The following is a 57671-nucleotide window of genomic DNA, read 5'->3' as shown; positions in this document are numbered from 1 at the left end:
CCGGGATCGGGGTTTACCAAAAACCGCTGCATTGTCAGATTTGGTCGATGCTCTTTACCTGGAGGTTTCGTCCGGGCAGGTCCTCGCCATTCATTGTCGGGCAGGCATTGGCCGAACTGGAATACTGGCAAGCTGTCTTTTGATCAAAGATCAATACAACGCTCAAACAGCGATAGATATGATCTCTTCAGCTCGTGGTATCAGCATTCCGGATACTCAGGAACAGTATGATTTTATTTGTGATTTTGAGGCTGGTAAATTGAGCTGATCCAGGGCTCAACCGTAACTTCCTTATGGCAAACGATTTTGGCGTCATTGCAGATTACTATCTCATTGGTATCCAGTTGGGAATCCTAAACTATGAGCAGGCGATTTCATGGGCAGAGGGCGTCGTTGAGGAACAGAAGGAGCCTCCCGTCGAAATCATCGAAGTAGCACTGAGTCAGCCAAAAGGGCGCAATGGTGTAATGGATGCATTAAGAGACGTTGAAGGAGAGAGAAATCTTCAATGGTCTGGTGCAATGCTGCTCTCAGATATACTTCAACGGTTAGTAGCAGATGGTGATCTTCAATCTTTGATCAAAATGGCAATAGGTGTTTCCTGCTTAACCAAGTTACCCGATGATTTCTATTGGGAACTTGATCGAATTGACGATGAATTTTCGTTGGTTGAACAAGGTGTTCTTTTTTCTATGGATGATTGCCGGAAAAGGCTGCATGATACTTTATCTACGTACCTGGAACAGGTTTCTATTTAAATAAGCCGTGTGTAGAAGGCGTTATTCTGGACGGCTGCAGGACGGTTGTTGCTTTTCTTTCCTCTGACGAGTATATATCCCGGAAATCCCGCTTTTTCAAGAAAAGGTCCCTTGGTGATTATCTACCGCAAAACCTCTGCCAATGAACTCGATCAACTAAAGGAACTTCTATGGAAAGAAGGGCCCAATGAATGGAATTATCTGACCGAAGAAGGGGTTGAGGACGAGTTCTCTCTTGTTCGGGATGGCATGGCTTCGGCCTATATAGCTTTGGACCAAGACCAGGTGATTGGTCTGGCGGTGCTGATCGATGGTGATGCCAGTCCGCAATACCTGAGAAAGTATGGTCCGATTGAAGACATGTGCTTTATTGGGGATGTGGTCGTCAGTGCGGATTATTCAGGGCAGGGTATTGCCACAAGATTGTTGAATCATTGTATTGAGGATGCCCGCAATAACGGTTTGAAAACCGTTTTGATTGAAAGACATGAAGAAAACCTGGCGTCAGCGGGTATGATGAGAAAGGCTGGCTTTTCTCTGATCGATACCTTCTATGATCCGGATCGAAGGGAAGCGGGATCGAGAAATACGGTTATTCTTGAGCGGAAGACCAACTAACGAAACGCACTTGGGGGGAACTCAACCCCTAGCTCAATTATGCCCTTTACACCTGTTCATACGCTGGCAATCATGCCTTTCTATTTCTGGTTCAGAAAGTTGCCTTTGGCTGCCCTTGCGATTGGCGCTATGATTCCGGATTTTCCGATGTTCATTCCTGTTGGAAGTTATTGGTTCTCCCATTCCCTGATAGGGCTTTTTCTTTATTGCCTGCCGGCGGGGCTTATCGCTTTTATGCTATTTGAAAGTCTCGGTAAGCAGTTCATTATTGATAACAGTCCGAATTACCTGCAGTCCCGGCTGCAGTGCTATCGTAATACCATGCCGATGGGGGCTAAAACTTTTCTTTATGCTGGCGCAGCTATTATCACTGGAGCCATTACCCATATTGTGTGGGATGGCTTTACTCATAAAGGTGGCTGGGGCGTTGAGTGGTTGTCGGTCCTGCAACAGAGAGTTGAATTTTTGGGTTACAAAGTTCCCTATTTCAAGGTTCTTCAGCATGGTAGTACCCTCTTCGGTGGACTGTTGCTACTCTTACTTTGCTGGCGTATGTTGCAAAAAATGCCTCCTGTTGAAACAGTGGACGGTGTTGGTTTTTCCAGTAAAGCTGTCGCTTTCATCGTACTGAGCTTTTTGGCTGTGCCGGTTGTAATATTCCTCTTCCAACTTTTGGGCCAGTCTTCTGGGTTAGGTGAGATATTAGGGCGTACGATCAAGCAATCCATCAGTGGTGGCCTGACTTTGTTGCTCTTCTATTCGCTGATTTTTAAGTTTTGGATAACCCGAAGAACTTATTTCTGTAAAAAGGGGTGAGCAATGATTATCGGAGAGAGTTAAGTCTTTCCGTAAGGATCACTACCTATCTGCATTACGAATTCGCCTAATTGAATAAGTCCGGCGCCATTTTAGAATGCTCTCTCAATGATCGGGCAGAGCATTGATAACGAAAAACGTGAGCAAAGCTTTTCAGAGGCTCTCTAAATCAACCCGATAAAACTTTCCAATTATCCAAACCCGCTGCCTGCCTCTATTGTGACCTCTCAAAACTAAATGCCATTTAATGGACCGCGCTGTGAACTTTTCCGCTTGGATGAGTTCTATAGTGTTTTTGATGTAAGCGCTTGTGGATGAATTTTCCAACATTGTGTTTGATTTCAATAGATTGAGTGTCGTGGCATTCGATCAAATGCTATGAAGGTAAATTTGTTCAGGCAACATAATCACAGGAAATCGTAATAGGAAGTAGTATGGCCAAAAAAATACCTCTGGGAGACAAGCTTTACCTGTTTACTGACAACACCGGAATGATGGCAGAAAATCTGCTGATCACCTCACATGGGGGGTATATCCCACGTCCGGATTTTGGAAAACAGACTGGTCGGGCTCGCCAGGTTCCCGGGCTTGGAGGTTGGATTGGTGTTCCTGAATGGACGCAGCTCTATCTCTACGGACCTCATACCAAGACACTTCTGGACCCTGGGCTGGGTAATGTTATCAACGGCAAAACCAAGTTTCTGCAGCGCTTGCAGCGTAACGAAAAGATCAGAAACTATAGTCTCTCCAAATATCAGAGTGAAGATATGGGCGAGACCTACGACACCATCAGCCGGGATATCGACGCTAACCGAACGTTTATCAATCTTCGGCAGGAAGCGATCGACAGTGGTGATGAGTCAATGATGGCGTATGTTCAGCGCATTTGCCCAAATCCTTTCCCGAAGTTTGACGTATTGACGGTTCGTAATCGCAAACTGATGACTGGGGTGAATCTCAAACACGTTCTGGATATGCTTGCCAGCACGGGCTACAAATACAGCAATATTCATTGCGTTTTCTGCCGTTCCCGAATGATTGGATCCAGTGGTAGCTGGGATGCCAAAACCAATCCCTGATATTTCGATTCATTAATTAAAAAAAGGAGCATAGGTGCCGTATCTGCTTCAGGAGGCGGCACCTGGTTAGGATTTATTTCTCGGAAAGGGAGCCGATGAAGTACTTATTACTGATGATGGTGGCCGCCGTTGCCTCTGCCAGTTCTTTTATTGTCCACGTTGCCACTGTTGAATGGCTTCCCGCCTGGATTGGCAACCAGATGCAAGGCATTGGAGTACAGCCTTCCTGGGATATTCGTTATATTGCGGGGCTCACGTCTATCGAATATGGTCTTGCTGCCAGTGCGTTTTATCTTCTGGCTCGCGATAAGTTGATATTAATGGGGAGGTTCAAGACCTCATTGCTATTTGCCACATTGTTGGCGGCCATTCATGGGGCTTTGCTGCGACAGCCGATTATGGACTACGTTATTGGAAACCCTCTTTTGGTTGTCCTGGTACAGAATAGTTTCCAATGGTTGGTTTGGTTGCTGATGTCCTTTCTTGTCATTTACGGAGTTGAAATAGTGATGGATAGAAAACTTTTCTGCTAAATCGCTCAAGTAGATTGGACAGCCTTGACCACTTAGATAATTGATTTCGTCCAGATGCACATTAACAGGGTAAACATAGACGAGTCACCCTGATCATCACGAATTGAGCCGGTTTTTCATCAATCCTGATAAGAGTGCCTATACTTTAGTAAAGGAGAGATTCATAGGGTCTCTTCAAATAAATGCGGGTACTCATACGGAGAGGTCATGAAAAAAAGACTGACTGAAATTCTGTTGATGATGAGTTTAAGTTTTTTAACCGCAGTATCAAGTGCAGAAGTAAACCAAGCGAGCTCAACCGAGTTAAGGCGGATGCTTTTTTCGCTCAAGTCTTCAGAATTGGGAGTAAACCCCCGGAACTTTCCGTTTTTTGTATGGGGAGTCGTGATGGAGACTGGGCTGACGGACGGAGACTATTACACCCTCGCGGTGCTGGCGGATGGTACTGTCAGTCTCTATGTTAGTAACGGTGGCGGTATTATCGGGGCGGGGTCTCATGAAAGTGTTCGCAGTTCCGCTGGCCGATTTCTGGTCTATTCAGAAGAATTTTTCGATAGGGGAGAGGTAACAACCTCATATCCACCACCCAGTGATAATCAGGTGAATTTTTATTTCTTGACGGATGAAGGAAATTACATGTATTCATCGCCCACCGTTGCGTTAAGTGAAGGCGAAGATCCGCTTTCACTGTTGTTTCTTGCGGGGCACTCTGTGATATCAGAGTTGAGTGAGGTCGCAGAGTAATCCGCTGTTCAGGACTTACTGATGGATATCGAAAAAAAATTTAACTACTGGGGGATAGAGCTCGATCGTGAGTTTACGCCACCCAAAGAGTACAAACTCGAACGCTCCAGAATTATGTATATCGAAAATAAATCGTCAGGCTTGGAGGGGGAAGCTCGCATCGGCCGGGTATATTTTTCTAAAACTGGAAAAACTCTCTATTACCGGGGATTAAAATTTCAGAGTTTAAAAGGCTCCGGATTTAAAGCGAACTACTTTGAAGTCGATAGCCGGGATGAGTACTGGATTTCCGGGCCGCGGAAAGACCAGAACAATCGACTCTACGGCGGTAACCGTGGCGTGGAAATTGACAGTGATATCGAAGAAGAATATCGAGCATTGATTAATTCGACGTGACAAGTACGCTCTTGATTGCGATTTGTTGATAGCCTTTCTATTAAAAAAGCCCAAGCCAATGTTTGGCCTGGGCTTTTCTTTGATGCTAATAGACTCACTTAGCCCATAAGCTATCTGACAGTGATTTCATCAATCGCGTACCAGCGTCCATAGTTACCGTAGCGCATGGTAATCAGGATGTACTGGGAGGTTTCCTGTAGTGGGATATCCGCAGCACCCCAACGATATTGACGCACTTGCTCGGCAGGTACCCAACGACCGTTTTCCATAACCCAGATATCATAGGCGCCGGCGTAGTTACTGCCATCCCAGTGAATGGTCATGCCGGAGATATTGCGAGTGCTGCCAAGATCCAGCATCACCCATTCCTGGCGATAACTGTTGTAGATGGTAGAAGACACCCATGGAGTCGACATGGAACCATCGTGAAGGTTGGCGGGTTGATATGCCTGGCTATAAGAGCTGGACGCCTGGGCGCTGGATACGGACACCGGGCCACCGGTATCGCCGCCGTCATCACCACCATCGTCGCCGCCATCGTCACTACCATCATCGCCCCCGTCGTCTCCTCCATCATCACATGGAGTCCAGCGGCCGTTCACTTTCACTGCATCGAATGATTCATGAATGGAAGTCCATTCCTGTGAACATTGGCCGAACAGGGCTTCTGCGGACTGTGCTAAACGGTTTCGGGCAGATTCAAAGTTTGTGGATGCGGTGAACAGGTTGGTGTTGGCGTGATAGTAAATCTTTAGCGCTTTTTCCATGCCAATGCCGGTTACCCGGTTAGTGGTTCTGCCACGAGGGTGAACGCCACCTTCTGACAGCAGGTAGAAGGCCAGGTTCATAATGCCGCTGTTCAAGTGAACGCCGCCGTTATCCTCAGAGCCGGTATAACGTGAGTCATAACTGTCACGGCTTTGGCCGTCAGCGACAGGATCACTCATATTCCGCATCATGCCACCGTTCACTGACGCGTCTTCGCCAAGCGTCCAGTTGCTGCGTTGTGGTTTTAGGCCGCCGGAAGGAGGGCTGCTCTCAGTACCACCAGAGTCCACGTAGGTTTCTGCACCGGCACCGAAAATATCGGACAATGCTTCGTTGATTGCCCCGGATTCGTTGCGGTAAGTCAGATTACTTTCACTATAGGTGACTCCGTGGGTCAGCTCGTGTGCGACGATATCAAGTGCCCCCGCCGGATTTTGCAGCATATTGCCGCCATCACCATAAACCATTTGGTTGCCATTAAAAAAAGCGTTGTCACCAGAACAGCCACCATTCGGAGTAGCGAAGAGGGCGTGCACTGTGCTGACCATTTTTTTGCCACGTCCGTCGTAGGAATCTCGTCCGAACATGTTGTCGTAGAACCAGTAGGTGTAGCCTGAGTTGTCATAGGCTGATTTGGCATGGTTATCGGAACTTGGTGATACTTCCCGTCCTGGCAGAATGCTGCTTCCCCAATTGGGATCAAAACATTGCCGGTCAATAGAGTGGACGCTACGTGACAATGAGGTGTAGATTCGAGGGAGTTTGTCGACCACCTTCCCGCTATTCGCGTCGACGAAAACTTCGTCGACCCGATACCCCTCTGTTGTGCTTGAATACTCCATGACCGAGCGCCAGGTCAGTACCGGCCCCTCACTTTCTGATACATAAATCTGCAGGCTGGGATCTTCGCGGAACTTTGGCTCGCCATAGAGATTGTCGCGCATGCCATCTACAGCTTTCGAGAAGGCCACCTTTCCTGTCAATCCCGGGGTAACATCCAGTTCAATGCCAGGCTCAAACTCACCGGTGACCAGGCTGACATTGTCATTGCTGTCAGCCTGCACAACCGTTTCACGACCGTGAACTGGAACGCCGTTATATTCCTGGGTGAATTTGTAGTAAACGTTGCCTTTTTCGTCGAATTTGGAAGTCTTGAGTTCAAGATCATCTTTTTCGCCGATTTGAAGCATGTGTTTACCGCCTGCCAGAACGACTTGCTTTGCCATATTGGCGTCTTTCGCCGTCAATGGCACGTTGCCGGCTGGCTTCAGGTGGAAAGGTTTGCCAAAGCCTGATCTGGTTTCTCCTTCAAATACATTCTCCCCAGAGGCCGGCGGAGTGAAATTTGCTTCTTGCGGGTTGTAGTCTTGAACAGGTTGGTTTTCCAGACTGGCAACAAAATCTTCAACATCTTCTGGCGTTGGTGCTTTAGAGGATTGGGAGGTTTTGACGTTCGGTGCAGCGGTATTCGCCAGGGCTGATGCCGTAGGAACGGAGAAATCCTGTTCCAGGGCCTGAGCGGTGCTTTCGGCAATCTCTGCCGGCGTATCGCCGAACTGATGATATAACGTGTAGCTTCCTGTCATGGCGGCAATGACAGCTACAAGTACTTTAATTTTCACGAGTAGATTTCCTTTATGGTTTTTTAATTTTTGTGTCTTGGTTTTAGTATTCTCGTTATTGACACTGATCATCCTATAAACAGAACTGCCCTCCGGCATGTCATTGAGCGCTAACTTCCTGTCTTCTCCTGCCATAATCACGTCCGTTTACGCCAAATTGCTCACAGGCTCTAGGCAGGGCTATGCCGTGGTTTAAGCCTAATTCGTTAGGTTATTTGGTCGAGTTTTCGCCGTTCAGTTATCTGTTATATTTCGGCAATCATAGGAAGGGGGTCTGTTTTCAGGCCTGTTGAATCATTGGATATTTGATCGAGTCAGCGCTGGTATGATGATGCAGTTGAGAGAACCGTTTATTATTTCCAGTTGGGTAAACATGTGCCTCGATGCATTTGTTAAGCAGGGGCTCGATGCAAAGGCTCTTCTCCAATCCGCAGATCTTGTCGAATCTGAACTGGATTCCCCGTTACTGCCTGTCCATATAGAAAAAGTGAATCGGCTGTTTGATACGGCTGAAAAACTTTCCGGCTGCACTTGTCTGGGCATTGAAGCCGGCAAGAACATTCATCTGACAACCTTTCATGCCCTGGGATATTCTGTGATTGCCAGCCACTCGTTATGGGAAGGCTTCTCGCGGATTGTTCAGTATCACTCGGGAATTTCCAATGTAGCTCGGCTCTACATGAGGAATGAAGGCGATGAAGTCGAGCTTGGTATCGTCCGGGAGGAAACCGCAGCGGTTCATGACACTATTCTCGATGCGGCTCTCTGTACCATGATTCGGATATGCCGATTTCTCGCCCCACAGGAACCTGACTTACGACATGTTTCCCTGGGCCGTCAGAAAGATGAGGGGCATGAAAATTTCGATCGCTTCTTTCGTCGCCCTGTGCAATGGGGGAGCAGTCGTTATAGTCTGAGATTCGGTCGAAATTTTTTTCATGACCGGTTAAACACCGCCGACGCAATGCTGGCGAGTGAAAACGAGCGTCTTTGTGAATTGTACTTCGGCCGTTTGTTCAACAAACAGCTGACACAACAGGTAAGAATGATCCTGCGCAAGTCCCCAGCCAAAGATGAAATTTCCCTGCAGCATGTTGCCCAGATACTGCATTTGAGTGAGCGCTCTCTACAGAGGCGGTTAAGTCAGGAGGGTGTTTGTTTCCGGGAATTGGTGGACGAACTGCGCCAAGAGGATGCCGAACGCTATCTGAAGTCCACAACCATGTCGATATCGCAGATTGCTTTTCGCCTTGGCTTTAATGATGCGGGAAACTTTAGTCGTGCATTCAAACGATGGCACTCCTGTTCTCCAGAATCCTTTCGCCAGAACTGGCGGGGAAGCTCCGTTCTTTGAGCCGGTTCGGTTATCATCACCGAGTGCTATCATTATTTACCGCAACCTACCATCTAATTGATTCGGTTCTTTACATTGATGAGTCGTGCGCTACCTCAATACTTTATATGCATTGTGCTGATGGGGCTGACTGATTGATGTTGATCTGAATTTCCAGGGGGGGAAGATACGTACTTCAATTAAGCACCCCATACTATCTCTCAGTTTTTAGATCTCGAATACCTGAATTTTCGGTTCGCTATTCGTTGCCACGCTGGAAACCTATACATTCACCAGCGGGGGGATGGAAGGATGGTGACCAGCCCCAAGGAAAGATGTTTTGAAAAGATATTTTCTATTTCCCTTGCTTTTAGCGTTATCCCACATGGCTTTTGGATTGTCCCATGTGGTAGAGGATTCGGAGCGGCAGCGCTCGATCCCCGTTGAGATCTACGAACCGCAGCGAGTTTGTTCAACTGACAATCAATGCCCGGTAGCCATTATCAATCCGGGATACCGGGTGACGCATACCGGTTATGTCTTTCTTGCGGATGTACTGAATGAACTTGGCTTCCTGGTTGTGGCCGTGCGTCACGAACTGTCTGGTGACCCCGTACTGTCCAGAGAGGGGAATCTCTACCAGACCCGTCGTGAAAACTGGGTGCGTGGTGCCAAAAATCTGCGGGTTGTGATTCAGGATTTAGGGAGTCGATTGCCCGGAGCTGACTTTCGTCAGGTGACTTTGATTGGGCATTCCAATGGCGGAGATATTGCCTCCTGGTATGTGAAGGAGAAGGGGGATGGTGTTATTACCCTCATTACATTGGATCACAGAAGGGTTCCGCTGCCCAGGGCAAAGGACATTGCCGTATTATCTATTCGGGCCGACGATTTTGTCGCTGATAAAGGAGTGCTTCCAGATCAGTCTGAGCAGCAGCAATATGGGGATTGCGTCGTAAAAATCCCTGATTCCCGCCACAATGATATGAGTGATGATGGTCCTGAATGGCTGCATCAAAAAGTTCGCGATGTCCTGCGCAGCTACCTTCAAAAGAATGCTCGGTGTGACATGCTGAAATCAATAGTGACTGGCTGAAGCAGACCGTCACTGGCAGTGGGCAGGAAAATCGCGGCTGAATAGGGTTCGGCTTTGATATCTCCTATCTAGGTCTTTCTGATTCAGTGTGAATGCGTGAATTAACGGATATTATTCATTTGCTGGAATTCCTACTATGCATGAGATTCGGCCTGGGATGATGGCCGGTTATATTTGCCGTCTGGAAAGAATGATCTGAAAGCCTCCTGCCAGATCGGCGCCATCAATCATGACCAAACAAGTTAAGAGGATGTATGAGCGAATTGACCTGTATTGCGAAAATCATATCTAAATCAGGCTATGAGGAGTTAGTGAAAGCGGAGCTGAGTAAGATTGTGGCGCCAACCCGACAAGAGCAGGGTTGCCTGAACTATGATATGCATCTGGACAACGCAAATGGGGCGGTGTTTATGTTTCATGAAACCTGGGAGTCAGAAGCATTTTTGGATCAGCACTTAGAATCAGACCACATCAAAAACTGCTTTGACCTGATTGGCGATAAGCTTGAATCTGTTGAAATTCACCGACTGACCAAACTGAAATAGTCGCTCCACGATTAAACTTAGTTTTGTCGTGTTTGTCTTTTCATATGGATCTCCCGGGAACTATTCACAAGTTTGTCGGTCAATAAAGATATCAGTTAAACCCCATTTGCCCCGACGTTATGCTGTCTGATCGGGGCAATTTTTTAAGGGCCGTATATACCTGCCGTCAGGCGTTTTCTACCCTCCTGAGTGTTTAGGCCAGACAGCTTTCTACTCTCGCTGACTTTGAGATCATTTCTGATAGGGCAGATTTACGCTGTAACAGAAAGTGCTGAAGGCGCTCTGGATAATCTTCAGATACGGCATTTATTATCGATGGCCGCGCTGACAGGTGAAGGCGCCAGGAATCCACTTTAAATGCGCCGGTCAAGAAACCAAAATTGTCGATGGTGTCAAAGGTATCGAAATATCTGAAGACAGGTCCGTATACTGCGTCGACCAGGGTGAACTGTCGGCCGGAAAAAAAAGGTCCCTCCACCACTTGCTCCAGCTGTCGAAACTTGGCTTGAATCATCTCTGAACGGTTGATAAGAGCGTTTTTGTCGGCGGCATTATAGAAACTGGCGATGTCATTCAGGATGCTGGAACCAAACTCAATCCATGATCGGTGCCGGGCTTTTTCCAAAGGACTGTCAGGGTGAAGTCTGGGGGTATAGACTTCTTCCAGATATTCGCAAATTACGGCAGATTCAAATATCGGTGTGGAATCTACCAGTAAGACCGGGGTCTTGCCCAAGGGCGATATGGCTAGAAACCAGTCGGGCTTATTCGACAGATCAATATTGACCCGTTCATAGGGAATGCCTTTTTCCTCCAGTAATATGGCGGCTCTCTGCACGTAAGGACATAAGTGGTGGCTGATCAGAGTGATTTTGCTGTTCATGCGATGACCTCATTTGAATGACAACGATTGCTAATCTATTCTTGCTATAACGCAATAGGAATAAGCAAAGTGGCAAGATATGGTTGCAGGTGTGCAGTATCGAATTAATGCGAATGATCTGGAAGTTGTCCTGGCAATTTACCGTAGCGGGACGCTTGCCGCGGCGGGCGAGAGGCTGGGGGTCGATAGCTCGACGGTGTTCCGGGCCCTGAAACGCATGGAAAAAGGCCTCGGGGTACAGCTGTTTGAACGTCGCCGCTCTGGATATCTGGCTTCTGAAGCAACGCTGGATTTGGTCAATCAAGCGGAATCGGTAGAGCTGGCACTCGAACAAGCCAACGCTTCTGTACTGGATTCCTGCCTGCAGGTGTCTGGCTCAGTCAAAATCACCACCACCGATATTCTGCTGCATGGGCTAGTGTTGCCTTTGATAGAGCCGCTGCATCGGGAGAATCCCTTGCTGAGCTTTGAATTCGACACCAGTAACCAGTTGGCGAATCTCACCAAAAAAGATGCGGACATCGCAATCAGGGCGACCCAAAGCCCGCCGGAGCATTTGGTCGGTAAGAGAATCGGCCCGATCAAAATGGCGTTATACAAGAGTAAAAAGGTGGAAGTGGCAACGCAGGAAGACGTCATTAGTGCGAATGTTCCCTGGGTTGCGCCTGATGAAGCCCTGCCGAATCATCCCTCGGTTCAATGGCGCAAGAAGCTGTATCCGCGACTAACGCCTACCTATCTGGTCGACAGCATTCTTTCTGTTCTGGAGTTTGTCAGTAAAGGGATGGGAGTGGGAGTAATCCCTGTTTTTCTGGCTCGTCAGAATAGTGACCTGGTACCGTTAACTGATGCAATTGCAGAGAGTCAAACAGACCTGTGGCTATTATCTCATCCGGAGTCCAGACATTTAGTAAGGGTTGCAACAGTCTATAGATACCTGCTTGATCACCTGGATCTTTCAGGATTTGAAGTCGGATAACTTAAGACGGGTCGGGAGACTGAAGTGGGCCGAATAAATGAACGGCAATAGAAAAGGGGCTACCGGAAACCGGTAACCCCTTGTCGTTACTGCCCGTCTAGCTGGCTATCAGCTTATGACTGGTATGCAGGTTTTGATGTTGCCAGATCGGCTGAATCTTCCGTATTGCCAGATTCGCGCTGAGCTTTACGTTTCATCCAGTAATCGGCATTTTTGATGCCGAGTTTTTCAGGGTCAAAAGTGAATTCTTTAACACCTGCTTTCTGCTGGATTTCATAGTCTTTCAGCACTTTCATGGCTGGACGACTGAGCAGGAAAATGACCAGAATGCCGACTATGTTCAGCCATGCCATCAGTCCAACACCTACATCGCCCAGTCCCCATGCCAGATCCGCTGTTTTCACCGCACCGTAGAAGGTGGATGCCATGATGGCGATCTTCAGGGCAAATGTCAGACCCGGGATATGCAGGGTACGCTTGATATATGCCACGTTCGTTTCTGCAATATAATAGTAAGCCAGAATCGTGGTGAACGAGAAGAAGAACAGAGCGAAGGCCACGAAAGGCTGACCAACACCCGGCATCACCGACTCAATAGCCGTCTGGGTGAACAATGGGCTGTTGGCTGCTGCGTCTGCTGCCAGGTTTTGTACCAGGAAGCCGTCGCCACCGTGAACGTTGTATGCACCGGTGATCAGAATCATGAACGCAGTTGCAGTACAAACGAAAAGGGTATCGATGTATACAGAGAATGCCTGTACCAGACCTTGCTGACAAGGGTGATCAACTTCTGCCGCCGCTGCAGCGTGAGGACCTGTCCCCTGACCGGCTTCATTGGAGTAGACGCCGCGCTTGACGCCCCAGCCAATCGCCGCACCGACACCTGCCATAGGCGTAAATGCGTCACCGAGAATCATGGCAAATACCTCAGGAACTTTCTCCATGTTCAGTGCCACGATCACACAGGCAATGATGATGTAGGCCAGCGCCATGAAAGGAACCACAAACTGGGCAAAGTGAGCAATACGCTTAACGCCGCCGAAAATGATGAAGCCCAGAATCAGAACCACGACGGTACCGGTAATGACCTTGGCAAAGCTCAGGTCGCCCATGCCGGTGCTGATCATTGCACCGGAACCGAAAGCGGCTTCTACCGCATTACCGATACTGTTGGACTGTACACCTGGAAGCAGCAGACCACAGGCAAGAACCGTCGCCAGAGCGAAAAGCCATGCATACCATTTCTGGCCAAGAGCTTTTTCAATGTAGTAAGCCGGGCCACCACGATATTCACCGTCTTGCTCTTCTTTGTATACCTGAGCCAGGGTGGATTCGGCGTAAGCCGTCGCAGCACCAAGGAAGGCAACCACCCACATCCAGAATACGGCACCAGGACCACCAAAACCGATGGCGGCAGCAACACCGGCAATGTTACCGGTACCGACACGTCCTGACAGAGAAACCGCCAGAGCCTGGAAAGAGGTAATACCTTTGGAAGATTCTTTACCGTTCAATAACAGGCGCCACATTTCGAAGAAATGGCGAACTTGAACGAAGCGGGTCATGATGGAGTAGAAGAGGCCGGCGCCCAGGCACAGATAAATCAGGGCCGGACTCCAGATTATACCATTGAGAAAATCAACCGCTGCTTGCACGGCTACACCTCCTGGAATATTGGCTGCAGATCAGGGATTGCAGCAGGATGAATTGATATTGTTTTTAGGGCGCCTAATACTAACCGTGATTGAAAATGAAAAGTCTCTAAATTTTCGATTCTTTTTGGGTAAAAAATCTAAAAAAAGTCCATAAATAGCAAAATGCTCTGTAAATACGTGTTTTTACTTAATGTTTTTCGGGGTTGACAAATGGTGATGGTGTTAAATCATCACTTTACTACAATGTTGGTATGCTTATGGCTTAAGGATGGTTCTGTTGAGGTCAAAGATGAGTCCCAGACAGATTCCGGGGCGGCTGTTTTTTCCAGAATCTGTGGGTTTTTGAGAACAGTTTCAGTCAACTCTGAATAGAGTCAGGCAATATCCAGGCGTTGATCTGCTTTGCAATATTGATCGTGCATCTTTCTGATGTATTCAGCTTCGACATTGACCGTAGTGCTCCCCAGGCTCATAAGGTAGCGACAGGCAGCATAAGGCTGTGAAGCTTTTTCATATCCGGAAATCCATCGCTGACGAACCGACTTTTTATGGGAGGGAGGTGGCCACTCTCCAGGTCTGGGTTTGCCTTCCTGGACATATCCAATACGCCAGGGCTTGGGTGTCAGACGCGCCCGGAAGCATTTCTGGTTTCTACACATGCGTATATAGATGGCATCGGCTTTAATTGAGGACATAAAGTCATGGGTTTCTGGGGAATCCGGCTCGAAAGTGCGATGCATCGCCAGTACACGAAGACCCGCCGGTGTACGATAAATTCGCAAATGCCAGTCCGGATGCTTTTGGGCGTAGGCTTTGACTGGCTTGAGTGCCTGTTCTTCTTTTCCTCCGCGCAAGCTCGTTTTAGCTTTATTGATAGCAATCGTCAGAGGAATCGCTGCCAGAGCGCCTCCCAGGAGCCAGATAATCAGTGTTCCGCCGGAGCTATACAGGAAGTTCAAGCCCAATACCATGATCGCCAGAGGCAGAAATACCCACCAGTAGTGTTCCAGCTCAGAGCGAGTGTCAAAATCTACATCGGCAAACAGCACGTTGGGGGTATTCATGCATAGTGCACCATAGGAGTTGCGGGTGATAATGGCCGCCTTGTGCCGACTGACGACTTCTTCCCGGATGGGAACACCCTCGCTGCCACTGTAGTCTTCCTTTCTTTCCACTCTGGTGACTTTGGCACCGGATTGAACCTGCTCAAATGCCTGCTTTAGTCGCTCAGCCGCTTTCTGTTCAGCTTGCTCCTGGCTCTCATCTGACCAACCATAACGCTTGATAGAGACTTGCCGGCCATCAACGGTTCGACTGTCTGTTGCGGTTGCCCAGTATTGGGGAATAATCAATGGGATATCTCCTTGTGTTCCCGGAGGATAATCGGTTGCTTATTGTCCTTAAAATGGTCGAAAAAACAAAGCGGCTAAAGCTAAAGTGCAGCGCCTGCGGCTGGACTTTCCCTGGAAAGTTCGTCTTAAACAACCGAGTAGGCTGTTCGTTATATTTCGAGCTCTGGGATATCCAGTACTCCCGAGGGTGCAAAGGGGGCAATGGCAAGCGTCCATTTCACGCCCCGAAGAGCCTCATTGGGTAACAGAGCATCTTCCTGAGCGGAATGTCGGCGGTATTTTCGGGACAGTTGTCGCAGGTCCTCGCAAAAAGCATCAAGCGTGGATTGGCTCATGAAGCGGAAGCTGCTTTCAAAGGCATAACCGGGGTCCAGGTTATGATCCATGACATGTCTGATGAATATTTGATTCACTTCCTTTAACTTCTGCTGTAACGGTCCCTGAAGTGACCAGCGGACCTGAGGGCCGACTTTCAGACGGAAGCGGTTATGCTCGGCCAGCTCAAGGAAATTCTGTCGATCCAGATCGCGCAGATAATAGAAGACGCACCGATCTGTTAACTGATGTCGCGACTGTATCTGATCCGGGGACTGCCTCTGTAGCAGACACAAAAGAAAGGCAAAGTGTCCGGGGTGCGTGGCCAGATACTGTTCCTGTTGAGGTGTCAGCGGAGTTGTGCTTTCCTCCTGTTGCTGGGCCACACTCATCAGGTCATAAACGCTGATGTTCAGTAAATTACATATCTGGGTCAGCCTGCTCAGAGAACAATCCTGTTCTCGGAACATTCTTTTGACAGTGGCTTCAGATATTCCCAGTTCATTCCCCAACTGCCGATAGGTCATTCCTTTGGCTTTCAGTGCCCTTCTGAGTGCCTGCATTAGCTCCCAGTTTTCGGCGCGGTGCATCTCGGTCACCTTTGATGCTGTATTAGGGGTCATATAACTAACCTTTTTGCGTGAACATTGTGCGATAAGTCTACTTAATTTAGCTTTGTTTGTGTAAGCGCGCTTCATTAATTGTTTTTACTCACCTTCACCTATTCTTCCAACAGGAGACGGCACGACTATGCGCTTGCACAATAATTTTCTTTTCAGCTTACTGAGTGTTTCTATCGGCTTTGCAAGTAATACCGCTCTGGCGGATCCCCTCCAAACAGATAGCCAGCAGGCGCCTGTGATCTCGATTAATGGGTTTGCCCAACCAGAATCAGTGGAAGCTGACAGAGCCCGGGATTATCTGTACATCAGCAACATCGCCGGCCATCCAATGAAAGAAGATGGGGTTGGTTATATCAGTCGTGTTCACCCTGATGGTACTGGTCTCGAGCTGGAGTGGGTAAGTGGGCTACATGCTCCCAAAGGTCTGGCGCTGGACGGTCAGCGTTTATATGTGGCGGACCTGCGTGAGCTGGTGGTGATCGATGTGGAAGCGGGCGTTATCATTGCGCGTTATCCCGTACCTCAGGCGAAAATGCTGAATGGTATTGAGGTCAGCCAAAGCGGTCATGTCTACGTGTCTGATTTCCTGGGGAACACAATATACCACCTTGAGGAGGGGCAACTGATCCCCTGGATTCAGGGAGAACAATTGAACACGCCCAATGGTCTCAGTATTTCCGGAGACCAGTTGACGGTTGTAACCTGGGGGGCAGGTATACAGGAAGACTTCTCCACCAAGAGCCCCGGCCAGTTTCTCAGTATCTCCCTGACCGATGGAGCGCTCTCAAAGATGAATAACAGCCCTCGGGGTAATTGGGACGGCATCGTGAGGCTTGGTGATCAGTGGCTGGTCAGTGACTGGTTGAGCGGAGAAGTGATGTCGGTAAACTTAAGCGGTAATACACGCAAGATCCTGCAACTGGAGCCGGGCAGTGCTGATTTGGGGTGGAACCCTGAGTCTGAAGTACTTTGGGTGCCGGAAATGCAGTTGGGCAGAGTGACGGGATATAAGATCGAGCTCTAACCTGTCGATATCCACCGGGAATGCGGATTGGCATTTCCCGGTGGCTTGTGTTGTTGGAGAACCGTCATCAAGGAGATCTGAGGTTAGAGTGATTGATCATCTCAGAAATTGATTATCAAACCAGTCTGGTTATCAAATCAGGTCGGTTATCAAAAACTGCCCTCTCCGGCGGCCGGGAGTTCTCCTCTTGAAATCAGATAATCGGTATATCCCTGTTCCAAAGTGGCGACACTCGAGTTGAAATATTCCTGGAGCTTGCTGATATATTTACTGGCGACGTGGTCTGATTCCAGTTGTTTCAGATAATCATAAGCTTCATAGACCGTAATAAGGTTGGATCCTGAATTCAGTTGATGTAACAGTGCCTCGGCCTGATTGAGTTGTCGGGTTTTGAGTTCTTCGCTAGGCGCCCGTTCTATTTCAATGGCATGAAGTATCAACCGAACCGCTTGTGGGACCCCATAGCTGGGCAGCCGTTGCAGAGCCTTATTATTGGCGTCCAATGCCCGCTGAAGGTAAATAGGAGATCCGCTCTCCTCATATAGAAACATGTCCGCAATGGCGATATTGGCCCAGGTGGTTGGATTGAACTCAAAATTCTCCTCGTACTTCACACGATATTGGTCCAACTTTTCGTATTCGCCAAGCTGAAAGGTCCAGCGAAACAACTCATCCAGATACTCGTTGGCAAGTGTGGTGTCCTGCAATCTGGTCACTCTGGCCAGTAATGGCGTGAGGCGGTCCAGTGCCTGTCTTCTGGCTGGTTTATATTCCTGATAGCTTTTTTTCAGGTCATCACGAATAGATGCCAGTTCCGCCCGGTAAATGGATGACTGGGCCAGCTCAACATCGGCAAACAGATTTGTCATTTTATCTTCAAGATCAACCTGTTTGCGTTCGACCAGCACCGCTTTGCTATTGATTTGCTCTTCAATACGGGACAACTCCTGCTGCAGAAATACTTTAAATTCAGCCTGATTGAGTTCGCTTTGTTTGGTTTGATGGACAATTTCCTGGTTGATGTTGGCCAGTTCAAAGTCCATGCGTTCATCCAGCTCTGAATTCAAATTGGAAGCCAGCTTCTGAGTTTCCAGCTCCAGTATTTTGCTCACCTGGGTGATACCCAGGAAGGAAAACACCAGTAGGCCGCCGCCCAGCCAGTTTCTGATCTTTGCCAACTTGGAGTTTATGTGTTCGGTAACATCATGAGTGATGTTGCGAACGGTGATATTTTCAAATTCCTGTTTGGGAATCCGATAGTATGAGGAATCGACGTCTTCGCGCAGTTGGCGGAGTTCTTCGGTCAGGCGAGCAATCTCCTTGGCCGGATCCCGCGGAGTGTTACTGTCGGTCATCACGCTTCTCCTTCCGTTAGTGAAAGGGTGAGACAGGTCAACAGCAGGCCTATCACTCGTAGTCCACTACTTGGGAATTACTTTCAATCCCTGGTCCACACTAGAAATAAAGTATAAAAATGACAAAATATCAAATTGTGCTTAATGCAATGGCATTGAAGGCCCGGAATTGGTATTTTGAGCGGCAATTCATTCGTACAACGTTGATGAGTCAGGAGATCAAAGTGGCTTCTCTTCAGGATCAACTGCTGAAAGCAGGGTTAATCGATAACAAAAAGGCCAAGCAGGTCAAACAGGAAAAGCGCAAGAAAGCCAAACAAAAGCCCAAGGGGCAGGATGAGGTGAATGAAACGGCTGAGCGCGCCCGTCAGGCACTTAAGGAGAAATCTGAGAAAGATCGTCAGATGAATCTTGAGCGTCAGAAAGAGGCGGAGCAAAAAGCATTAAAAGCTCAGGTGAAACAAATTATCGAGCAGCACCGTATTGCCCGTGAAGAAGGCGATGTTCCTTACCAGTTTGTCGACAATAACAAGATCAAGAAGATCTATGTGATTCAGGTTGTCTACGATCAACTTGTGCGTGGACAAGTGGGGATTGCCCGACTGGGAGAGTCCTATGAACTGATTCCCAGAGTCATCGCGGATAAAATCATCCAGCGTGATCCCGACGCGATGGTGAAAATGCCGGAAAAAGCCACAGATGAGCAGGCCGCCGAAGACGATCCTTATGCGGATTATCCGATTCCTGATGATTTGATGTGGTAACACCCGGTTTTGTAAAAGCCGGTAAGAGAATTAAAAGTATCAACATCGGAATGTTGGTACTTTTGACGTTGGTTGTGATGGCTTTATTAGGCATCCATTTACTTGCATCTTTTTCCTCTAGTGACCCTTTCGTTGAGGAGGTTGAAGTATATAAAGCCATAATTGATCAGCGCGTGGATACTGATTTGTCAAACCTGATATTCATGAAGGAGTCTATTTGGGGGAGCTCTCCTGATGAATACGTTGACAAATTTCAGTACGAAAATCGTGACCTATCTGAATTGAAGCGATCGTTTCACCTGGTAAACAAGCAATCCAGCAGTTTGCCTTTGCCCAACTTAGATAATTTGGCTGTTCTAACAACGGCTGAATATGTTCGTATATTTCCAGGCCAGCGTCTGTCGCTAGCCTGGAAAAAATTCTTTCTGAAATATGCCCCCGCCAAAGCTCTGGTAAGAATGTCGAGAGTCGGCTTTGACGAGGACGCCAAAAGTGCATTGGTGTACTTTACGCATGGCTGCGGCACACATTGTGGGCATGGAGAAATGATCTTATTGGAGAAAACGCTATTCGGCTGGAAAGTGATATGGATAGAAAATCTGTGGGTTTCCTGAAGTGATTAAAAGATGGGGGCTGGCCATCTTAATATCTATCAGTCTGGCTATCACTTTGACTGCCGGTCTGGTCTACCACTATTTGTCTTTGCTTCCTGATTTGGTGAAGCCTGTCAAAATCGCGGAAGCTTATGCGTTAACCGATGGAGGATCCCTCTTCGTGACCTTTATTGCGAAGGATGGGCGGAAAATTTATATTGGGATTCGGGGCGATTTATACTCCGCTAGAAAAGACTTCCCTTTGATCTACATGCGTCATCCCGAGTTGATTCCATATATTTATTCACCTGCTCCAGGAAGTGATAGCGAAAAAGAGTATCTTGATTTTCTGGCCTCCTGGATTCATGAAAACGTCGATCAGCATTTGATTAAAAAAATAAAGCGCGGAGAAATTGAGGAATTTGATCTGGAGCAGCTGCAATTTGTTGTAGTATATGAGATATATTCTCTTTTATTGGCTAGGAATTAATTCTGTAAACGGAAAAGACAGGTCAAAAAACCTATAAGGAAGTTTCATGTACACCCCCAAACATTTTGAAGAAACGAGACTCGAAGTCCTGCACCAGCTTATCTGCGCGCATCCTCTGGCAACAGTGATTACTCAGTCGGATGCGGAACTGAATGCCAACCATATTCCCATGCACCTGGAGAAATCCGCCAGTCAGTACGGCGTGTTACAGGGGCATGTGGCTCGATCCAATCCGATGCTTAAAGATCTGAAAAACGGGAAGCCCGCACTGATGGTCTTTCAGGGGCCTGAGGCCTATATTTCTCCCTCCTGGTATGCATCCAAACAGGAAACCGGGAAGGTCGTACCGACCTGGAACTATGCGGTGGTGCATGCTCATGGTGTTATACGGGTGATCGATGAGCCCGATTGGATTCGGGCTCAGTTGGAAAAGTTGACCTTACGTCAGGAGGCCGTGTTTTCAGAACCATGGCAAGTGTCAGATGCCCCTCAGGATTATACAGACAGACTGATCTCCGCCATCGTTGGTATCGAAATGGAAATTACCCGACTGGAAGGTAAGTGGAAGGTTAGTCAGAATCAGCCCCTGGCTAACAAAGAAAGTGTCGTCAGTGGACTGAATCGCACCGGGTATCAGGAGGATGCTGTTATGGCAGATCTGGTCGGGTCTGGCATTCGTTAGAAAACTTGTTTTTTAATCACTGGAAGGAAAAACTGTGGAAATACTATTTTGGTTCTTGGCTGTTGGTGCTTGGATCTGGTCTGTCGCAAGAGGGATTCAGGTATCGGTTATCTGCATGGTTCTGAACTTTCTTGCCCCCCCGATATCACAGCTCATTTTCGCGGTATATGAAGAAAAGATGCGTCGACCTTTATTGTATATGGTCATTGGATTGGTTGGTTTGTTCTTTACCGGAACTGGAGTGACACAACTGGTCGGTTAATGGACTATATCTGACCTTAATTCCCTAGAGAAAACGCGGTGGCCACCAGAGGTAGTCAGACGACGTTGTCGTTTCTATTCTGAGACAACGTTTTCTGTCTGATGTGATCAGATCTGTTTTCCCTCTATATGCTGCTATTTTGTGCTTGTTACCGGTTCAGGTTTCGCCATTTGTTATGAAACGGTAAGTATATAGGTACTTTCCATTACGGTGATGATTTGTTAGTATTTCGCACGTTCTGAAGACATCAATTGGATGAGTCTCAAGGCGCTTTTAGTTCCATGCAGGTGGTGTGTCCTATACCGGCAGGTAACGGCTACTTTCTGCATGGATTAGTGTAGGAACTTTGCACAGGATCAGGCAGATATGGATATATCCATTTCATTTAATACTTTCCAATAAGCGAACAGATGGTTACCTGGCAGGTTCAGTACCTGTATGGGGGATTTCTGTTCATCGTATTTAGCTGATGCTCTGATGGTGCCCCCCCAGTAGGGAGGTTGCCCATGACGAATTCAGCTGCCCAAGTGCCATTAGTGCTCTATTGAACACAATCAAATACTCCCAGAAGGATCTCTTTCATCTGCATGGCCGGTTAGTTAAGTGGTTATTTCTGCCAGAGTGTCGTATCAGGAGCCCTGAGACCTGTCTCAGACATAGGGAAATATATAGGGGAACAAATGAAAACTATAAGAATTGCCATCATTGGTGCTGGTGCTGGTGCTGGTGCTGGTGCTGGAGGGATCGCAACCTTATCGCAGCTTGCGGATCAGGTGATGGACAGTGCTAAGGTTGAGCTTCATCTGTTCGATCCAATGTCCGTTGTCAGCCCCGGCGCACCATATGGCAAGGATCTGGATTTTGCCAAGCTGAACCGTCCGGCTGTAGCGATGGATGAACTTTTGACTGAAAGCTCCTCCTTTCATCAATGGTTGAAGTCGCAGTCTGAAGGCCGGTTTAATGACTTCTCATTTGCTCCCCGCTGGCTGTTTGGGAGCTTTCTATATGAGATGCTGAGTAATGTGACGCTTACTCTGCATGAAAAAAACATTCTGTTCAGAGCCTATCCCTGTTCGGTAACAAGCATCAAACATTCGTTGTCTAGATATATACTGCAGACAGATACTGGTGATCATATGGAAATGGACCATGTGGTCGTGGCTATTGGGCCTCAAAGGCGCATCGATCCTTATCACCTGAATGAATGCTCCGGGTATCGAGACAGCGCATTTCCATTATCTTCTCTAATGCAGTGGATAAAACCATCCTGTTCCCATATAGGTGTTATTGGTTCAAGTCTGACAGCAATTGACGCCGTTCTGGCGCTTGTCCATCAGTACCCGGATATTCGGATTAGCATGCTGTCCCGACGTGGTCGCTTACCGTCTGTGCGAGGAGAGTCTGATAAAGCACCTCCTCGCTGTTTTACGGAAGAAGCCCTGTCTTCTATCTACTCGGAGCGGGGAAGGATTACGGCTGAAAATATCATTGATTTGTTTAATCAGGAGCTAGAGCCATTTGGTGTTAAGCTTTCAGATATTACCAAGCCTACCGAACTGTCCGCTCTCGATGAATTCAGACAATCTCTGAGCGGTGCATCAGCACCGGGAAGGTGTTGGCAAAGTGTTATTTCGCGAACGAATAATGCTCTCAACTATGCGTATGCTTTGATGGATGAGCAGGAGAAGCAGCGGACTTGCGAGATTCTCAGTCATGAATGGCTTCGGCAGCGTATTCCCGTACCATTTATGACGGCTAAAAAGCTCCTTCAGGTTTCTGAGGAAGGAAGGCTGTCTGTCAGAGGAGGACTTCAGAATATTCTATCTAGGGAAGGGGGATTTTCCGCATCATTTAATAACGGTGAATCACAGAACCTGGATCAGGTAATCAATGCCAGTGGTTTTGAATATGACCTTAGTGTTAATCCCAACGACCTGATCATCAACCTGCTGGAACAAGGCCAGATGGGGCTGGACTGGCGCAATCGTGGTCTCGTCGCACATGAAAGCTGCTGTGTAGTTGACCGAGATGGGCAGACGAACAAGACACTGCAGGTGATCGGGGCTGCAACCCAGGGAACCTTTCTGATTACATCGGCTGTTGATGTGATCGGACTCCAGGCCAGGCGCGTTGCCCGGCACATTGCGAATCTGTACACAATTTCGTTTTCCACAGGAGAATCCTGTGTCACCCAGAAAGAAGTGGGAGGTATCTGAATGATGTCAGCGAACCCTCATATAGTCGTATTTGGAGGAAAGGATGGGGTACTGGAGTTCTGCAAGGAACAAGGGGTTGTTGCCACGCTGGTGCAATACCCGGGGATGTTAACAGAACAGCAGCAAGTGCTGGCTGATCAGGTTATTTTGCTGGAGATGGGGGAGGAACATAAAGCGATTGATATATTGAAAGGTGTTCATGCCCAAATGCCGATAACATCAGTCGTTACTTTTTATCCGACCTGGCTCCTGGTGACCTCTCAAGTTGGGGAATTACTTGGTGTACGCTGCAATCCATGTCAACCGGTAGAGGTGGCGCGACATAAAGATAAACTCAGGCGCGTCCTGGAACGCTCGGAATTACCCCAGGTACGATGGAGCCTGGCCTCAGGGCCTGAAGACATCGAGAGGTTTCTGCAGAACCTGGGCAAGCCTGTTATCGTGAAGCCCGTTGCTGGTGGGGGGAGTGCCGGCGTATTTAAAATCGACGATGTTCGCAATGCGAAGGTGGCTTGGGAGTACGCGACTGAGGTTCCCTACTGGGCCAACATGGAAAATTACAACAACGTCCTGCTCGAGGAATACGTAGAGGGTGACGAGTATAGCGTTGAGAGCATCAGTAAGAATGGTTGTCATGAAATCCTCGCTATTGTCAGGAAAAACACGACCGGAGCGCCTCACTTTATTGAGTTGGGACATACGACCCCTGCGGAGATACCTGTCTCTGTCAAAAATCAAATACATGTGACAGTGATTGATATGCTGAACCTGATGGGGCAGCAGAATGGTCCTTGCCATACGGAAGTGAAAGTCGACGGTGAGCGGGTAAATATTATTGAAACCCAAACTCGCTTCGGAGGAGGGCAAATCTGGGAATTGGTTTGGCTGACGACAGGGCGTAACGTGGCTCACGAAACCGTCGCTCATCTGTGTCATTTGCCATCTCCGGTAATCAAGGCTGAATCGCCTGCAGCGAGTGTTGTTCACCTGCCTGCACCAGAGGGACTTGTGCTCCGATGCGACGGCCATGAATTGGTTCGTCATTCTGAAGGGGTATACCGGTTTGAGATAAAGGATATTCAGGGAAAAAGCTTTGGAACCACCCGGCATGCGGCGGATCGTATTGGTTACTGTATGTGTCTGGGAAATAGTTCGAATGAGGCCTTTAAGAGGTGTGAACAGGCTATCAGAAAGCTCCTGGTTGAAACAGAAAATGCAGCAACACGAGTTGAGGACTACGCGGAATGACAACGTTTTTATTGGCCCCCCCTAAAGTATTGATTCGGTGGAGTGAGAGCGAACTTGATCGAGCGCTCGACAAGCCGGTTTGTATCGTGACCAGCGACATGGATGATAGCACCCGAGAGAAACTCAAGGCGGCTATCGGCCGTTACTCTGAGTCATTGTATGAGTTCGGCAACTATAATAGCTCTTCGACCATCCCCTTGCGCCTGCTGCAACTGGCTCAGAAAGAGAGAGCAAGCCACATTGTTGCCATGTCTGAAGTCGACGTCATGCGTAGCGCAAGACTTCGTGACCACCTGGGGCTCGTTGGTCTTAAGGCAGATCAGGCTTTATTTTTCCGCGACAAGGCCATGATGAAAAAGCAGGCAGCCAAAGAAGGCATTAAGGTTGCCAAACACTCCTTGGTCTATGATCCCTTAACCCTCCTGAACGCTACCGAGGAGCTGGGATACCCGGTTGTGATAAAGCCTCCGATGGGACGGGGCTCATCGGGAGTGAATGTCGTACAGAACAGAAGAGAGCTGGAAGACTTTCTGACGGAATACAGGTGGAACGATCTTGGTGCACAGGTTCCTTTGTTAGTTGAAGAATACATTGAAGGAGACCTGTACCGAATTGATGGCGTCGTCCATAACGGGAAGGTGTGTTTCAGTGCAGCCGCCAAATACTGGGGTACCCATTTGAACTATCTGGGAGGCGGGTGCCTCGGGTCAGTCATGCTGGATCCGAAAGCGCCTTTGGCGAAAGACCTGACAGGATTAACGGAAAGATTGCTACTGGAAGTACTGCCTTTTGCTGAGAATGGCAGTTTCCACGTTGAAGTGTTTAAGAATTCTGATGGTGAACTGGTTTTCAGTGAGGCCGCAGCCAGGCTGGGAGGAGGCTCAATTATTGAGGAAGTGGAAACGTCTTACGGTGTGAATATCAAGTCATTGACTCTGGCTGCCGAATGCGGAAATGACGCTGCTGTGGCGGAAATTTTGGGAATGCAGCACAGCCAGTTCGTTCCTGCCGCACAGCTTCATATTTCACCGAAAGCTAAAACGCTGGTGTCGATGCCTGCGCAATGTGAATTTCCTTATGTGTCCCTGTGTGAATTTCAAGGGCAGGCTGGTGATAACTTTCAACTGATGACACATACCAACTCCGAGATAGCACGTTTTGTACTGAAGGGAGAGTCCCCTGAAATTCTGGAGCAGAGACTGCAGGAGCTGGTCTTATGGTTTGAGGAGCAATGTCAATGGACTTGAAAACCGGAGTTTCAAAGCAATCAGATCATCGCTGGATCACCCGTCAGTTGGGTCTATCTGATGCCAATGCGGTAATAGCACTCAGGCATCAGGCGCTCAAGGAACTGGAACACCATGACAACTATGTCATGGAGGATGACGAGCGTAAGTTTGTCGAAGATCACCTGGGCAGCGCTGGTGTCTCTTTTGGATTTTATGACAATGGCTGTCTGGTCGCATATACCGCACTAACCCTTGATCTGTGTGCTGCGGATACCGAATACGAATATGAACATCTGATAAATCGCGATGGGACTGAAAAGTGGGGAGCATTGGCTGCGACTCTGGTGGTTCCTGAATACCGTCGAAGGGGAATTCAGCACGCAGCGATAAAGCTACGTTTAGATTATGCAAAAAGGTGTGGGACAGAGCGTCTGGGGGTGACGGTATCCCCATACAATCAGGCAAGTCTGTCCAATCTTCTCAGTAATGGAGGAAGTATTCAGGGAATTGAGACCTATGATGATGGCCGGACCAGATTTCTGATTGCTTTTGAGTGCCGTCAAAAGTCTGTTTCCTTTGGCATTCCTGAGCAGGTGATTGTGCCATGCCATAACGTAAATCTTCACAGGCGATTATTGGCAGAGAATTATATTGGCAAGAGAATCATCAATACTGGCGTCGACAGTTACATTACCTATGCCAGGAAGGAGGGGTAATGTACCAGCAATATAATACCGGTACCGCTGTAGCCTGGCCGCAAGGATATCGGGCGGCAGGTATGATTTCGGTTGATGTGGATACTGTGACGCCGATGCTTTGGCGGGAGCGTCATTCATCTTCTCTCTCTCCGGCGGAAGTGGAGCAGCGTCTGTTTGGCATTCGACAGGGAGTGCCCAGAATCCTATCCATGCTGCAGGAAACCAATCTGCAGGCAGTGTTCTTTGTGCCTTCTGCCGTAGCTGAACTGAATCCGCAGATGATCCGGGATATCGTGAGTGAAGGACATGAAATCGGTGTTCATGGTTATATCCATGAAACCTTGAGCGAGATTTCGTCTGCGGAGAGTCAGGAAATATTGAACCGGTCTCTGCAGACCTTGACCGAGCTGTCAGGTCAGAAACCAGTAGGCTATCGCTCGCCCTCGTGGAACATGAGCAGCTATCTGCCCGGTCAGCTGAGGCAGCTTGGTATTCGATATGACAGCTCTTTGATGGGATATGAGCAGCCCTACAAAGTCGAAGAACTGCTTGAACTCCCGGTTTCCTGGTACCTGGATGATGCTCCGCATTTCATCTATTTGGGCGATGGAAATGATCCGCACGCCCCCAAGGATTCCCAGGCTGTTTTTGAAGGGTGGCGAAGAGCTGTAAACGGGGTGAAACACTATGGTGGCTACTTCAGCATCACTGTCCATCCCTGGATCGTCGGAAGGATGGAGCGATGCCGTGACTTTGCGGAGTTTCTGTCCTGGCTCGCCAACGATCCAGAGCTTTGGATTCAAAAAGGAGGGGATTTAGCAGAGTACCTCGATGAGTTGCGCCTACCCTCGACAACACTTGTAGAGACTCATGCTCAAATTCTCCCAGCCTTCAAATAACGCCATTGCTATCCTGGCAGGTGTATTCAGTAATAATCTGGCCCTGGGAATATATACCCTGAGCCTGGGTAAACTGTTGTTTGATGCCTCAGGTGCCGTTCAACACTTTGCGACGATTATGGTGATTGAACAGGTATTGTTTGTACTTCTGGGAATGCTGGCGGGCAATATTGTTGATTCATTCAAAACAAGTCTGATCGCAGGGAAGGCGAATCTTGTGTTCGCCCTGGCATGCTTTCTGTTAGTAGCCTGTGTATACACGGGGGGTCCGGAAGGCATATCTCTGACAGGCGCTTCACTAATGATCGGGATGATGTTTAGTTCGTCCAGGGCCTTTTTCCGACCTGCACTGTTTCGAATGCCCCCCGAAGTTGTCAGCGAGGGCCAGTTGCAGGCATTCAATGCCAGAATGACCGTATGTATTCAGTCTGGTCAACTGATAGGGGCGGCGGCTGCCGGAGTCCTGATAGGGTTGGGAACAATTGAAGTACCACTTTTAATATCCGGCGTACTTTACGCTCTCGCAGCGGTAATCTTTCTTATCTCACCACTTCCCTACGCCGTGCAGCGCAAGAAAGGTGGCAGCCTGTTAAAGGTGCTAAAAGACACACCCCGTAGCTGGGTTTCCCCGATAAAAGTTGCCTGGGGAGATAAGTCCAGCTTTTATACTCTGGTTACTGTCGGCGCGGACTTCCTGACAATATCGTTGTTTAATCTACTCCTTGCTCCCTGGTGCGAAATTCTTTTTAACGGGGTGTATAGTTGGATGGGCGGACTGGAAATGGCATTTGCCATCGGTGCTATTTTGGGAGGATGGATTCTAACCAGGAAACTGAATGCTTTAGCACCGTCATCTGCACGACAATTAGGATTGCTTCTGCAGGCTCTGGCCTGGGCTGCGAGCTTTATATTGATATCACCCTGGGGATTCATTGCCATCGCCTGCTGTCTTGGTATGGGAGTGGCCATTTCGTCCACATCTGTACTGACACTACTGCAGGCTTCTCTGCCCAGGGAAATTCATGGCAGGGCAGGAGTTATCCGGTCGATAGCAATCTCTGTATCAGTGGGTGTGCTGCTTCCGGTTTTGACTATCCAGGTGGAAAGCTCAATAAAAGGCGCTTCTGTGCTGATGGCTCTGTTTCTGGGAGTGTTCATGATGTTGGCAATCCTGCCAATGAAACAGCGGAAACCGATTAATACTGTGTATAAGACGGAATAACATACAAGTGGAATAACGATGGAGCTAACCTCAAGCGCAACCGACCAAAGCGATATTCCCCATATTCTGGTCATTGGTGGTATCCCCTCAGTACATAGCTTACTGCACGAGAGAGGCGCCAGTCTCACGCTTGTTCCCGTTCACGGTCATCCGTGGCCGATCCGGCGGGAGTTATATCAGAAGGTTGTCAACCTGGAGTCTCCTGATCAAATAGATCAGGTTTGTGAAACACTCATGGCAGTCAATCAGCGTCATCCATTTACGGGAATTGCCTGTCTCCATGATTATGCTGTCATTGTTGGTGCTCAGATCGCAGCAAGACTTCGGTTGCCCTGGTTTAGTGAAGAAACCGCTAAATGTTCTGTAGAAAAATGGCGTATGCGGGACTGTCTTAGAAAGCAAGGGCTTGATAATACTGATTACGTGATGGCCTTGAGTCGTGATGTAGTGGAAAAGTTTTTGGAGCTCAAGGGCGAAGGAATATACAAGCCTGTTGATGGTAGGGCCAGTGAGGGGGTTCTGGCAATTAACCATAGGACTGATCTGCAACAATTGCATTATTCTGACAGGTATATGGTTGAGGCAAAGTTAAGTGGTGACGAGTACAGCGTAGAAACCTTCTCCGGAGAGGGTGAAGTCCTGGCCGGCTCGGTGACCCAGAAGTTCAAGCAGGGCTTTGTTGAATGCGGACATGTGACCCCACCTCTGGATTTACCTAAGGAAAGGCAGGCAGATGTGGTTGCGTATGTCGATAAGGCACTATCTTGCCTGGGAATATACAGAGGTATTGGTCATACCGAGGTTTTTGTCAATTCATCTTCGATTCAGATGGTGGAAACACACTTGAGAGGTGGAGGGGATCGCATACTTGACCTGGTAAAACTTTCCACATCAGCGGACCTGACTGAAAATATTGTACGGGACATACTCGGTCACCCCCTTGATCTTAATCACTCTGCGGGGAGATTACTTTCCGCTCGACGTGCTGCAGCAGTGTGGTATTTATTACCTGAAGCTACCGGAGAAATCATCGCCATTGAAGGTCTTGAGCAAGCGAGAGATATTGACGGGGTTGTGGAGGTAAAGGCCCTTAAAGCCCCGGGGGATGTTACTCAGGGTCTATATTCTAGCTATGACAGGTTGGCATTGGCTATTGCGATAGGAGAGAACCCTCGGGAGGCCTTGTTACGGGCTCAAAGAGCCTGTCGTGAACTGTCTGTGACAGTAAGCCCAAACAACTAGCCTATGTCGCAGATCTAGGGAAACTCTGGCTCCTATCATTCTCCTATCATATATGTTGCCACAGTTCATCTCCAAGCCACTGGCGTAGTCCAGTGGCGCCTTTGCCTGTCACCCATAACGTCCGCAGACTGGCTTTTCTTCTGAGATACCCCTCCTTGAGCAAGTGTTGGCAGATCTGTCTGCCCAGTTGCCCGGCAACATGGTATCTCCGTTCGCTCCAGTCGAGGCAGGGGCGACAAAGTACCATCCTGCTGTTCATGCAGGTTTGGTCCAGCTGCATATTAATTGGAGCAAGAGTGTTGCTTAATTGCTCGGTTATCTGACCACTGCCATCTTCCAGAATAATGGCCTTCTGGGCAGTAAGGTGCTCCGCAATTGCGACACCCAATCGTCCCGCCACGTGGTCGTAGCACATTCTGGCCCGGCGCATATTCTCGTCTTTGGGGCCTGTCAGAATGGGAGCCGGTGGGGGCCGGTTTAGTGATGCGACCTGCATAATGCCCTCAAGCATGGTGGCGACTTTCTCCGACGCCAGACGATGGTATCGGTGCCGCCCCTGCTTAGCTACTTTCAACAGACCTGCGTCAATCATCTGGGATAGGTGGCGGCTGGCCGTTTGCGGGGTGACATTTCCAGCAACTGCCAACTCGTTGGCAGTGAAGGCTCTACCATCCATCAATGCCAGCAGCATGGCGGTGCGGGCCGGCTCACCAACCAAAGCCGCGATTCGGGCGATTTCATTTGTATTCATTGAACTCGAGCCATCTGATCGGAACACTCGACTATCAGTATACATGGGGAGGAGACTTCATACTTCGCTCCAGAGCGAAACATGCTACCCCAAGTACCGGGCAGAATAATGACACTGAATTAACAAAGAGGAAAAGCCCGTGTCGATTGTTTGTATCATTCGTTATCAGATTGATCCATTTAAGAAAGAGGAGTTCCGTCAATATGCCGAGAACTGGGGACAAATTATTCCAGCCTGTGGCGGTGATCTGATCGGATACTTCCTCCCCTCTGAGGGAACTAACGACATTGCCTGGGGACTAATCCGGTTCGACAGTCTTGCGGAATATGAAGCCTACCGGCAAAGACTCAAGGTAGACTCCGACGGAAGTGCAAACTTTACTCTGGCCCAGACGCAGCGTTTTATCCTCAGGGAGGAAAGAAGTTTTGTCGAGGTTGTGGAGGGGACTTTGAATCGGCCATCGCTGTCTGGCGGAGCGAGCTTTGATAGTGCGACCGGGGGATTTCTTACCGGTAGAGAGGAATTGTGAGATGTTGGCAGTGATTTTTGAGTTGGAACCGAATAAAGACAGGCTGCAATCATACCTGGATGAGGCAGAGGTGCTACGTCCTCTGTTGAAAAATATAGACGGATTTATTTCTGTAGAGCGTTTTGAAAGTCTGACGCAGCCTGGCAGATTTCTATCTCTTTCTTTCTGGCGAGATGAGGAAGCCATAAAACAATGGCGTAATCTTGAGGCTCACCGGCAGGCGCAGGCAAAGGGAAAAGCCGAACTGTTTTTGCATTATCGACTACGGGTGGCGGAAGTTATCCGTGATTATGGCAAATATGCCCGTGATAACACACCTCTTGACTCACTGGATTGGCATAAGAACCGCTAACTGACACGGTATGTACTTACAGGGGGAATCGCTTGATTTATAACGTGTTGTCAGGCCGATGTGGGAGGTAAGGGTGACAAAACCCACCCCTGAGAGTGTATAGTGGACTCCCGACAGCATAAAGGAGTTGCACTTTTGCCAGCGATAGAAAACCTGCAAATAGATTTCGCGTTCTTTGCCTCACTTTTCGGGTTGATGCTGGTATGGATGAACTTCATGCTGGTCATAGTGTTTGCTGGTCGGGTCATCATGAAACGACTGCCTGTAGGGGCCTCTCTCTCCTGGCTGATCGTGTTGCTGCTCTTTCCTTACGTTGGTGTCGGGTTGTACATTCTTTTTGGCGAACGTTACCTCGGGTCGAAAAGGCGTCGGCGGCAGGAAAAGCAGTTATCCTCCTATCAGCAGGTGAAAATGGATGGTGAGGCGCTTCAGGTTCGCATACTGGACCGTATTCATGATGGCGGTCAGGCTCTGGCGAATTATGAACTGAGTGCCACAGGCCTGCCGGCAATTGGAGGCAATACGGTGGCCTTCCTGAACAGTGCAGACGACACTATTCGGGCCATGGTGGAGGATATCGATCAGGCCACTGAATTCTGCCATTTGGAGTTCTACATCTGGCATCCGGGAGGTCAGGCTGACCAGGTAGCTGAAGCGTTGGTCAGAGCCAAAGAACGCGGAGTAGTATGCCGGGTAATGCTGGACGCGGTCGGCAGTCAGACGTTTTTTCGATCCAGTCTTGCCCGACTGTTGCGAAAGCATCAGATTCGCGTGATCAAGGCATGCCCAATCCGATTTATTCCCTGGCGACTGGCACGCTATGACTTGCGGAATCACCGGAAAATGGTGGTGATTGACGGCAGGGTCAGTTACATCGGAAGTTTTAATCTGATTGATCCCCGCTTCTTCAAGCAGGATCAGGGAGTGGGTGAGTGGATCGATGTGATGGCACGTATTGAGGGACCCTCTGTTAAAGTGTTTGACGGTGTGTATCGTTGGTATTGGAATATCGAAGCTGGCGAACACCTGGCATTGTCACCACAGGATATCGAGCCGGATGATCGTGCTGCTGTTATCCAGGCGGCTCCCTCTGGTCCTGATGTTGAAAAGGAAAGTATTCTCAATTCACTGCTGCAGGCAATTTACTCCGCTAGACAGGAAATTCTGATTGTCACTCCCTACTTTGTGCCCGGAGAGGTATTGTCCCAGGCGCTTCGCATCGCTGCACGGCGGGGTGTTAAAGTCAGCCTGATTCTCCCCAAACGGGTAGACTCTTTTTTGGTACGCTACGCCAGCCGTTCCTATTTTGAGGAACTGTTGCAGGTTGGGGTGAATATTTATCAGTACGACAAAGGTCTGTTGCATACCAAATGTGTCCTCATTGATGGCAGGCTGTCTTTCTTCGGAACAGTGAATATGGACCTGAGAAGTCTCTGGCTTAACTTCGAGATGACGCTGATTGTCTATGATGCACAGACCACGGGAGTTCTGCAGTCCATTGTTGAGGGATATATCGCCGACTCTGCGTTGCTGGACCCGGCTGCGTGGGAACAGAGGAGCCTCCGAAAGCGTTTTGTGGAAAATGTCATGCATCTGTTCAGCCCTCTGATTTAGGCAGACCTCATTGCTGGCAATTAAGCGCACGATCTTCAGTGAAGCATTATCGGGTTAAGTCACAAAGTAATCAGGGCAAAAATTATTTGGTAAGGACGAAAAAGAAGTATGCCTGAGAAACAGAAGTACGGGGTGGTATACCAAGATAAAGACTATGCCGGATTTTTCCGCCGAATGGCCGGTTTGACGGTTGATATCAGTATCGTCATGGCGTTGTTGTTTCTGGGGGTTGAAAGTGATACCTGGGCTTTCAATCATTTTGCAGATGATTATACGCGGCCATATCTCCTGTACGCCTCACTCATATTTAGCTATCTGTATCTGACAATCGTCAGAGCCTCGAGTATCGGATCAATCGGGTTGCGACTGTCTGATACTCGGATTGAAACGATTTTCGGGAAGAAACCCGGACTGATTCGCATGAGCTGTCGTCTACTGTTTCTGTTGGTTGGCCCTTTAAATATTCTGGCAGATATATTCTTTATCAACGTGGTCAGGGAGCGACGTTCTATCAGAGACTGTTTTTGTAACACGATCGTGGTCAGAAGAGCTGCAGTGCCAATTGAGAGAAATGCTCCTGTTCATATTGCTAAAATATATGCCTTTGGTTTAAATCTTATGTATGAAAGCTGTAATAGTGCTCATACCTAAGCAACCTCCCAATCGGAAATGAAAAGACTGATGTTCAATAAAATAATCTGCCTTACCTTGTTGATTTTGTTGTTGGCTGGATGTAGCGACCCTTTGCCCCAAAATCGATTGAACTATGCTGGCGAGTGGCAAAGCAAAGAAATGTATCTGCTCATACAGAATGACGGCACGGTGTCATATCAGCGTTTGAAGAATGGTGGATCCGTTTCCATCAATGGTCCTTTGCAAGAGTTTAAGGGCGATAATTTTGAGGTTGGATTCGGGCCGTTCTCGACCACATTCGAGGTCAGTGAACCCCCACACCTGGTTGAAGACCACTGGGAAATGGTGGTTGATGGGGTAAGGCTGACCAAAACCAGTAACTAGGGCCCCTTGAAACACTTTCTGCATTGCCGCTACGGCGTTGAAAACGACCTCAATATGCTCATTTACTCCCTGTAAGTTTGGTTTATTCGGTCGTTTTTTGCTTTGCATCGACTGCCTCACCAACGTTTTTCCAGAGTCTCCCTATCTATAGTTTCGATCATCACCCCCTTCCTGAGAGCGTTATTTAAACTCAACTTTATTCTCTGGATAAATGACACTCTGTGGCTTCTTGCTGTCCTAAAAAAGTGACACAGGCGAAAGTTTCATCAAAAAGATCATAAATTCGACATAAATCTGAAATCTGAACACTGTAAAGTGATTTCTTATCTGGTATATACCAAGTGTCTGATTACTAAACATTCAGATAAAGATGATAAATAATAATGATTGGTCTAGACCATAATAATTACACGGAGATAGATCGAATGAATATGCTATCGAAATTTTTGATGGGAATACTTTTCCTGCTAACCCTCTCACCGCAGGTTTTGGCGCAACGTCCTGATATCACTGTCATGGGATACAACATCATGCAGTTGCCCGTACAGGACTGGGATCAGACCCAACGCCTGGCACACCTTGGCGATGCCATCAGGGCAATGCCGCAAACCCCTGACGTTATTGCCTTTAGTGAAGTGTTTACCGATGATGCCTACAACGCTTTGCAGTCACTGGATGATATATATCCCTACCTGACGCCTGTTGTGGGGTTGAGCTGTAGTGGTGGAGGATGGGATTCGATCACTGGTAACTGCTCCAACAGTCCTTTTGTGATTCGCGGTGGTGTGGTCATCGCCAGTAAGTGGCCAATCACTTCGCAGCGCCAACATATCTTCTATGCCAGCTTGAAGGGGTCATGGGATTATCAGGCAAACAAAGGGGCGGCCTATGTCAGTATTGAAAAAGACGGCTATACCTATCATGTCGTTGGTACTCACTTGCAGGCGACTCATGACGGTGGTGCGGATGAAGAGCATGATATCCGCATGGGGCAACTCGATGAAATCCGTGCCTGGGTAGACGGTCTGTCTGTTCCTGCAAATGAACCTGTGATTCTCGCCGGAGACATGAATGTTGATTTCAAACTGACCTCCCAGGTGAACGACATGCTGTCTCACAGCAATGCCTCACTGAACTTCCCCAACACTCAGGCCGATGGTTCCTATCCGGAAGATAACTGGATGTCCCGCGCTTATAACTACTACTTTGATTACGACATGTGTTACAACGATACTCTGGACTATGTTCTGACTCGCAACGATCACCTCCAGCCTACCAACAATGCTGAAATGCAGGTGATCCCACTGAAATCACCAACTTCCTGGTACTGGTCTTATCTGCGTGGCTGGTGGACTCTTTGTGGTGGTGATTACTGGCATGATGGCTATACCAGGGATCTTTCCGATCACTATCCGGTTATGACCACTTACCAGTACTGATATCCACTGGCTGCCAAAAACGCCGGTGCAAGTGGAGAAATAGAGTGGCCAACTGATCGCTCTATTTCTTCGTTCAAGAGGAAAAGACTTCCACCTTGGTCCGCCATTCGCTTTAAATGGAACCGGTGATGCACTGGAAAACTAGATGTTAAGAGACAATGGAACGGGCCGGAGTTTTTGTGGAATCTCTGGGGCAATTCTTGGTCGTGACCAGATAAGTATGTCGGCAAACCCCACAGAACGAGCCAGATCAAGTTGCTGATTATGTTGGCGGGTGTTGGCTCCATGTTGTAGTAGGGGCTTCAGCCCATAGCCTCTATCGATTCGTTTTGCGTCAAGCAGGGCGAAAAGTTGAGCAGCATCGTTGAGGTCGACTGAAACATGATGATTTTCGTGATCTGTCTTGTATCCATGTATCACATCCAGCGGTTGCGACCTCAGTTCCCAATCCACTTTCCCGGACTTTTCCGAGCGTTGACTCAGGGCCAGAATTTCAACGGACTCGAGTAGTTTAACCGGGTTCATAAAATGATGTATGCGGCCGTCATCAAGCGTAATGGCAATATCTATTTGCCCTTTCTCTGCCATATAGTTCAAACGCTCTGTCGGTAGAACCAGTATCCTGTAGTCAACCTGAAGTTCATTGAAAAGCTGTCTGGCGTAGGTCACCAGCCTGCCTTTGGGCTGATAGGTAGGGGCTTCGAGAAATGCCCAGGGGGCGGCTTCCATAATACCGATATTCAATGGTTGTGAGGAGGCTTTACCTGCCATTAGATATAGCAGAATGGCCAGGCATATGGGGATGGCTCGGGCAAATAGACTGTTCATTGTTTTTATACTTCTCATTACTGCGAGGCTCTGCCAAAAAAGGCAAGCCTGGATAGCTTGCCAAATCGGAGGACGAATAATCAATTAGTCTAAAGGCTATATTTGGCAGAAAATTGAAGATAATCAGAATCGCCGGACTCTGTTTCGTAATTACCGAACTCAGCTCCGACGGTAAAGCCGGCGCGTATATCCTGCAGCAGGTTCACAGCCCAATGTGAGCGGTCAACGTCTGTATCGTCAATATCAATATGGCCATAGTAGAGACTGCTGCGCAAAGTATCGGTCCAGAAATGTCTGTAGGCGACAGTGTAGGCCTGGGTTTCCAGAATATCTCCATCGCTGTCTGCAGTATCGGCAATATTGGCACCTGGGCCAGTGTATCTGCCCTGAGCTCCGCCATTGTAAGAAAAGCGGAAATCGTCTTTACCCATAGTCGTGATCTTGCCGTGGAGATTATATCCCAGCTGCAAACCGTCGGCGCCTCCGTCCTCATTGGTGTCCTCAAGGTTGCGGATAAGGGTGGCGAGACCTATCTGGCCCCATGATTCCTTAAATGTATAGCGTGCAACAGCATCTGGTACTGTCTGACTTTCCCCACTGAAAGTAGAAGGATTTTCCAGTGCCAGTTCTAACCCTCCCTGAGTAAAACGAATCTGGGATTGCCGGACGAATGTCTGTGCCACGTGGGGCCCACCAAAGTCCAGTGCTTCAGGAATACTGGCCAGCGGCATAAAGGTTGACCAGGTTTGGCCCAGTAACCAGTTATCGTATTTGAAAAAGGCGTGTCTCAGGCGCAGTGAGTGACCGCCGGTAACACTTTCTGTTGCCCCCTCGGGTTGTTGGTCGTCGTAGAAATCCCATTCCAAAGTGCCTTTCAGATTCCCTTGATCATAGTGAATATTGAATCGGGATTCCCGAATGTTCAATCGTGTTTCTTCTGTATTCTGGCTAAAGGCGTTGTTACTGATCCAGAAATCCCGGTAAGCCAAATCACCGTTGACATGACGGAGATCGAGTTTGAAGTAGCCTCCAAAGCTCAGTTTTGCGTCGTTAGGAAGGTCAACAACCATTGCAGATTGCGCGGAAGATGCGCAAATCAGGCTTCCCAGAAAGAATATTGCGGGGATGTTATTCATGTTTTATTCCCATCAGAAAGTTTTGCTTTCAATGTCTGCCGATGTACTTAACCGGCCGTTCGTTACCTCTGTCAGTCGAATTTATACAGAGGTCTTTTTATAGGTTGTTCTGATTGAGGAGGGATTCGGCATCCGGTACTGCACTCAGGAACACTAAGGGTTTGCACTTAGAAAAGGTTGCGGCTATGGGTAGGCTTGCGTAGATACCAGCAGTGCAGGTGTTGACAAAGAGACTGTGTTGCAAGGAAGAGGATATTGAATTGATGTAGATACTGAAGGGGCGAAATTAATGAAAAGGTGGAGAGCTAAATACGGGCATGGCGGTGATAGGACCTTCGGCTAATAGGAAACCTGCCTGGAAAAGGAATATGCTCAATGACGAAGCCATATACGTGTTTGTGCGTTTGTGTCTGCTATGATCGATATTTCTTTTTGCCTGCTTCACTACCTGGGCAACCAGGTTTCCTGGCCTTTTGCCCTTTGATAAATCATCTTATACCTAAGTATTAATACCTAACATGCTCAGTGAAGCACTACGTAATTGCTGCGCATTATTTGGTCATTCATACGGATTGTTAGTGGTTGCCCAAATGGTGACTATGAGTTGCGAATGACAAAAACGTGATTCGACTGAGTCTGAAAAATAAATATAAAGAGGTAGGTCGTATATGTATCCCGTACAAGTTGGCAAACTAAATACACTGGTTCTATTTCTGTTGGTTGCAGTCTTTTTATCCGGCTGTAATGACTCAGGCTTTGATGCCTCCGCTTCTGACGCTCCTGTCTCGGAGCCTGTTTCCGAATCTGTGACTAAATCGGCCCATAAACCCGAGGAAGACAGACCTAAGATCTATAAACTCAGTCTGGCGCAGTCCTGGACGGCGAATGCGCCGATATTTGCAGAAACAACGGAAAATCTATCCCGGATGGTAAAAGAATTATCGAACGGGCAATTGGTCATAGACGTTTCTTCGGCCGACCAGCACCACCAACCCTTTGGTATTTTTGAGATGGTGAAGGCAGGCAAATACGATATGGGGCACTCCGCCTCCTACTACTGGAAAGATATCGATCCTAATACACTTTTCTTTACCACACTGCCTTTTGGAATGCTGGCTCAGGAACAATACGCCTGGTTCTATCATGGCGGGGGTATGGGATTGATGCAGAAGGTTTACCGTAAGCACCACTTGTTGTCCTTTCCCGGAGGGAATACGGGCAACCAGATGGGAGGCTGGTTTCGCAAGGAGATCAACTCACTTGCAGATCTTAAGGGGATTCGGATGAGGGTGCCTGGTTTTGCCGGTGAAGTTATGCAAGAGCTTGGTGTTGAACCGGTAAATATTGCACCTGATGAACTATATTCTGCGATGAACGAAGGGCGGATTGACGCACTGGAGTGGGTGGGACCTTCACTTGATCTGGGGATGAGGTTTCACGAAATCGCCCCTTATTATTACACTGGGTGGCACGAGCCGGGCACTGAGCTTCAATTTCTGATAAATCAGGATAGCTGGGAGCGACTCCCTGAACATCTACAGAAAATTCTTAAAGTGGCCATGCGTACTGCGGCGTTTGATATGTATGTACAGTCCACCTATGAAAGTGCTCAAAACTGGTCGACCATTCAGGTTGAATATCCGGGAGTTAAGATCCGCACCTTTCCTCCGCAAGTCGTAGAGGCGATGTACGATGTCACTGAAACGCTCCTGAAAAAGCGGGCTGATCAGGACACGCTTGCCCGGGAAATTCTGGACTCCCAATCTCGCTTTCAATGGAAGGTCCGGCGTTGGACCCGCATTTCAGACCAGGCCTATCTCAACATTCAGCCCCGAGGCTGAACACCATGGAAAGAAAGCCTGTTTAGAAGGCAATTATCCGAACCCGTTTGAAACAATAATCACACTATAGGCACCTGTCCGACGGTCATCTTTGGGATAACGATCACTGGTGGCCGCCGTTCATTCGTCGAAAAATGCGGGGAGATATGATGATAAAAGTACTGCTTGTTGATCATCACCCTATTTTCCGGGAAGGACTGGCTGCACGGATAGAGCTGGATCAGGACATCCTGGTCGTGGGGGAAGCGGAATCAGGAACCAGAGCAGTAGAGTTGATCTCAGCCTCATTACCGGATGTGGTTATTATGGACCCGCATATGCCGGATAGGTCGGGACTGAGCGTACTCAAAAGCGTTCCGCAGCAAAGTCCGGTAAAATTTATTTTCCTCAGTATCAGAGAGGATCCGGAAGGCGTTCTGGAGCTCATCAGGGCAGGAGCAATGGGATACCTCTTGAAAGATATCAATGGCCATGACCTGATCAGGGCCGTCAGACGTGTTTATTTGGGGAAGGCTGTTTTCTGTGAATTGGCGTTGTCTCTTCTTCACGAGTTTACCTGTCATCCACATGGGACCTTTCTGACCCAACGGGAAGTCAGGATTGTGCGACTGATTGCCAATGGTCTTAATAATAAACACTTGGCCAGGGAGCTGAATATCAGCGTTAGAACGGTGGAAAGTCACAAGCGAAATATTATGCAGAAAATTGGTGTCCAGAACTCACTGGGAATTATCCGGTATGCGTTTGAAAAAGGGTTGGCCAGGTAGAGCTGGCTGAGCTCAACCTGTTGTTTATGGCAGTGGTTATTGTTGCGAGAGGTTTTGGTTCTCTCCAGCTTCACTGGTGTATTGTCAACTGACTGGGTAATGATGCTCGTGCCAGTGCCTGGCGATATCCACCCGACGACAGACCCAGACATCCTGATGCCGGCTGACATATTCCAGAAATCGGGCCAGTGATGCCAGGCGCCCCGGACGCCCGACCAGACGACAGTGAAGCCCGATACTCATCATTTTGGGGGAGGACTCACCCTCTTCGTACAGGACATCAAAGCTGTCCTTAAGATAGGTGTAGAACTGATCGCCGGAATTGAACCCCTGGTTGGTGGCAAAGCGCATATCATTGGCATCCAGTGTGTAGGGAACCACCAGATGAGGCTGGTCGAAATCGAATAGCCAATAGGGGAGGTCGTCCGCATAGGAATCAGCATCGTAGAGCAATCCTCCCGCCTCCACGGCCAGCCGACGGGTGTTCGGACTCATACGGCCGGTGTACCAACCCAGTGGGCGTGATCCCGTAACCTTCTCATGAATTGCCATGGCCTGCTGAATATGACGGCGTTCTTCATCTTCAGACACATATTGATAGTCGATCCATTTCAAGCCATGGCTGGCGATTTCCCAATCCGCCTCAAGCATCGCTTTAACGGCATCGGGGTTTCGTTCCAGGGCGGTAGCAACACCGAATACGGTCACTGGAAAGTTGTAGCGTGAGAATAACCTGTGCAGGCGCCAGAAGCCTACACGACTGCCATATTCGTAAATGGACTCCATGTTCATATGCCGGACACCCTCTAGGGCCTGGGCGCCCACAATTTCTGACAGAAACGCTTCTGATGCCGGGTCCCCATGCAGAATACAGTTTTCTCCACCTTCTTCGTAATTCACCACAAATTGCAGGGCCAGCCTGGCTTTCCCTGGCCATTTGGGATGAGGGGGCTTGCTACCATAACCAATCATGTCACGAGGGTAGTCCATAGTGTCTCCGTGGTTGAATAGATTATCTGACAGTTTTGTCAGATATTACTCTTATATACCCTGGACAAGGAAGTTATTTGTAACCTGCCAACTGCTGTCGTAGATTATGCTTTGCATTGGCTTTATGGGCCAGTCAACCTGACAGGTTAACCGTTAAGAAAATGAATAACCTGCGACATTATTCGGAAGGTGAAGTTTGTATGGCGAAGGAGGCGAAGGAAAGAGCATGGAGAAAGAAAAGCATTTAGAAATTATGCGTACGGGGATTATTCTGCGTGCTGAGCGCTTCGATGAATGTGTGGACTTTTATCAGCGGATCTTTGGCTTCCCGATAATGTTTCAGGAACAACAGGGTGATTTCCGGCTGACCTGTTTTGATTTTCAAGGGACCTATCTCATGATTGAAACCGGGGGGATGGCAAAAGACGGGGAGAAGAGCATGGCAGAAAACCCCACTCGTTTGCGCATTCATGTTCCGGATATTGAGAAGGCGGCCGAGCATCTTAAGAAATTCGGCATTGAGCCTGTCATCAACCGATACTCTTGGGGATCTACCATTAATTTCCCTGACCCGGACGGAAACAGTGTTGGCTTGCGTGATGAAAAAACCTTTATAGACCAGATCGAAAACTTTCGTCGGGTTTAACCACACATGTCTGGACACCACCATCACCATCATCATGCTGATCCGGATGCCAGCAGCGGGAGAATTGCCATGGCATTCTGGCTGAATGCCATGTTTGCCGTTGTGGAATTTATTGGCGGGATGTTAACTAACAGTACCGCCATCATGGCAGATGCCGTCCATGACCTGGGGGATGCTCTGGCCATTGGTTTTGCCTGGATAATGCAGAGACTGAGTGGCCGGGAGGCGGATGCCCGTTTCAGCTATGGCTATCGAAGGTTTTCCCTGCTGGCAGCGTTAGTGAACGGAGGAATACTCATCATCGGCTCTGTCTGGGTATTGTCGATGGCTATTCCCAGATTATGGGCACCGGAAATGCCTCACGCTGCCGGGATGTTCTGGCTGGCCATTCTGGGTGTGGCTGTAAACGGATTTGCCGCAGTGAAGGTGAGTAAGGGTAAAACGCTGAATGAACAGCTCCTCAACTGGCATTTGCTGGAGGATGTGTTGGGGTGGGTTGCCGTACTGATTGTCAGTGTTGTGCTACTGTTTGTTGACTGGCCAATTCTTGATCCCATTCTATCCATCGTATTTACTCTGTTTATCCTGTCCAATGTCGTGAGGCATGTCGTGAAAACGCTGTCTCTCTTCCTGCAGGCAGTCCCTGACCGAAAGCTTCGTCAGGAGATTATGGATAAACTGATGGAGATCGAGCATATTCAGGCAATCCACCACCTTCACCTGTGGTCTCTGGATGGTGAGAAGCATGTGCTGACTGCACATCTGGAGCTGGACAAACCTATTTCAACCGAGGTGCAGACAGCCATCAAAGGTGATATCGCCGATGCGCTGACAAAATACGCTCTGGCACATACAACCTTCGAGTTCGAGCAGATATCAGAGAACTGTCGGGACCGTAACGAGCATCACCCCCCCGAAAGCCATCACTAGACAACCGACAATTGAGTTTATGGATAAAAGAAAAACTGCCGGGATCATCGCAGGCATTGTGATCATTTCAATGTTGCTCTTTATGCTGAAGTACTGGCTCGTGAGTCAGCTTCTGTAAATGGCGCGATAGATTTATATAATTGCCAACTTGTTCCATTCCTGTCGAAGTTCTCTGAGCGTATTGATTTCGTTACGAAATACCTCTGTAAGTTAATTCAGAGTGTTAATAGGTGACTTGTGGTTCTATTTTGCAATATCGGCGCTGTTTCAGTGGCGAATCTGCTCGTGCCGGGACCATAATACTTTCAGCACACCATAGTGAGCCTGGATATTTTCCACCTTATGGATCTGGCCGAAGGTCTTTGCAGTTGTATCACTGTCCATGATATCTGACTTCTAGCCTATGAAGATGTATCGTGACCACTGCAGAGTTTAGAAGTACGTTCCGGTATTACCTGGACTGGTAAATTATCAGAGGACGATTATGAAACACCTGCAAACCTTTCAACTTCCTCAATCTGTTACTACCTCATCTACTGATATTCAGCTGGCCCGGGATATGATTCATGCCTGGAGGCAGGACGGTATTTTTCAGGTGGCGGTTAATTCGGAGCAGCATATGAAAACGGAACGGGCATTTCATGCCAGTAAACGTTTCTTTCGTATGCCGCTGGAGAAAAAATCCCGCTGTGTCAGTGACCTGTCATTCTCCGGCTATGTCGCATGTGGTGAGGAAATTACCGCTGGCAAAGTGGACCACTCGGAGATATTTACGGTCTGCCCTGACATTCCTGACAGTGACTGGCGGGTAAAAGAAGGATGGCCTTGCCATGGACCTGTGCCCTGGCCAGACCAGGATTACGAGCTGGCGATGAAAGCGTTCATGAAGTCGTTGGGGGAGATTGGAGATAATCTGTTGAGGTTGGTTGCCATTGGGCTGGGGTTAGGGGACATTAACCACTTGACGGATGTCACTCGCAACGGTTGGCACCATATGCGGGTGTTGCGTTTTGCGTCAGCAGGAGCACAGGCTTCAAGTCGTGGAATTGGTGCCCACACCGATTACGGGCTATTAGTGATCGCCGCCCAGGAAGACATTCCCGGTCTGTATGTCCGGCCACCGGTCAGGGGGGAGAAAAGGTGTCGTAACTGGCTTCCTGAGGAGAGTTCGGCGGGTATGTATAACGAGATTGGACCCTGGAATCTGGTTAGTCCCATGCCGGAAGTTCTGACCGTCTTTCCTGGAGACATCCTGCAGTTTCTGACCAATGGGTATTTGTTATCGACCCCTCACAAGGTGGAGCTACACCCTTCAAAAGAACGGTATGCACTGGCGTATTTTCATGAGCCTGACTTTGCGGCCAAAATTACGCCTTTAAATGCCAAAGAGGGGGAAAGCATTCATTACGGTACACACTTCACCAACATGTTTATGCGTTGCTATCCAGACAGGTCGGCTACCCGGCGAATCACTGAGAACGGTGGGCTTGCCGTGCTGAGCGATATGCGTAGTGAGGACGCCCTGCCTGTTGCGTAAACGTGATAGAGGCTGAGGCAGTGGAATCTGTGCCGTAAATGCAATTGGCGAGACCTGTGGTCTATCCAAAATGCTGCTGTATCTCACCCTTGACCCAATCCCAGATTGCCTCTGAGCCTTTTGCAATCTGCGGGCCGCAACGTTGCAGTACCATGGCTTCGTCGACATTGAACTTATCCCAGGTACCGCCTTCTGTGGCCAGGTTATGCAGCACCGGCTGCAGGCGGTCGAGGGACTTGGCAAAACGGGCGTCGGGCGTTGAGGCTTCTTCAAACTCATCCCATAACTCCCGTAAGGATGCTCCCTGTTTGTCAGGCAGTAATCCAAACAGCCGGTTGGCAGCAGCTTGCTCGCGCTCAGCCTGTTCTGTTTTATCCCCGCTACCGTGCAGGGGAACGTCTCCGGCATCGACTTCCACAATATCGTGGATCAGAAGCATCTGGATAACCCGGCCCACATTCACCGGTTCATTGGCATATTCTGAGAGGATCAGGGCATACATGGCCAGGTGCCAGGAATGTTCAGCGGAGTTCTCCTGACGGGATTTGTCCATCAAAGGGGTTTGCCTGATGACACCTTTAAGCTGGTCGATTTCTTTCAAGAACCCCAATTGTTGTTTCAGATGATCCATGGAGGTGGTGTTTCCTGTGATTGATGGACCATCACTTTACAACACTGAAGCTAAGAGGAGCCAGTCCCTGTTTGCTCTCAAATTATCGCTAGGCTTTCAAATCGACCTATTGGATTTAAAGCCATCAGTTGGCCTTCAAAATAGAGGAAGGGTCTTTGGTATAGGATGACAACCATACGACATACTTGTCGAACGGCAGTGGACGGCTGAGGTAAAAGCCCTGCAGATAATCACAACCCATTTCGCGCAGACTGATGCAAGAGGTGTTGGTTTCTACCCCCTCCGCAACGACTTCAAAGCCAAGGTCGTGACACATGTTGATCATGGTTTGCACAATGATGGCGTCACCATTATTGGACTCCATATCCATAATGAAAGACCGGTCAATTTTGATCTCCTGAACCGGCAACTGTTTAATGTAAGCCAGCGATGAGTAGCCGGTTCCAAAGTCATCAATAGACAGGCGGATTCCCAGGAGATTCAGTCGCTTGAGAACCGCCAGAGCTCTCCTCGGGTCGTCCATCATGGCGGTTTCTGTTACCTCCAGAGATAGTCGGGAAGGCGCCACTTTGTGGTTTTTCAGGATGAGGCGAACAGATTCAGCAAACTCTTTTTCCTTCAGATTGATCGCGGAGATATTGACTGCCACCGCAATGTCATGGCCCTTTTGCGCCAGGGCCGCCACTTTCCCAACAGCATGGTCAATCACCCAATGGGTCAGCGGATGGATAATACCGGTTTGCTCTGCGATGGGGATGAACTCATCCGGTCCTATAAAGCCATGCTCCGGGTGTTCCCAGCGGAGCAATGCTTCCATTCCTGTGACAACATTCTCCCTGGCGGAAATTTTAGGCTGGAAATGTAGACTTAGGCTATCGGTCAGGATGGCTTTACGTAGTTCACCGGCCAGGGTCAGACGACGTTGGTTGTATGGATTCAGATTCTCTGAATAACGAGTCACCATGTTGCCAGAACGGGACCCCATATCGATCGCAATCTGGGCATTACGTATCAGTGTCGATCCATCATGGGCATCGTTGGGAAATCTGACGGTCCCGCCTACGCCACCAATATCGATCATTAATCCCTTGAACTCAATCGGCTCAGCAATTCGTGCGGTCAGCTGGGCAAATGCTGCTTCAGGGTCTTTATTCTTCTCCGGATCGATCAGAATCACAAAGGTCACTCCTTCGACAGCAACGATGTGGAATTTGTGGGACTCTGAGTTGTCCAGCATCAGAGACCCCGGTATTTCCAGGGCCCATTCATTGAGTTTCCGGGTCAGCTGTTTCAGTAGCTCGTCTGCCTGAAAATGCCCCAATGTCTTGTTGACTTCATGGAAACGCAGCAGGTGCACCATGCCCAGGAAAAGTGGTTTGTTGAGCTTTTTGTGGCGACAGGACTTATCAAACCAGTTTTCAAAGTGAGTCCGGTTGGGGGTGCCGGTGATCGGGTTATGCAGAGCCGCGTAAATCAGTTTTTCCTCTGCCAGTTGCCGCTGGCGAGACTCTATCAACATACTTTCCTGGGCTTTAAAGCGTTCTTCCCGTTCGCTGTTGAGTCTGTCCGCCAAAGCCATTGAGAGAAGTACCGCCTCCAGGGCAGAGCCGAATTGCAGGCCGTTTTCGGTAAGGAAAGTTCTCGGCACCCAGCCCATCTTGTTAAAAGCCAGAACCATTGCAGCCAGGGTAATACTGAACCATGCAAGACTGTAAAAACGGGCAATAGTATGTCCTCTGGCCCAAAGGTAAGGACCCACGAGAAGACAGGCGGTCGACACAGGTACGACCGTGGCGAGGGACAGTTTGATCGAGGTTTCGTAGTTAAGGAATAGGGCGCACACAAGGTTAGCGCCGCTGACCCATCCTGCCACCGTAAAGAACACATTCATCTTCGGCGCATTTTCAGACAGATGTAAGAAGTTTTTCGTAAAAAACGTGGTGAATAAAACGATGCAGGGTACAAAAATCAGAACTCCCAAATCCTGCAGGTAAGGAGAGTCCGGCCACAAATATTGAGATGGAATACCGTGCAGGCAAAGCTGTACCGCGGCAAAGCTAAATACAAAACAGATGTAGTAAAGGTAGACCCGTTCCCGCAGCGACAGAAACAGAAACAGGTTAAAAAGAATCATCACCAGCATCATGCCGTAGTAGACGGAATTTCGCATCAGATCCGTCTGGTCATTAGTATAGAACTCAACCTCTTCGGCAATATGAATGGGAACCTGTAGAGAGCTTTCACTTTTAACACGAAGGTAAATGGTGTTATGGCCATAGCTATTGAGGCTTATCGGAAACAGAAAGTGACGGTGTTCGATGGCTCGTGAGCTGAATGGATGGCGGTCACCAGTGTTGTAATGTTGTACGATGGTGCCACCGCTCACCTGGAACATTTCGACATAGTCCAGCAGGGGATAACCGATCTCAATCAGTCGGTCCACTGTCTGGTTGCTGGTGTTGTCTATGTTGAAGCGAAACCAGTACGTAGACGTGGTATATCCCATGTTGGGGGTATCGGAGGTGTTCTTTTGCCAGCGAAGATCTTCGTTGTCGATCAGATCGAAAATGTTCAGAAAATTGGTGGAATCTTCCAGATATTCCAGGTGGGGGCCAACGGAGACCGGTTTCCATACGTGATCAATAGATATAGGGGTACTGGCTCCTGACCGGCAGGCCACAAGCAGGATTGCCAATATAAAAAAAGCCTTAAGTCCCTGATAAGTCATTTAATACTTAGAATTATTCTGTAGTGACCCATTAAACGCCCAGGACATGATTGGGACATAGTGTTGGCAGGTAAAAACCGGAAAATAGCCATTTTTACCGAGATATAACATACAGTTAAGCTGCTATTCATGGGGCTGTCCATAAGGTTTACGTTGCGATAAGTAACGAGTTATTTCATCTTTGTTTTACATCTCGCTCTTCATGAAATAGGGAACGAAACGACACATGGTAATAGATACGAAGAGATTACGGATACGGAAGTTCACCCTGGAGGACACGGATTTCATTATCCGCATCCTGAATGACCCTGATTTTATTCGACATGTGGTTGATCGCGGTATCCGCACAACCCAGGAAGCTGAAAACTATTTGCAGGAGGTGCCTCTCAAAAGTTATCGGGAGAATGGTTTCGGGTTTTATGTCGTGGCACTGAAAACCGGCGAAGAGGAGCCGGAAACACTCATTGGGATGTGTGGACTGATCAAGCGGGATTTTCTGCAGTCTCCAGATATTGGCTATGCTTTCCTGCCGGAGTTTCGCGGAAAAGGATATGCCAGGGAAGCGGCCAGTGCGATATTGGAGCTGGCAAGGAATCACTTCAGGATTTCCCGAGTTGAGGCCATCACCAGTAAGGATAATTTTGTATCCAGGACACTGCTGACAGATTTGGGAATGACTTTGAGCGGAACTGTCATATATCCAGAGAGTTCTGAAGAACTTCTTCTATTTACCAAAGAATTATAAATTCGGCCTGGATCTGAAAGCGGCAATCGTCTGCAATCTTTTATGAGTCGATTAACCGACTCCAAATCCTCTCACGCCGGCCCGTCACGTTGACATATTCTGAAGCGGAACAATCTACGATCTCGCGTCGTGATTAAGGGTAATTACGTAGGTAGTTTTCGATAACCTTCTACGTAGTCTCGCTGCGAAATTGGTCAATTAAGCGGATAAAAAATCACCTCCCAGACTGTCATTCTGCTTCTCATGCTCGAAACGGGCGTCATCGTCTGTTGCTTAACAGGCGCATGAGCATGGTTTGCATGACCATCATTCCTAAAACAAACACAACAGGAATAAAGCAATGAAAAAAGTCGTAAAAGCTGCTGCAATTGCTGCAGTGGTATCCTCCGCTCTCCTTAGTTCTTTTTCTCACGCTGCCGAGAAAGTCTATAAACTCAAACTGGCTGAAACCTGGGGCCCTAACTTTCCCATCTTTGGTGACGCACCGCGAAATATGGCCGCCATGGCGGAGAAGATGTCCAATGGACGCCTGAAAATCACGATTGATTCTTCCAACAAGCACAAAGCGCCATTCGGGATATTTGACCTGGTCCGTTCCGGTCAGTATGACTTGGGACATTCCGCATCTTATTACTGGAAAGGCAAGGTCGCCAATACGCTGTACTTCACTACCATGCCGTTCGGTATGATCGCACCGGAACAATATGCCTGGTTCTATTACGGTGGCGGTATGGATCTCATGCAGAAAGTGTATGAGCCGTTTAACCTGATGTCTTTCCCCGGTGGTAACACAGGTAACCAGATGGGCGGATGGTTCCGTAAGGAAATCAATTCACTGGAAGATCTGGAAGGCCTGAAAATGCGGATTCCCGGATTTGCCGGTGAGGTCTTTGCCAAGCTGGGTGTGAAGCCGACCAATATCCCACCGGGTGAGCTTTATACGGCCATTGAGCGTGGCACCATTGACGCGCTGGAATGGGTAGGTCCCTCACTGGACCTGCGAATGGGCTTCCCGCAAGTGGCAGAGTACTACTATACCGGTTGGCATGAACCTGCAACTGAGCTGCAATTTCTGGTCAACAAACGGACTTTCAACAAGCTTCCGGAAGACCTGCAGGAAATCCTGAAAGTGGCCATGAAAGCCGCCGCTTACGATATGTACACTCAGTCCACGCATGAAAGTGCTAAAAACTGGGATACCATCAAGAAAGATTACCCTAACGTGAAGGTCCGCACCTTCCCGAAAGAAGTAATCAATGCCATGCGTAAAGCCAATGAGGAGCTGGTAGCGGAGAAGTCTGCTGAAGATCCGTTGGCCAAAGAGATTATCGAATCACAACTTGCTTACCTCAAGAAAGCCCGCAAGTGGACTGAGATTTCTGACGAAGCCTATCTCAACAGCATCTCTGTTGTTGAATAACCTGCGCCGACTTTGACACTGGGCAGTGCCATCATTCAGGTGGCGCTGTCTCAGGTCGAGCTGTTGTTAATTGGTGTAAGACAGGAGTAGCCACAAATGCGTGGGTTGGTTAAGACTGATGAATTTTTAGGTGGCGTGTCCAACTTTTGTGGCCACCTTGCGACGTTCGCCATGCTGCTGATGCTGGTGAACGTGGCGTTCGACGTCATGATGAGATATGTCTTCAATGATGTCTCCATCGGTATGCAGGAGCTCGAGTGGCACCTGTATTCTGTGACGTTTCTATTGGGCGTACCCTTTGCGATGCGCAGGGACGGTCATGTTCGTGTTGATATTATCTATGAAACCCGAAGTGATCGTACCAAGGCGTTCATTAATCTGATTGGCGTGGTTTTGTTTGTGATTCCTTTCTGCGCTCTCATCGCCTACTACGGTTACGGTTTTACTGTCGAGGCCTATGAACTGGGTGAGGGCAGCGGTGATCCGGGCGGCCTGCCGTATCGCTGGATCGTTAAATCGGTCATTCCCTTGTCTGCTGTGTTGACGGGGATCAGCGGGCTGGCGATGTTCACCCAGGCCTTGAGGGTGCTTCTGCTGGGTGAAACTTACTCCAACGAACACAAGGAGAGCCTGGCATGATCGGAATTATTATGTTTATTGTTGCGCTGCTCATGTTGCTGTGGGGCTTTCCGGTGGCATTTACCTTCGGTGGCGTGGCGCTGGTCTTCGGCATACTCTCAGAAGGCATGGACCTGTTCGCTTTTATGCCGTTCAGGATTATGAGCATCATGGAAAATACCGTGATGATGGCCATTCCATTGTTTATCTTTATGGGCGTGGTGTTGCAGAAAACACGACTGGCCCAGCAACTTCTGGAATCTATGGGCAAACTGTTCGGCGGTCTGCCAGGTGGGCTGGCCATCTCGACAATTCTGGTGGGCGCTTTGCTGGCGGCTTCAACCGGTGTGGTCGGCGCCAGTGTTGTAGCCATGGGACTGATCTCTCTGCCGGTTATGCTCAAATACGGTTACGACAAGAAACTCAGTTGCGGGACGATCTGTGCGTCTGGAACACTGGGCCAGATTATTCCCCCGTCGATCATTCTCATTATTCTGGGAGATGTCATAGGTTTGCCGGTGGGCGATCTGTTCCGCGCGGCCGTCGTACCTGGGCTGATTCTGATCGGCCTGTATGTCGCGTTTATTCTCGTCGCCACTTTCCTCAAGCCGGAATTAGCGCCTCCCATGCCTTCAGAACACCATGATCGGGGCAAGGAAATTCGTGAAGCCTTACTGGCTGTGATTCCACCTCTGGCATTAATCATGGTGGTGCTCGGTTCCATCTTCACCGGAATCGCTACACCGACAGAATCCTCTGCACTGGGCGGCGTTGGTGCGATTGTTCTGGCGCTGATCTATCGCCAGTTTTCCTGGAAAATGATCTGGAACAGTGCCCAGGAAACCGTTGTGGTGACCGCCATGGTGTTTGCGATTCTCTTGGGCGCAACGGCCTTCTCCATGACCTTCAGCTACTCTGGGGGTGACGCTCTGGTAGAGGAATGGATGTTGTCCCTGCCGGGCGAGAAGTGGGGCTTTCTGATTCTGTCCATGCTATTCATTCTTGTGCTGGGCTTCTTTATCGATTTTGTGGAAATTTCTTTCATTATCGTGCCCATTCTGGCGCCGGTAGCCCAGACTCTGGGAATCGATATGCTGTGGTTTGCGATTCTGATTGCAATGAATCTGCAAACCAGCTTCCTGACGCCACCATTTGGATTCAGCCTGTTTTATCTGAAGGGAGTGGCTCCGCCCGGGGTTCGGACAGCTGATATCTATCGTGGCGTGATGCCCTTTATCGTGCTCCAGGTGCTGGTGGTTGTGACCCTGATGGCATTCCCGGAACTGTTTGGAATGTAGCGGTATCCAATAAACGTTGTAAGTTCGACGACCGTGAGGCCAATACTGGCTTTGCATAGTCAAGGATGAATGTTGGCCAGGATGGCTGTTCGCGGACACGGGGAGACCATGACAGGAAATCCTGTTTCGTCTCGAGAGTCCCACTCTCCGTGTCCGCCTTTTTTGCCGTTTTAGATGTCTCAGATAACTGTTGATTTGAGTTTTCTGTTATCTCTTCATGAGCATCAGTTCAAACGTCAACAGCTCCTGAGTTGGCTCTGTCTTCAATGCTATAGTGAAGTTGCCGGGGGTTATGACATACTGCCGCTGATTGAGAGCCCATTGATGCATGGCATCAACAGATCCTGATGGTAAACGTCATGTCGTTAAGAACCAAACTCATACTCCTTGCCCTGGTTCCTCTTCTGGTCGTAACGGCCATTTTCTCTGTGGTTACGCTGCATCAGGGAAATATGCTGACCAAGCGTGAACTGCAAACTTTTGAGCAGAATCTCCGCAGGTCTAAGGAAACAGCGCTCAAGGACTATGTGTCCATCATGCGTATTGCCATTGAATTTATCCGTGAGAACTCAGCCAATGAGGCCGAAGCCCGGGCCAAAGTCGTGGCGCTGATGCAAAAGGCTTCTTTCAGCGATGACGGATACTTTTATGCCTACACTAAAGATGGACTGAATCTCGTTCATGCGGCTCAGCCGGAGCTTGTCGGTCAGGACCTATATGATTTTCAGGACAGCAGTGGTAATTACCTGATTCGTAATCTTTTGAAAATTGCTGCCAATGGTGGGGGATATTACCAATATCTGTGGCAACAGCCTTCCACTGGCAATGAAGTAGACAAAGTCGGCTATGTGGAACAGATTGAAGACTGGCAGTGGATGTTCGGTACCGGTCTGTATATTGATGATATTGCCGCGGAGATGTTACTGATCGAAGCCGGCGTGGACGCCAATATCAAGCAGACCCTGCTGGCGATCCTGATCGCCCTGATGGCATCGATAGGGGTTGTAGTGACGGCAGCAATACTGTTTAACGTCCACGAGCATCGTCTGGCAGATCAAAACCTGAAGGAACTAAGTCATAAGACGGTTCAGCATCAGGAAGAGGAGCGACGGCGTGTTTCCCGCGAGCTGCATGACGGCATCAATCAGCTTCTGGTGTCGGTCAAATACCGTCTCGAAACTGCCATGACTCATATTCCGGCTTCGGATTCGGCAGCTCGTGAGTCTCTGATGAAGGGAGGGGAGGTTCTGAATCGGGCTATACAGGAGGTTCGTCGCATATCTCATGATCTTCGTCCCAGTGTGCTGGATGATCTCGGCCTGCTGGCAGCCTTGAATCAATTGCTGGATGATTTCAGGGAACGTAGTGGCATCACCATGGATATCGATATCCAGCCCCCGCAAAGTGAGATAGCGGAAGAGGTGGCCACCACCTTATACAGAATTGTTCAGGAAGCACTGTCCAATATTGAGAAGCATGCCCGAGCCAGCCGATTGACACTGAGCCTGGAGGAGGATGCGGAAGGTCTGTTTCTTTGCATCACCGACAACGGTGTAGGCATTGTCAAAAAGGACGCTTTTACCCAAAGAGGAATTGGGCTGCGCAATATGCGTGAGCGTGTTGAGTTTTTAGGGGGGGAGTTTGAAGTGAACTCCCGGCCCGGAAGTGGTACCAGAATAATCGCTTCCTTCAGGCAGTATCAGGCTTAATCGGTTTTTCGGAGCGAACTGATTCTTGCCAGCTAACGAGTGAATGTTAAAAATAAATAAAAGTGAGGGGACAGAATCATGGCGTTATTATCTTTGTTACTGACTTTGATACGAGCTGTGATACAGACATTGATACTGGGTCCCTGCGAGGTAACAGGCATATGAACACATCGGAATCTGTCGTCAGAGTGATGCTGGTCGACGACCATATTTTGGTTTTGGAGGGCATTCGTGCCCGGCTGGAACAGGAAAAAGGGATCGAGGTTGTCGGACAGGCCACTGATGGACTGGAGGCACTGGAGCTGGTGAAGGATCTGCAACCGGATGTGGTCATGATGGATGTCAGCATGCCCAATATGAATGGTATCGAGACCACCAAAATATTTCAGGAGCGTTATCCGGAGCTGAAGGTGTTGATCCTCAGTATGCACGATAACCGCGAATATATTTCTCAACTGATGTTTCATGGGGCCAAGGGATACATCCTCAAAGATGTTTCTGTTGAAGAAATGGTGCGCGCCATCAGAACTGTGGCAGACGGCGCTACCTATATCTGTCGGGCAGCCACTGAAACCCTGTTTCGCCATGGTGAGAGTTCTGATCCTGTGGCCAGTAAACTGACCCGCCGGGAGAGCAATTCTGTCGAGAGTGGCCAGAGGACTCAGCAGCAAAGCGATATCGAATGAGCTGAATATCAGTGTCCGCACCGTGGAAACTCACCGTCAGAATATCAAGACCAAGCTGCACCTGAATACCACCGCTGAGCTGACCAAGTACGCTTATGACCAGAAGCTGATTCAGTAACAGGCCTTGCCTACAGGGGCTACCACCTATCCTTTGGCTGATTCTGTCTCTTTTCCCGTAACAAAGAAAATATTACCTCCGAGGTAATCGCTATCTACACCGGGCTGGCGTAAAAAAGCAGGACGCTATATCAATCTGCAAAGGTCAGCCTTATGTCCAGTAAACCTGAAATAACCCCGCAAATGCAGAGCCACTTTATCCAGGTGGATGAGCTTCGTATTCATTACCGGGAGGTGCTTCCTTTTCAAGAGACGGATGCTCCACCGATTCTGCTGCTGCATGGCTTTCCCACATCCTCATTATTGTGGCGCAATATTATGCCTGTTCTGGGGCGGAAACAGCGTGTGATCGCCGTTGACCTGCCGGGATATGGAGAGTCAGATAAGCCTTTGAATGTTTCTTACAGTTTCAGGTATTACCAGCGATTTCTGGATCGCTTCCTTGACTCGCTGGGGCTTGCTCAAATCAATCTGGTGGTACATGACACCGGTGGGCCAATCGGCGCTTATTGGGCTGTGCACAGGACGGATAGAGTTAGGCAGTTGGCCATGTTAAATACGCTGGTCTTTTCTGATTTTTCCTGGGCGGTCATGGCATTTCTCTTCAGTTGTAAATTGCCCGGGATTCGCAGTTTACTGGCCAGTCCATGGGGGCTGAAGACCTCTCTATACCTGGGAATGAACCATCACGAGAAAGTTGATGAGGAACTGATACAACAGATTCAGACCCCTTTTACTGAAAAGCGCGCAAGAAAAGCGTTGTTGAAAGCTGGAGTCGGGTTGACACCAGCCGGCTTTAAGGATCTGGAAAAACTGTTGGCAGGACTCACCATGCCAGTGGGTATTTTTTACGGAGCGAAAGATCTTATTCTGCCGGATATGCCAAAAACCGCCGAGCGACTGATAGCGATGTTACCTGATGTCAGTGTCGTATCCCTGCCGGAGTGTGGCCACTTTCTACAGGAAGATGATCCTGAGCAGGTCAGCGCTTTACTGGCGGATTTCTTTGAAGGCACTCAAAGCAATGGGATTAGTCCGGAGGAAAAAACGGAGGCATCCGTAAAAGGCGAAGTTCTGCCACTTTAATATTTTTGATTCGCTGCCATACTGATTCTATAAGGCTGACAATGTAATATTGTTCTCATATTGTGGAAATCAGGGATCAAAAGACACGAGTCATGAGCAGAACTGGTTATTTTGTCCTTGCCTGGTGCTGCGTGGGGTTGGGGATTATCGGTGCATTTCTGCCGGTAATGCCGACCACTATATTTATCATCATCGCAGCCTGGGCATTTGCCAAATCTTCCCCGGAGCGGGAGCAATGGCTGCTGAATCATGCCAGGTTCGGGCCGGCGTTGCGAAACTGGCGCGAACACCGTGTGATTCCTTTACGGGCTAAATGCACCGCGTACAGTATGATTACCCTCAGCGGGCTGTTCTCCATGTATATGTTGAACGCGAAACCTTACCTGCTGACCCTCACACTCATTTGCCTCACCATGGTGGTGATTTATATTCATCGTCATCCTTCTGTACCAAGACAGCTCGACAATTCATCATCCTGATCGCACAATCTGTTATCCCTTTTTCTGCGTCATCCTGTTATTTGCCTCCTGAAGATCCCTTTTTGCTCCTCATCCTCAGATGTGATTGGAGGTAGTAAAATGGAAAAAAGTTATTAGTGGGAAGTACGATGGCACTAATAATTAGAATATCTAATGTCAGGATAAGTAATGCTACGTATTATAATGGCGAATATTTCTGTAACTTTGGCTTTAAATAAATGCACTTTAAAAGGTGTGGGTAATGGACCATGCAGATTGTGTTATTGACATACTAGAAAAGCTTATATCCTTTCCAACCATAAGCAGCTCTTCAAATCTTGACCTTATAAATTACATTGCAAACTATTTAAGCAACTTTGGTGTTACAGCTACGCTCATCAAAAATGAAGAAGGAACTAAAGCAAACTTACTTGCGAGCATTGGCGATCTGAGTCGACCAGGAATCATGCTTTCGGGGCATACGGATGTGGTGCCTGTTGAAGGGCAGGATTGGGAGTCGAACCCCTTCGTCATGGATTTTCGCAATGAGCGCTTTTATGGTCGAGGCGCCTGCGATATGAAAGGATTTATTGCGGTTTGCATGGCTGCCGTTCCTAGATTTATTGAAATGGATTTAAGGTCTCCAATACATTTCTCCTTTTCCTATGATGAAGAAATTGGGTGTCAGGGGGTTGGTTCGTTAATCGAGAGGGTGCTTAGCGTGGGTATGCCTTTGAAGGCATGTATTGTTGGTGAGCCCACAAGTATGAGGCCAATATCAGCGCACAAAGGAAAGCGTGTGTACAGATGTCAAGTTGTAACTCGGCCCTTCCATTCTTCTATGTCTCCAAAATCTATTAATGCCATAGAGTGCGCCTCTATGGTTATCTTGAAAATCAAGTCAATTATTAATAAAGCTCAGTCGGACGCATTGAAAGGCTCTCCTTTTTAGTTTCCATTTATTACGTCGAATGTTGGGGTTATTCAAGGTGGTAAGGCGGTAAATATTGTGCCTAGCCCGGATTTCTCATGAAGCACTAACAAAAAACGGCTGATAGGTTTATATTTCAATTGCTTAAGTCGAAAAACAAACACACCATCCGTTGGCCAAAATGCTACCAGAATCCCTATCCTTTTCGCCACTACAAAGACGCCTGATTCAAGCCCAGTTTTCCGGCGGTCATATCACCTCCGATGCCGGGTTGCTGTTGTTAAGAGAAATTGATCAGAAGGCGGGCATCAGTCTTGATCTTGCCCATTGTGTCCCTGATGAACGCCAAGCTGAGAAAATTCAACATCCCATGCTGGACCTGATGCGACAGCGCCTTTACAGCCTTGCCTGCGGTTATGAGGATCTGAATGATCACGATAGCCTGCGAGACGACCACGCGTTCCAAACGGCATTGAACCGGATGACACCGCTGGCCAGCAAAGCCACTCTGGGTCGAATGGAGCAACGGGTAGAACGGACCGCGGTGATTGAGGCGCATCGGGCCATGTGGGAACGGTTTGTCGCCTCATACGCGAAGCCTCCCAAGCGGGTTGTGCTCGACCTCGACGCTTCGGATATCCCGGTCCATGGAAATCAGGAAGGCCGGTACTTTCGGGGCGGCCTTCCGCACGGCTACTATGATCATTATTGTTTTTTGCCTTTGTATGTCTTCTGCGGCCGTCAGCCACTGGTCAGTTACCTGCGACCGAGCAATATCGATGCGGCCAGACACAGCTGGGCGATCACCGCATTGCTGGTGAAGTTCCT

59 protein-coding genes (1 of these 59 running past the window's edge) are annotated in these 57671 nt (G+C 48.6%); 47 read left to right on the top strand and 12 right to left on the bottom strand.

What is annotated here, in order from left to right; all coding sequences use genetic code 11:
• The 8 genes from F566_RS0115905 to F566_RS33105 form a co-directional block, all read left to right on the top strand.
• A protein-coding gene (locus F566_RS0115905) for a protein-tyrosine phosphatase family protein (RefSeq protein WP_020408000.1) crosses the window boundary here: on the top strand, positions 1–268 show its 3' portion. Its footprint begins 224 nt before the window's first position; 268 of the gene's 492 nt are visible here — the last part of the coding sequence; its start codon lies off the left edge, out of view; it ends in the stop codon at positions 266–268.
• 25 nt (positions 269–293) lie between these two features.
• Positions 294–758: a hypothetical protein gene (locus F566_RS0115900; protein ID WP_020407999.1), complete on the top strand. Its 465-nt coding sequence runs from the start codon at positions 294–296 to the stop codon at positions 756–758.
• Between the two features lie 114 nt (positions 759–872).
• The gene (locus tag F566_RS0115895) at positions 873–1376 is read left to right on the top strand and encodes a GNAT family N-acetyltransferase (RefSeq protein ID WP_033416388.1); all 504 of its coding nucleotides are present in this window, start codon (positions 873–875) and stop codon (positions 1374–1376) included.
• A 39-nt stretch (positions 1377–1415) separates the two neighbouring features.
• Positions 1416–2192, top strand: coding sequence for a DUF4184 family protein (locus F566_RS0115890; RefSeq protein ID WP_020407997.1), 777 nt, complete (start codon positions 1416–1418; stop codon positions 2190–2192).
• Positions 2193–2626: 434 nt separating this feature from the next.
• Positions 2627–3271 carry a putative adhesin gene (locus F566_RS0115885; RefSeq protein WP_020407996.1) on the top strand — a complete coding sequence of 215 codons (645 nt, stop codon included), beginning with the start codon at positions 2627–2629 and terminating at the stop codon, positions 3269–3271.
• Between the two features lie 95 nt (positions 3272–3366).
• Complete coding sequence (locus F566_RS0115880) at positions 3367–3804, top strand: hypothetical protein (RefSeq protein WP_020407995.1); 438 nt, start codon at positions 3367–3369, stop codon at positions 3802–3804.
• 207 nt (positions 3805–4011) lie between these two features.
• On the top strand, positions 4012–4548 hold the full coding sequence (locus F566_RS33110) for a hypothetical protein (protein WP_020407994.1): 537 nt from the start codon (positions 4012–4014) through the stop codon (positions 4546–4548).
• Between the two features lie 21 nt (positions 4549–4569).
• On the top strand, positions 4570–4944 hold the full coding sequence (locus F566_RS33105; RefSeq protein WP_020407993.1) for a hypothetical protein: 375 nt from the start codon (positions 4570–4572) through the stop codon (positions 4942–4944).
• Between the two features lie 110 nt (positions 4945–5054).
• Here F566_RS33105 and F566_RS0115865 read toward each other — a convergent pair whose 3' ends face one another.
• Positions 5055–7334: a M4 family metallopeptidase gene (locus F566_RS0115865; protein WP_033416385.1), complete on the bottom strand. Its 2280-nt coding sequence runs from the start codon at positions 7332–7334 to the stop codon at positions 5055–5057.
• Positions 7335–7659: 325 nt separating this feature from the next.
• Here F566_RS0115865 and F566_RS0115860 point away from each other — a divergent pair, with 325 nt between their 5' ends.
• From F566_RS0115860 to F566_RS0115850, 3 genes are all read left to right on the top strand, one after another.
• Positions 7660–8688 (top strand): AraC family transcriptional regulator, encoded by a 1029-nt coding sequence (locus F566_RS0115860; protein ID WP_157496820.1) that lies wholly within the window; start codon positions 7660–7662, stop codon positions 8686–8688.
• Between the two features lie 319 nt (positions 8689–9007).
• Positions 9008–9763: an alpha/beta hydrolase gene (locus tag F566_RS0115855; protein ID WP_245555261.1), complete on the top strand. Its 756-nt coding sequence runs from the start codon at positions 9008–9010 to the stop codon at positions 9761–9763.
• A gap of 254 nt (positions 9764–10017) precedes the next feature.
• A complete protein-coding gene (locus F566_RS0115850) occupies positions 10018–10308 on the top strand; it encodes a putative quinol monooxygenase (protein ID WP_020407989.1) in 291 nt (96 codons plus the stop codon).
• A gap of 193 nt (positions 10309–10501) precedes the next feature.
• Here F566_RS0115850 and F566_RS0115845 read toward each other — a convergent pair whose 3' ends face one another.
• Positions 10502–11191 (bottom strand): glutathione S-transferase family protein, encoded by a 690-nt coding sequence (locus F566_RS0115845; RefSeq protein WP_020407988.1) that lies wholly within the window; start codon positions 11189–11191, stop codon positions 10502–10504.
• Positions 11192–11270: 79 nt separating this feature from the next.
• On the opposite strand from F566_RS0115845, the gene F566_RS0115840 reads away from it, so the two are divergent.
• Complete coding sequence (locus tag F566_RS0115840; RefSeq protein WP_020407987.1) at positions 11271–12170, top strand: LysR family transcriptional regulator; 900 nt, start codon at positions 11271–11273, stop codon at positions 12168–12170.
• Between the two features lie 113 nt (positions 12171–12283).
• On the opposite strand, the gene F566_RS0115835 is transcribed toward F566_RS0115840, so the two are convergent.
• From F566_RS0115835 to F566_RS0115820, 3 genes are all read right to left on the bottom strand, one after another.
• Positions 12284–13825, bottom strand: coding sequence for an alanine/glycine:cation symporter family protein (locus F566_RS0115835; RefSeq protein ID WP_020407986.1), 1542 nt, complete (start codon positions 13823–13825; stop codon positions 12284–12286).
• 374 nt (positions 13826–14199) lie between these two features.
• The gene (locus F566_RS0115825) at positions 14200–15177 is read right to left on the bottom strand and encodes a hypothetical protein (protein WP_020407984.1); all 978 of its coding nucleotides are present in this window, start codon (positions 15175–15177) and stop codon (positions 14200–14202) included.
• 149 nt (positions 15178–15326) lie between these two features.
• Entirely contained in the window at positions 15327–16115 is a 789-nt protein-coding gene (locus F566_RS0115820) for a helix-turn-helix domain-containing protein (RefSeq protein ID WP_157496819.1), read from the bottom strand.
• Positions 16116–16242: 127 nt separating this feature from the next.
• Between F566_RS0115820 and F566_RS0115815 the strand changes: the two genes are divergently transcribed.
• Complete coding sequence (locus tag F566_RS0115815) at positions 16243–17139, top strand: SMP-30/gluconolactonase/LRE family protein (protein WP_020407982.1); 897 nt, start codon at positions 16243–16245, stop codon at positions 17137–17139.
• 149 nt (positions 17140–17288) lie between these two features.
• Here F566_RS0115815 and F566_RS0115810 read toward each other — a convergent pair whose 3' ends face one another.
• Positions 17289–18494 (bottom strand): hypothetical protein, encoded by a 1206-nt coding sequence (locus F566_RS0115810; RefSeq protein WP_020407981.1) that lies wholly within the window; start codon positions 18492–18494, stop codon positions 17289–17291.
• A gap of 119 nt (positions 18495–18613) precedes the next feature.
• On the opposite strand from F566_RS0115810, the gene F566_RS0115805 reads away from it, so the two are divergent.
• The 12 genes from F566_RS0115805 (at position 18614) to F566_RS0115750 (ending at position 30039) form a co-directional block, all read left to right on the top strand.
• The gene (locus tag F566_RS0115805; protein WP_020407980.1) at positions 18614–19258 is read left to right on the top strand and encodes a DUF2058 domain-containing protein; all 645 of its coding nucleotides are present in this window, start codon (positions 18614–18616) and stop codon (positions 19256–19258) included.
• Positions 19252–19872 (top strand): hypothetical protein, encoded by a 621-nt coding sequence (locus F566_RS0115800; protein ID WP_020407979.1) that lies wholly within the window; start codon positions 19252–19254, stop codon positions 19870–19872. Before F566_RS0115805 ends, F566_RS0115800 begins: the two co-directional genes overlap by 7 nt.
• 1 nt (position 19873) lies before the next feature.
• Complete coding sequence (locus F566_RS0115795; RefSeq protein ID WP_020407978.1) at positions 19874–20341, top strand: hypothetical protein; 468 nt, start codon at positions 19874–19876, stop codon at positions 20339–20341.
• A 46-nt stretch (positions 20342–20387) separates the two neighbouring features.
• Positions 20388–21023: an FMN-binding negative transcriptional regulator gene (locus F566_RS0115790; protein WP_020407977.1), complete on the top strand. Its 636-nt coding sequence runs from the start codon at positions 20388–20390 to the stop codon at positions 21021–21023.
• A gap of 34 nt (positions 21024–21057) precedes the next feature.
• Positions 21058–21285, top strand: a complete 228-nt coding sequence (locus tag F566_RS0115785) for a hypothetical protein (protein WP_020407976.1) — start codon at positions 21058–21060, stop codon at positions 21283–21285.
• Positions 21286–21965: 680 nt separating this feature from the next.
• The gene (locus F566_RS0115780) at positions 21966–23501 is read left to right on the top strand and encodes an FAD/NAD(P)-binding protein (RefSeq protein WP_020407975.1); all 1536 of its coding nucleotides are present in this window, start codon (positions 21966–21968) and stop codon (positions 23499–23501) included.
• A complete protein-coding gene (locus F566_RS35520) occupies positions 23502–24749 on the top strand; it encodes an ATP-grasp domain-containing protein (RefSeq protein WP_020407974.1) in 1248 nt (415 codons plus the stop codon).
• Positions 24746–25996, top strand: a complete 1251-nt coding sequence (locus F566_RS0115770; protein ID WP_020407973.1) for an ATP-grasp domain-containing protein — start codon at positions 24746–24748, stop codon at positions 25994–25996. Before F566_RS35520 ends, F566_RS0115770 begins: the two co-directional genes overlap by 4 nt.
• Entirely contained in the window at positions 25987–26694 is a 708-nt protein-coding gene (locus F566_RS0115765; RefSeq protein ID WP_020407972.1) for a GNAT family N-acetyltransferase, read from the top strand. Before F566_RS0115770 ends, F566_RS0115765 begins: the two co-directional genes overlap by 10 nt.
• Positions 26694–27575, top strand: coding sequence for a polysaccharide deacetylase family protein (locus F566_RS0115760; protein WP_020407971.1), 882 nt, complete (start codon positions 26694–26696; stop codon positions 27573–27575). Before F566_RS0115765 ends, F566_RS0115760 begins: the two co-directional genes overlap by 1 nt.
• Positions 27547–28797 (top strand): MFS transporter, encoded by a 1251-nt coding sequence (locus F566_RS0115755; protein WP_020407970.1) that lies wholly within the window; start codon positions 27547–27549, stop codon positions 28795–28797. The genes F566_RS0115760 and F566_RS0115755 overlap by 29 nt, the downstream gene beginning before the upstream one ends.
• Positions 28798–28815: 18 nt before the next feature.
• Positions 28816–30039: an ATP-grasp domain-containing protein gene (locus F566_RS0115750; RefSeq protein ID WP_020407969.1), complete on the top strand. Its 1224-nt coding sequence runs from the start codon at positions 28816–28818 to the stop codon at positions 30037–30039.
• A 46-nt stretch (positions 30040–30085) separates the two neighbouring features.
• Here F566_RS0115750 and F566_RS0115745 read toward each other — a convergent pair whose 3' ends face one another.
• Positions 30086–30790, bottom strand: a complete 705-nt coding sequence (locus F566_RS0115745; RefSeq protein ID WP_020407968.1) for an ArsR/SmtB family transcription factor — start codon at positions 30788–30790, stop codon at positions 30086–30088.
• 139 nt (positions 30791–30929) lie between these two features.
• On the opposite strand from F566_RS0115745, the gene F566_RS0115740 reads away from it, so the two are divergent.
• From F566_RS0115740 to F566_RS0115715, 6 genes are all read left to right on the top strand, one after another.
• Positions 30930–31319, top strand: coding sequence for an NIPSNAP family protein (locus tag F566_RS0115740; RefSeq protein ID WP_020407967.1), 390 nt, complete (start codon positions 30930–30932; stop codon positions 31317–31319).
• A gap of 1 nt (position 31320) precedes the next feature.
• A complete protein-coding gene (locus tag F566_RS0115735) occupies positions 31321–31671 on the top strand; it encodes an antibiotic biosynthesis monooxygenase family protein (protein ID WP_020407966.1) in 351 nt (116 codons plus the stop codon).
• A gap of 135 nt (positions 31672–31806) precedes the next feature.
• Entirely contained in the window at positions 31807–33285 is a 1479-nt protein-coding gene (cls, locus tag F566_RS0115730; RefSeq protein ID WP_020407965.1) for a cardiolipin synthase, read from the top strand.
• 108 nt (positions 33286–33393) lie between these two features.
• The gene (locus F566_RS0115725; RefSeq protein ID WP_020407964.1) at positions 33394–33936 is read left to right on the top strand and encodes an RDD family protein; all 543 of its coding nucleotides are present in this window, start codon (positions 33394–33396) and stop codon (positions 33934–33936) included.
• 30 nt (positions 33937–33966) lie between these two features.
• Positions 33967–34302: a hypothetical protein gene (locus tag F566_RS0115720; protein ID WP_020407963.1), complete on the top strand. Its 336-nt coding sequence runs from the start codon at positions 33967–33969 to the stop codon at positions 34300–34302.
• A 425-nt stretch (positions 34303–34727) separates the two neighbouring features.
• Positions 34728–35741 (top strand): sphingomyelin phosphodiesterase, encoded by a 1014-nt coding sequence (locus F566_RS0115715; RefSeq protein ID WP_020407962.1) that lies wholly within the window; start codon positions 34728–34730, stop codon positions 35739–35741.
• Between the two features lie 141 nt (positions 35742–35882).
• Here F566_RS0115715 and F566_RS0115710 read toward each other — a convergent pair whose 3' ends face one another.
• Positions 35883–36569, bottom strand: coding sequence for a hypothetical protein (locus F566_RS0115710; protein ID WP_020407961.1), 687 nt, complete (start codon positions 36567–36569; stop codon positions 35883–35885).
• Between the two features lie 89 nt (positions 36570–36658).
• Positions 36659–37705: a DcaP family trimeric outer membrane transporter gene (locus F566_RS0115705; RefSeq protein WP_020407960.1), complete on the bottom strand. Its 1047-nt coding sequence runs from the start codon at positions 37703–37705 to the stop codon at positions 36659–36661.
• Between the two features lie 668 nt (positions 37706–38373).
• Between F566_RS0115705 and F566_RS0115700 the strand changes: the two genes are divergently transcribed.
• A complete protein-coding gene (locus F566_RS0115700) occupies positions 38374–39546 on the top strand; it encodes a TRAP transporter substrate-binding protein (RefSeq protein ID WP_020407959.1) in 1173 nt (390 codons plus the stop codon).
• Between the two features lie 146 nt (positions 39547–39692).
• A complete protein-coding gene (locus F566_RS0115695) occupies positions 39693–40313 on the top strand; it encodes a response regulator (protein ID WP_169334448.1) in 621 nt (206 codons plus the stop codon).
• Positions 40314–40397: 84 nt separating this feature from the next.
• Here F566_RS0115695 and puuE read toward each other — a convergent pair whose 3' ends face one another.
• Entirely contained in the window at positions 40398–41303 is a 906-nt protein-coding gene (gene puuE / locus F566_RS0115690; RefSeq protein WP_020407957.1) for an allantoinase PuuE, read from the bottom strand.
• 226 nt (positions 41304–41529) lie between these two features.
• On the opposite strand from puuE, the gene F566_RS0115685 reads away from it, so the two are divergent.
• From F566_RS0115685 to F566_RS0115665, 3 genes are all read left to right on the top strand, one after another.
• Positions 41530–41949 carry a VOC family protein gene (locus tag F566_RS0115685; RefSeq protein WP_020407956.1) on the top strand — a complete coding sequence of 140 codons (420 nt, stop codon included), beginning with the start codon at positions 41530–41532 and terminating at the stop codon, positions 41947–41949.
• 6 nt (positions 41950–41955) lie between these two features.
• Positions 41956–42879 carry a cation diffusion facilitator family transporter gene (locus tag F566_RS0115680; protein ID WP_020407955.1) on the top strand — a complete coding sequence of 308 codons (924 nt, stop codon included), beginning with the start codon at positions 41956–41958 and terminating at the stop codon, positions 42877–42879.
• Between the two features lie 484 nt (positions 42880–43363).
• Positions 43364–44416 carry a 2-oxoglutarate and iron-dependent oxygenase domain-containing protein gene (locus tag F566_RS0115665; protein WP_020407952.1) on the top strand — a complete coding sequence of 351 codons (1053 nt, stop codon included), beginning with the start codon at positions 43364–43366 and terminating at the stop codon, positions 44414–44416.
• A gap of 61 nt (positions 44417–44477) precedes the next feature.
• Here F566_RS0115665 and F566_RS0115660 read toward each other — a convergent pair whose 3' ends face one another.
• Positions 44478–45047 carry an HD domain-containing protein gene (locus tag F566_RS0115660; protein WP_020407951.1) on the bottom strand — a complete coding sequence of 190 codons (570 nt, stop codon included), beginning with the start codon at positions 45045–45047 and terminating at the stop codon, positions 44478–44480.
• 124 nt (positions 45048–45171) lie between these two features.
• Positions 45172–47775 carry an EAL domain-containing protein gene (locus F566_RS0115655; RefSeq protein WP_020407950.1) on the bottom strand — a complete coding sequence of 868 codons (2604 nt, stop codon included), beginning with the start codon at positions 47773–47775 and terminating at the stop codon, positions 45172–45174.
• Between the two features lie 226 nt (positions 47776–48001).
• Between F566_RS0115655 and F566_RS0115650 the strand changes: the two genes are divergently transcribed.
• The 11 genes from F566_RS0115650 to F566_RS0115600 form a co-directional block, all read left to right on the top strand.
• On the top strand, positions 48002–48520 hold the full coding sequence (locus F566_RS0115650) for a GNAT family N-acetyltransferase (protein ID WP_020407949.1): 519 nt from the start codon (positions 48002–48004) through the stop codon (positions 48518–48520).
• A gap of 340 nt (positions 48521–48860) precedes the next feature.
• Positions 48861–49940, top strand: a complete 1080-nt coding sequence (locus F566_RS0115645; protein ID WP_020407948.1) for a TRAP transporter substrate-binding protein — start codon at positions 48861–48863, stop codon at positions 49938–49940.
• Between the two features lie 96 nt (positions 49941–50036).
• Positions 50037–50579 (top strand): TRAP transporter small permease subunit, encoded by a 543-nt coding sequence (locus F566_RS0115640; RefSeq protein ID WP_020407947.1) that lies wholly within the window; start codon positions 50037–50039, stop codon positions 50577–50579.
• The gene (locus F566_RS0115635) at positions 50576–51856 is read left to right on the top strand and encodes a TRAP transporter large permease (protein WP_020407946.1); all 1281 of its coding nucleotides are present in this window, start codon (positions 50576–50578) and stop codon (positions 51854–51856) included. The genes F566_RS0115640 and F566_RS0115635 overlap by 4 nt, the downstream gene beginning before the upstream one ends.
• Positions 51857–52215: 359 nt before the next feature.
• A complete protein-coding gene (locus tag F566_RS0115625; RefSeq protein ID WP_020407944.1) occupies positions 52216–53565 on the top strand; it encodes a cache domain-containing protein in 1350 nt (449 codons plus the stop codon).
• Positions 53566–53726: 161 nt separating this feature from the next.
• Positions 53727–54251, top strand: coding sequence for a response regulator (locus F566_RS34905; protein ID WP_342662553.1), 525 nt, complete (start codon positions 53727–53729; stop codon positions 54249–54251).
• A complete protein-coding gene (locus F566_RS38060; protein ID WP_342662552.1) occupies positions 54214–54369 on the top strand; it encodes a response regulator transcription factor in 156 nt (51 codons plus the stop codon). Before F566_RS34905 ends, F566_RS38060 begins: the two co-directional genes overlap by 38 nt.
• A 152-nt stretch (positions 54370–54521) precedes the next feature.
• The gene (locus F566_RS0115615) at positions 54522–55454 is read left to right on the top strand and encodes an alpha/beta fold hydrolase (RefSeq protein ID WP_020407942.1); all 933 of its coding nucleotides are present in this window, start codon (positions 54522–54524) and stop codon (positions 55452–55454) included.
• A 92-nt stretch (positions 55455–55546) separates the two neighbouring features.
• Positions 55547–55933: a YbaN family protein gene (locus tag F566_RS33090; protein WP_020407941.1), complete on the top strand. Its 387-nt coding sequence runs from the start codon at positions 55547–55549 to the stop codon at positions 55931–55933.
• Positions 55934–56174: 241 nt separating this feature from the next.
• A complete protein-coding gene (locus F566_RS34900; RefSeq protein ID WP_020407940.1) occupies positions 56175–56864 on the top strand; it encodes a M20/M25/M40 family metallo-hydrolase in 690 nt (229 codons plus the stop codon).
• A 160-nt stretch (positions 56865–57024) separates the two neighbouring features.
• Positions 57025–57671 (top strand): IS1380 family transposase (locus tag F566_RS0115600; RefSeq protein WP_020407939.1); only part of this gene is annotated, 647 nt, incomplete at its 3' end.

Origin of the sequence: Hahella ganghwensis DSM 17046, assembly GCF_000376785.1 — a bacterium.
In the GTDB taxonomy this organism is placed as follows: domain Bacteria; phylum Pseudomonadota; class Gammaproteobacteria; order Pseudomonadales; family Oleiphilaceae; genus Hahella; species Hahella ganghwensis.
Note: the sequence above shows the minus strand (reverse complement) of the source record. Positions and strands in the feature narration are given on the sequence as shown.

Bases quoted from the DNA above. Each gene is read 5' to 3' on its own strand.
- F566_RS0115900 (WP_020407999.1), top strand. From the start codon at position 294: ATGGCAAACGATTTTGGCGTCATTGCAGATTACTATCTCATTGGTATC.
- F566_RS0115890 (WP_020407997.1), top strand. From the start codon at position 1,416: ATGCCCTTTACACCTGTTCATACGCTGGCAATCATGCCTTTCTATTTC.
- F566_RS0115885 (WP_020407996.1), top strand. From the start codon at position 2,627: ATGGCCAAAAAAATACCTCTGGGAGACAAGCTTTACCTGTTTACTGAC.
- F566_RS0115880 (WP_020407995.1), top strand. From the start codon at position 3,367: ATGAAGTACTTATTACTGATGATGGTGGCCGCCGTTGCCTCTGCCAGT.
- F566_RS33110 (WP_020407994.1), top strand. From the start codon at position 4,012: ATGAAAAAAAGACTGACTGAAATTCTGTTGATGATGAGTTTAAGTTTT.
- F566_RS33105 (WP_020407993.1), top strand. From the start codon at position 4,570: ATGGATATCGAAAAAAAATTTAACTACTGGGGGATAGAGCTCGATCGT.
- F566_RS0115860 (WP_157496820.1), top strand. From the start codon at position 7,660: ATGATGATGCAGTTGAGAGAACCGTTTATTATTTCCAGTTGGGTAAAC.
- F566_RS0115850 (WP_020407989.1), top strand. From the start codon at position 10,018: ATGAGCGAATTGACCTGTATTGCGAAAATCATATCTAAATCAGGCTAT.
- F566_RS0115845 (WP_020407988.1), bottom strand. From the start codon at position 11,191: ATGAACAGCAAAATCACTCTGATCAGCCACCACTTATGTCCTTACGTG.
- F566_RS0115840 (WP_020407987.1), top strand. From the start codon at position 11,271: ATGGTTGCAGGTGTGCAGTATCGAATTAATGCGAATGATCTGGAAGTT.
- F566_RS0115820 (WP_157496819.1), bottom strand. From the start codon at position 16,115: ATGACCCCTAATACAGCATCAAAGGTGACCGAGATGCACCGCGCCGAA.
- F566_RS0115815 (WP_020407982.1), top strand. From the start codon at position 16,243: ATGCGCTTGCACAATAATTTTCTTTTCAGCTTACTGAGTGTTTCTATC.
- F566_RS0115810 (WP_020407981.1), bottom strand. From the start codon at position 18,494: ATGACCGACAGTAACACTCCGCGGGATCCGGCCAAGGAGATTGCTCGC.
- F566_RS0115805 (WP_020407980.1), top strand. From the start codon at position 18,614: ATGACAAAATATCAAATTGTGCTTAATGCAATGGCATTGAAGGCCCGG.
- F566_RS0115790 (WP_020407977.1), top strand. From the start codon at position 20,388: ATGTACACCCCCAAACATTTTGAAGAAACGAGACTCGAAGTCCTGCAC.
- F566_RS0115780 (WP_020407975.1), top strand. From the start codon at position 21,966: ATGAAAACTATAAGAATTGCCATCATTGGTGCTGGTGCTGGTGCTGGT.
- F566_RS35520 (WP_020407974.1), top strand. From the start codon at position 23,502: ATGATGTCAGCGAACCCTCATATAGTCGTATTTGGAGGAAAGGATGGG.
- F566_RS0115770 (WP_020407973.1), top strand. From the start codon at position 24,746: ATGACAACGTTTTTATTGGCCCCCCCTAAAGTATTGATTCGGTGGAGT.
- F566_RS0115765 (WP_020407972.1), top strand. From the start codon at position 25,987: ATGGACTTGAAAACCGGAGTTTCAAAGCAATCAGATCATCGCTGGATC.
- F566_RS0115760 (WP_020407971.1), top strand. From the start codon at position 26,694: ATGTACCAGCAATATAATACCGGTACCGCTGTAGCCTGGCCGCAAGGA.
- F566_RS0115755 (WP_020407970.1), top strand. From the start codon at position 27,547: ATGCTCAAATTCTCCCAGCCTTCAAATAACGCCATTGCTATCCTGGCA.
- F566_RS0115750 (WP_020407969.1), top strand. From the start codon at position 28,816: ATGGAGCTAACCTCAAGCGCAACCGACCAAAGCGATATTCCCCATATT.
- F566_RS0115745 (WP_020407968.1), bottom strand. From the start codon at position 30,790: ATGAATACAAATGAAATCGCCCGAATCGCGGCTTTGGTTGGTGAGCCG.
- F566_RS0115735 (WP_020407966.1), top strand. From the start codon at position 31,321: ATGTTGGCAGTGATTTTTGAGTTGGAACCGAATAAAGACAGGCTGCAA.
- F566_RS0115725 (WP_020407964.1), top strand. From the start codon at position 33,394: ATGCCTGAGAAACAGAAGTACGGGGTGGTATACCAAGATAAAGACTAT.
- F566_RS0115720 (WP_020407963.1), top strand. From the start codon at position 33,967: ATGTTCAATAAAATAATCTGCCTTACCTTGTTGATTTTGTTGTTGGCT.
- F566_RS0115715 (WP_020407962.1), top strand. From the start codon at position 34,728: ATGAATATGCTATCGAAATTTTTGATGGGAATACTTTTCCTGCTAACC.
- F566_RS0115710 (WP_020407961.1), bottom strand. From the start codon at position 36,569: ATGAACAGTCTATTTGCCCGAGCCATCCCCATATGCCTGGCCATTCTG.
- F566_RS0115705 (WP_020407960.1), bottom strand. From the start codon at position 37,705: ATGAATAACATCCCCGCAATATTCTTTCTGGGAAGCCTGATTTGCGCA.
- F566_RS0115700 (WP_020407959.1), top strand. From the start codon at position 38,374: ATGTATCCCGTACAAGTTGGCAAACTAAATACACTGGTTCTATTTCTG.
- F566_RS0115695 (WP_169334448.1), top strand. From the start codon at position 39,693: ATGATGATAAAAGTACTGCTTGTTGATCATCACCCTATTTTCCGGGAA.
- puuE (WP_020407957.1), bottom strand. From the start codon at position 41,303: ATGGACTACCCTCGTGACATGATTGGTTATGGTAGCAAGCCCCCTCAT.
- F566_RS0115685 (WP_020407956.1), top strand. From the start codon at position 41,530: ATGGAGAAAGAAAAGCATTTAGAAATTATGCGTACGGGGATTATTCTG.
- F566_RS0115680 (WP_020407955.1), top strand. From the start codon at position 41,956: ATGTCTGGACACCACCATCACCATCATCATGCTGATCCGGATGCCAGC.
- F566_RS0115665 (WP_020407952.1), top strand. From the start codon at position 43,364: ATGAAACACCTGCAAACCTTTCAACTTCCTCAATCTGTTACTACCTCA.
- F566_RS0115660 (WP_020407951.1), bottom strand. From the start codon at position 45,047: ATGGATCATCTGAAACAACAATTGGGGTTCTTGAAAGAAATCGACCAG.
- F566_RS0115655 (WP_020407950.1), bottom strand. From the start codon at position 47,775: ATGACTTATCAGGGACTTAAGGCTTTTTTTATATTGGCAATCCTGCTT.
- F566_RS0115650 (WP_020407949.1), top strand. From the start codon at position 48,002: ATGGTAATAGATACGAAGAGATTACGGATACGGAAGTTCACCCTGGAG.
- F566_RS0115645 (WP_020407948.1), top strand. From the start codon at position 48,861: ATGAAAAAAGTCGTAAAAGCTGCTGCAATTGCTGCAGTGGTATCCTCC.
- F566_RS0115640 (WP_020407947.1), top strand. From the start codon at position 50,037: ATGCGTGGGTTGGTTAAGACTGATGAATTTTTAGGTGGCGTGTCCAAC.
- F566_RS0115635 (WP_020407946.1), top strand. From the start codon at position 50,576: ATGATCGGAATTATTATGTTTATTGTTGCGCTGCTCATGTTGCTGTGG.
- F566_RS0115625 (WP_020407944.1), top strand. From the start codon at position 52,216: ATGTCGTTAAGAACCAAACTCATACTCCTTGCCCTGGTTCCTCTTCTG.
- F566_RS34905 (WP_342662553.1), top strand. From the start codon at position 53,727: ATGAACACATCGGAATCTGTCGTCAGAGTGATGCTGGTCGACGACCAT.
- F566_RS0115615 (WP_020407942.1), top strand. From the start codon at position 54,522: ATGTCCAGTAAACCTGAAATAACCCCGCAAATGCAGAGCCACTTTATC.
- F566_RS33090 (WP_020407941.1), top strand. From the start codon at position 55,547: ATGAGCAGAACTGGTTATTTTGTCCTTGCCTGGTGCTGCGTGGGGTTG.
- F566_RS34900 (WP_020407940.1), top strand. From the start codon at position 56,175: ATGGACCATGCAGATTGTGTTATTGACATACTAGAAAAGCTTATATCC.